At 69.4% G+C, this 57671-nt stretch carries 36 protein-coding genes and 2 pseudogenes (2 of these 38 running past the window's edge); 23 read left to right on the top strand and 15 right to left on the bottom strand.

Going from position 1 to position 57671, the window contains the following annotated elements; genetic code table 11:
- On the top strand, positions 1–2153 hold the 3' portion of the coding sequence (locus QNO09_RS04110) for an ATP-binding protein (protein ID WP_283968642.1). Its footprint begins 388 nt before the window's first position; only the last 2153 of its 2541 coding nucleotides appear in the window; its start codon lies off the left edge, out of view; it ends in the stop codon at positions 2151–2153.
- 151 nt (positions 2154–2304) lie between these two features.
- Here the strand turns inward: QNO09_RS04110 and QNO09_RS04105 are convergent, their stop codons facing one another.
- Positions 2305–2580 (bottom strand): hypothetical protein, encoded by a 276-nt coding sequence (locus QNO09_RS04105; protein ID WP_283968641.1) that lies wholly within the window; start codon positions 2578–2580, stop codon positions 2305–2307.
- A gap of 118 nt (positions 2581–2698) precedes the next feature.
- Here QNO09_RS04105 and QNO09_RS04100 point away from each other — a divergent pair, with 118 nt between their 5' ends.
- On the top strand, positions 2699–3034 hold the full coding sequence (locus QNO09_RS04100) for a hypothetical protein (RefSeq protein WP_283968640.1): 336 nt from the start codon (positions 2699–2701) through the stop codon (positions 3032–3034).
- Between the two features lie 222 nt (positions 3035–3256).
- Here QNO09_RS04100 and QNO09_RS04095 read toward each other — a convergent pair whose 3' ends face one another.
- On the bottom strand, positions 3257–5815 hold the full coding sequence (locus tag QNO09_RS04095; protein ID WP_283968639.1) for a GH32 C-terminal domain-containing protein: 2559 nt from the start codon (positions 5813–5815) through the stop codon (positions 3257–3259).
- Positions 5816–6360: 545 nt separating this feature from the next.
- On the opposite strand from QNO09_RS04095, the gene QNO09_RS04090 reads away from it, so the two are divergent.
- From QNO09_RS04090 to QNO09_RS04055, 8 genes are all read left to right on the top strand, one after another.
- A complete protein-coding gene (locus tag QNO09_RS04090) occupies positions 6361–7368 on the top strand; it encodes a LacI family DNA-binding transcriptional regulator (protein ID WP_283968638.1) in 1008 nt (335 codons plus the stop codon).
- Between the two features lie 395 nt (positions 7369–7763).
- Entirely contained in the window at positions 7764–9062 is a 1299-nt protein-coding gene (locus QNO09_RS04085) for an extracellular solute-binding protein (protein ID WP_283968637.1), read from the top strand.
- 48 nt (positions 9063–9110) lie between these two features.
- On the top strand, positions 9111–10097 hold the full coding sequence (locus QNO09_RS04080; RefSeq protein ID WP_502962238.1) for a carbohydrate ABC transporter permease: 987 nt from the start codon (positions 9111–9113) through the stop codon (positions 10095–10097).
- A gap of 6 nt (positions 10098–10103) precedes the next feature.
- Positions 10104–10991, top strand: coding sequence for a carbohydrate ABC transporter permease (locus tag QNO09_RS04075; RefSeq protein ID WP_283968635.1), 888 nt, complete (start codon positions 10104–10106; stop codon positions 10989–10991).
- Positions 10992–11158: 167 nt separating this feature from the next.
- Entirely contained in the window at positions 11159–13456 is a 2298-nt protein-coding gene (locus tag QNO09_RS04070; RefSeq protein WP_502962244.1) for a glycoside hydrolase family 3 N-terminal domain-containing protein, read from the top strand.
- A 100-nt stretch (positions 13457–13556) separates the two neighbouring features.
- Entirely contained in the window at positions 13557–15029 is a 1473-nt protein-coding gene (locus QNO09_RS04065; RefSeq protein WP_283968634.1) for a glycoside hydrolase family 32 protein, read from the top strand.
- A 92-nt stretch (positions 15030–15121) separates the two neighbouring features.
- Positions 15122–18058, top strand: a complete 2937-nt coding sequence (locus tag QNO09_RS04060; protein ID WP_283968633.1) for a discoidin domain-containing protein — start codon at positions 15122–15124, stop codon at positions 18056–18058.
- A gap of 791 nt (positions 18059–18849) precedes the next feature.
- Positions 18850–19962, top strand: a complete 1113-nt coding sequence (locus tag QNO09_RS04055) for a tyrosine-type recombinase/integrase (protein ID WP_502962243.1) — start codon at positions 18850–18852, stop codon at positions 19960–19962.
- Positions 19963–20175: 213 nt separating this feature from the next.
- Here the strand turns inward: QNO09_RS04055 and QNO09_RS04050 are convergent.
- The 7 genes and pseudogenes from QNO09_RS04050 to QNO09_RS04020 all read right to left on the bottom strand — a co-directional run.
- Positions 20176–20879, bottom strand: a pseudogene (locus QNO09_RS04050) (metallophosphoesterase); the annotation flags it as partial.
- Positions 20880–21057: 178 nt separating this feature from the next.
- A complete protein-coding gene (locus tag QNO09_RS04045) occupies positions 21058–22995 on the bottom strand; it encodes a DUF2357 domain-containing protein (protein ID WP_283968631.1) in 1938 nt (645 codons plus the stop codon).
- Complete coding sequence (locus QNO09_RS04040; protein WP_283968630.1) at positions 22992–25244, bottom strand: hypothetical protein; 2253 nt, start codon at positions 25242–25244, stop codon at positions 22992–22994. The genes QNO09_RS04045 and QNO09_RS04040 overlap by 4 nt, the downstream gene beginning before the upstream one ends.
- A gap of 118 nt (positions 25245–25362) precedes the next feature.
- Positions 25363–26718, bottom strand: coding sequence for a hypothetical protein (locus tag QNO09_RS04035; protein ID WP_283968629.1), 1356 nt, complete (start codon positions 26716–26718; stop codon positions 25363–25365).
- 76 nt (positions 26719–26794) lie between these two features.
- Positions 26795–30181, bottom strand: a complete 3387-nt coding sequence (locus tag QNO09_RS04030; protein ID WP_283968628.1) for a DEAD/DEAH box helicase — start codon at positions 30179–30181, stop codon at positions 26795–26797.
- 23 nt (positions 30182–30204) lie between these two features.
- Positions 30205–31626 (bottom strand): protein kinase domain-containing protein, encoded by a 1422-nt coding sequence (locus tag QNO09_RS04025; RefSeq protein ID WP_283968627.1) that lies wholly within the window; start codon positions 31624–31626, stop codon positions 30205–30207.
- Between the two features lie 34 nt (positions 31627–31660).
- Positions 31661–32335 (bottom strand): vWA domain-containing protein, encoded by a 675-nt coding sequence (locus QNO09_RS04020; RefSeq protein ID WP_283968626.1) that lies wholly within the window; start codon positions 32333–32335, stop codon positions 31661–31663.
- Between the two features lie 416 nt (positions 32336–32751).
- On the opposite strand from QNO09_RS04020, the gene QNO09_RS04015 reads away from it, so the two are divergent.
- The 3 genes from QNO09_RS04015 to QNO09_RS04005 all read left to right on the top strand — a co-directional run bounded on the left by QNO09_RS04015 (position 32752) and on the right by QNO09_RS04005 (position 38513).
- Positions 32752–37308 carry a sacsin N-terminal ATP-binding-like domain-containing protein gene (locus tag QNO09_RS04015; protein ID WP_283968625.1) on the top strand — a complete coding sequence of 1519 codons (4557 nt, stop codon included), beginning with the start codon at positions 32752–32754 and terminating at the stop codon, positions 37306–37308.
- Between the two features lie 385 nt (positions 37309–37693).
- On the top strand, positions 37694–38113 hold the full coding sequence (panD, locus tag QNO09_RS04010; RefSeq protein WP_283968624.1) for an aspartate 1-decarboxylase: 420 nt from the start codon (positions 37694–37696) through the stop codon (positions 38111–38113).
- Positions 38114–38138: 25 nt separating this feature from the next.
- Positions 38139–38513, top strand: a complete 375-nt coding sequence (locus QNO09_RS04005; RefSeq protein ID WP_283968623.1) for a GNAT family N-acetyltransferase — start codon at positions 38139–38141, stop codon at positions 38511–38513.
- Positions 38514–39000: 487 nt separating this feature from the next.
- Here QNO09_RS04005 and gnd read toward each other — a convergent pair whose 3' ends face one another.
- Positions 39001–40440, bottom strand: a complete 1440-nt coding sequence (gnd, locus tag QNO09_RS04000; protein WP_283968622.1) for an NADP-dependent phosphogluconate dehydrogenase — start codon at positions 40438–40440, stop codon at positions 39001–39003.
- Positions 40441–40794: 354 nt separating this feature from the next.
- Here gnd and QNO09_RS03995 point away from each other — a divergent pair, with 354 nt between their 5' ends.
- Positions 40795–42015 carry a transglycosylase family protein gene (locus tag QNO09_RS03995; protein WP_283968621.1) on the top strand — a complete coding sequence of 407 codons (1221 nt, stop codon included), beginning with the start codon at positions 40795–40797 and terminating at the stop codon, positions 42013–42015.
- A gap of 819 nt (positions 42016–42834) precedes the next feature.
- Here QNO09_RS03995 and QNO09_RS39840 read toward each other — a convergent pair.
- Positions 42835–43657: pseudogene (locus QNO09_RS39840) on the bottom strand (DMT family transporter); the annotation flags it as partial.
- Between the two features lie 210 nt (positions 43658–43867).
- Here QNO09_RS39840 and QNO09_RS03985 point away from each other — a divergent pair.
- From QNO09_RS03985 to QNO09_RS03960, 6 genes are all read left to right on the top strand, one after another.
- Positions 43868–44623, top strand: coding sequence for a (2Fe-2S)-binding protein (locus tag QNO09_RS03985; protein WP_283968619.1), 756 nt, complete (start codon positions 43868–43870; stop codon positions 44621–44623).
- Positions 44624–44662: 39 nt separating this feature from the next.
- Entirely contained in the window at positions 44663–45814 is a 1152-nt protein-coding gene (gene glgA, locus QNO09_RS03980) for a glycogen synthase (protein ID WP_283968618.1), read from the top strand.
- A gap of 51 nt (positions 45815–45865) precedes the next feature.
- Complete coding sequence (glgC, locus tag QNO09_RS03975; protein ID WP_283968617.1) at positions 45866–47086, top strand: glucose-1-phosphate adenylyltransferase; 1221 nt, start codon at positions 45866–45868, stop codon at positions 47084–47086.
- 101 nt (positions 47087–47187) lie between these two features.
- Complete coding sequence (locus QNO09_RS03970) at positions 47188–49806, top strand: PA14 domain-containing protein (protein WP_283968616.1); 2619 nt, start codon at positions 47188–47190, stop codon at positions 49804–49806.
- 145 nt (positions 49807–49951) lie between these two features.
- A complete protein-coding gene (locus QNO09_RS03965; RefSeq protein WP_283968615.1) occupies positions 49952–51295 on the top strand; it encodes a wax ester/triacylglycerol synthase family O-acyltransferase in 1344 nt (447 codons plus the stop codon).
- A 104-nt stretch (positions 51296–51399) separates the two neighbouring features.
- Positions 51400–52902 carry an SDR family NAD(P)-dependent oxidoreductase gene (locus tag QNO09_RS03960; RefSeq protein ID WP_283968614.1) on the top strand — a complete coding sequence of 501 codons (1503 nt, stop codon included), beginning with the start codon at positions 51400–51402 and terminating at the stop codon, positions 52900–52902.
- Here the strand turns inward: QNO09_RS03960 and QNO09_RS03955 are convergent.
- Positions 52881–53123 carry a hypothetical protein gene (locus tag QNO09_RS03955; protein WP_283968613.1) on the bottom strand — a complete coding sequence of 81 codons (243 nt, stop codon included), beginning with the start codon at positions 53121–53123 and terminating at the stop codon, positions 52881–52883. The two genes, QNO09_RS03960 and QNO09_RS03955, sit on opposite strands and share 22 nt — an antisense overlap.
- A gap of 499 nt (positions 53124–53622) precedes the next feature.
- Here QNO09_RS03955 and QNO09_RS03950 point away from each other — a divergent pair, with 499 nt between their 5' ends.
- Together QNO09_RS03950 and QNO09_RS03945 are read left to right on the top strand one after the other, a co-directional pair.
- On the top strand, positions 53623–53796 hold the full coding sequence (locus QNO09_RS03950) for a hypothetical protein (protein WP_283968612.1): 174 nt from the start codon (positions 53623–53625) through the stop codon (positions 53794–53796).
- Between the two features lie 54 nt (positions 53797–53850).
- Positions 53851–54333, top strand: coding sequence for a GNAT family N-acetyltransferase (locus tag QNO09_RS03945; protein ID WP_283968611.1), 483 nt, complete (start codon positions 53851–53853; stop codon positions 54331–54333).
- Between the two features lie 55 nt (positions 54334–54388).
- Here the strand turns inward: QNO09_RS03945 and QNO09_RS03940 are convergent, their stop codons facing one another.
- Complete coding sequence (locus QNO09_RS03940) at positions 54389–54808, bottom strand: VOC family protein (RefSeq protein WP_283968610.1); 420 nt, start codon at positions 54806–54808, stop codon at positions 54389–54391.
- A 216-nt stretch (positions 54809–55024) separates the two neighbouring features.
- Positions 55025–56392, bottom strand: a complete 1368-nt coding sequence (locus QNO09_RS03935) for an amidase (protein WP_283968609.1) — start codon at positions 56390–56392, stop codon at positions 55025–55027.
- A gap of 317 nt (positions 56393–56709) precedes the next feature.
- Here QNO09_RS03935 and QNO09_RS03930 point away from each other — a divergent pair, with 317 nt between their 5' ends.
- Entirely contained in the window at positions 56710–57183 is a 474-nt protein-coding gene (locus QNO09_RS03930) for a carboxymuconolactone decarboxylase family protein (protein WP_283968608.1), read from the top strand.
- A gap of 45 nt (positions 57184–57228) precedes the next feature.
- On the opposite strand, the gene QNO09_RS03925 is transcribed toward QNO09_RS03930, so the two are convergent.
- Positions 57229–57671 carry the 3' portion of a FadR/GntR family transcriptional regulator gene (locus tag QNO09_RS03925; RefSeq protein ID WP_283968607.1) on the bottom strand. Its footprint extends 262 nt past the window's final position, so only the last 443 of its 705 coding nucleotides appear in the window; its start codon lies off the right edge, out of view; it ends in the stop codon at positions 57229–57231.

Raw genomic sequence — 57671 nt, 5'->3', positions numbered from 1 at the left:
CCCTCGGCGACGTCGTCGAGTCGATCACCGGGGTGCGGCAGCGCGAAACCGTCCCCGACGAGATCGTGCGGCGTGCCGATCAGATAGAGCTGGTCGACATGTCGCCGCAGGCGCTGCGCCGCCGTATGGCGCACGGGAACGTCTACCAGCCGGACAAGGTCGACGCGGCCCTGTCCCACTACTTCCGGCTCGGCAACCTCACCGCATTGCGGGAACTGGCCCTGCTGTGGGTGGCCGACCGGGTCGACGCCTATCTGACCGAATACCGCAGCGAGCATCATGTCTCGGCGATCTGGGGCTCGCGGGAGCGGATCGTGGTCGGCCTGACCGGCGGCCCGGAGGGACACACCCTGATCAGACGAGCCGCGCGCCTGGCCGAGAAGGGCGCCGGCGGCGAGGTCATGGCCGTCTACATATCCCGCAGCGACGGTCTCACCGCAGCCTCCCCGAAGGAACTGGCCGTCCAACGCACCCTGGTCGAAGACCTGGGCGGCACCTTCCACCACGTCGTCGGCGACGACATCCCCGCCGCCCTGCTCGACTTCGCCCGGGGAGCGAACGCCACCCAGATCGTCCTCGGCGTCTCCCGGCGCAGGAGCTGGCAGTACGTTCTCGGACCGGGCGTCGGCGCCACGGTCGCCCGCGAGTCCGGTCCCGACCTCGACGTCCACCTCATCACGCACGACGAGATGGGCAAGGGCCGCGGACTGCCGGTGGCACGCGGAGCACGCCTGGGACGCTCCCGCGTGATCAGCGGCTGGCTGGTCGGCGTGCTCGGCCCCGTCCTGCTCACCTGGCTCCTCACCGGCGCCGCGCCCGACATCGGCCTCGCCAACGGCATGCTGCTGCTCCTGAGCCTGACGGTGGCGGCGGCCCTGCTGGGAGGGCTCTTCCCGGCACTGGCCTCCGCAGTGGCCGGTTCCGTGCTGCTCAACTGGTTCTTCACTTCGCCCGTGCACACCCTGACCATCGCCGATCCGAAGAACATCCTGGCCATCGCGGTCTTCGTCGGCGTCGCCGTGTCGGTGGCCTCGGTGGTGGATCTCGCGGCGCGGCGCACCCACCAGGCCGCCCGGCTGCGCGCCGAGTCGGAGATCCTCTCTTTCCTGGCGGGCAACGTCCTGCGCGGCGAAACCGGCCTCGAAGCTCTCCTGGAGCGGGTTCGCGAGACGTTCAGCATGGAGTCGGTGGCCCTGTTGGAGCGGACCGGCGAGACAGATCCCTGGACCTGCGCCGGCAGCGTGGGACCCCGGCCCGCCGAGATCCCCGAGGACGCGGACGTGGACATCCCCGTCGGCGACGACATGGCCCTGTCCCTGCGCGGCAGAGTGCTGCCGGCCGCCGACCGCCGGGTGCTGGCCGCGTTCGCCGCCCAGGCCGCCGTCGTCCTGGACCGTCAGCGACTGCAACGCGAGGCCGGCCAGGCCAGGAAACTGGCCGAAGGAAACCGCATACGGACCGCACTGCTCGCCGCCGTCAGCCACGACCTGCGCACGCCCCTGGCCGGCATCAAGGCCGCTGTGTCCTCGCTCCGCTCCGACGACGTCGAGTGGTCCGAGGAGGACCGGGCGGAACTGCTGGAAGCCATCGAGGAGGGCGCCGACCGACTCGACCACCTCGTCGGCAACCTGCTCGACATGTCCCGCCTCCAGACCGGCACCGTCACCCCCATCATCCGCGAGACCGACCTCGACGAAGTCGTCCCCATGGCGATCGGCGGGGTCCGCGAGGACAGCGTGGAACTGGACATCCCCGAGACACTGCCCATGGTCCACATCGACCGCGGGCTGCTGGAGCGAGCCGTCGCCAACATCGTCGAGAACGCCGTCAAGTACAGCCCACCGGGCGAGAAGGTCCTGGTGTCCGCGAGCGCCATCGCCGACCGGGTCGAAGTGCGGGTCGTCGACCGCGGACCCGGTGTGCCCGACGAGGCCAAGGGCCGCATCTTCGAACCGTTCCAGCGCTACGGCGATGCGCCCCGCGGTGCCGGCGTCGGCCTCGGCCTCGCGGTCGCCCGCGGCTTCGCCGAGGCCCTCGGCGGCACGCTGCACGCCGATGACACGCCCGGCGGCGGCCTCACCATGGTGCTCAGCGTGCCGACGGCCCCCGAGCGGTCGGACCAGCCGGCGCTTCCGGCCGCGGCCATGCCCTGAAAGCCGCAGGCGCCGGGGCAGTGCGGCCTCGAAGGACCCGAGTGGAACCCGGCGCCCACCCGACACGACCACCGGGACGCCGGCACGCCTGCCAAGCCGGCCGGGAATGGTTCGGGTCTTGAGCGTGTGAGTGCCCGAACCGCGGCGGAGGTCAGCGCCGTGCTCGGCCCTTTGCCTCACGGGTGACCACTGCGCGGACCGCCTCGGTCACCTCGTCGGCGGTGCGGCCACGGCAGTCGACACGGTGCACGGACACCTCGGGCCGTGCTCGTGACAGCCAGCCCAGAGCGGTGTCGTACTGCTTCCGGGGCAGCGACAACAGGTCCGCCGTCTCGTGCAACTCGCCCCCGCTCTCCCGGTTCCTGGTCCGTGCCAGCGCCTCCTCGACGGGCAGGTCGAGCAGCACCACGGCGTTCGGCAGCGTCACGCCGAACGAGCGGCTCAGATGATCGAGCAGCTCCTGCGGCGGCCTGGTCGCCTGGTACAGCAGGTCGGCGCTCGCGGTACGGGCGACGAGCCAGTCGCGTACAGCGCGGGCTCCCCGGGTGGAGCCGTCGTCGCCTCTGCGCGGGGACGGGATCGCCGGTGAACTCGGAGCGCTCGCCGAACGGCGCAGGCTGAGCGGGCTGCACCCGCTGCGGGTCGAGTGGACCTCCGGCGACGGGTCACCCACCGCGGCCGACCTCGTCGCCAAGGTCAAACACCGGGGTGAGGAGATCGTCGCCGGGATCGCGATGGCGCTGTCCCTGTGCGGCCCGGAACCGGCCGGGGCGTGGGAGCGTTGGGGCGCGGTGACCGGGTTCGGTGACGCGCACCGCCGTGAACTGGTGGTGTATTGGCGCCCGGAGAGCGCGCTGACGGAGCTCCTCCCGCGCTGCTAGGGGATTCTGGAGGACGACGAGCGCGAGGCGTACGTCGTCCTCATGGAGCGGTTGTCCGACGACGGCGGACCGTGGACGCGTGACCGGATCGACGGCGTGCTGCTGCTGATCACGACCGTCACGACATGGCCCGGCTCCGGCAGACCTTCGGGAGCACCACCCACTTCTGAGCCCGCGCGCCGGAAGCCGCTCCTGGCCGACCGGCGCGCGGACCCCGGCTCGTCACCGCCGGATGGACCCCAGCTGCCACGCCAGCATGTGGTCGAGGGTGGCGGTGCCGCCCTCGGCGAAGACCTCGACGCCGGTGCTGGAGGGGTCGGGGAAGATCTGGTCGGTGATCACTGCCTCGCCGTTGCCGCCGAAGACCTCGACGGAGGACCAGTCGACCAGAATCCGCAGCTTGACCTTGCCGTTCTTGGCCTTCAGCGGTGCGGTCTGGACACCGGGGAAGGTGCTGCTGAAGTCCCCGGCTCCGGAGCGGGTGCGGTCGACGTACAACTCCTGCGTCGTGTTGTCGTATCCGATGACGGTCTCCTCGCCGCCCGCGCCGGTGCGCACCTTCAGGCCGAAGCGGTCGGCGTCCTTGAGGGAGAAGGTCGCCTCGATGTCGAGTGCCTTGCCCTTGGCCGTGGGGCCGATCAGGGGCTTGGAGGTGCTCTTGACGGTGATGTCGGACGCCGTCGCCGGGCGCTTCCCTCGGAGGGACTCCAGGCTGCCCACTGGCTTGCTGGCCAACCGGATGCGGCCGTCGACGGTGCGCAGGGCCATCTCCCGCGGAACGCTCTGCGCGCCGCGCCAGGGGGAGGTGGGGACGGACTGGCCGTAGTCCCAGTTGTTCATCCAGCCGATCATGTAGCGCTTGCCGCCCGGCGCGTTCTCCCAGGACACCGCCGCGTAATAGTCCTTGCCGTAGTCGGCCCAGTCGGCGCGCTGTACGACGGACTTGGCGGGCTTGTCAGCGGCGGTGAACTGGTCGGCCATGACGTGGCCCCAGCCGGCGGTGTTCATGTCGACGACCTGGATCTGTGCCTTCTTGCCGACGTACGGGCGCATGTCGAAGGAGGCCCAGTCCAGGGTCTCGCTGTCGGCGCCGGTCGCGCTGCGGACGACCTTGCCGTCGACGATCAGGTTGACGGACGTCTCCTGGGAGACGCGCTGGGCCTGGCTGTCGGACAGCATGATGTGGTCGACGTTGACGTGGCCCCAGCCGCCGGTGTTGTCGTCGACGATCCTGATCCGCGCCTGCTTGCCGGCGAGGTCGCTGACGTCCCAGGAGGCCCAGTTGAGTGCCTCGGCGTCCTTTCCGGTGGCGCTGCGGACGACCCGGCCGTCCACGAGGAGCTCGACGGCGGTCGGGTTGTCGGAGCCGGCCGGGTGATTGCCGCCGCCGATGAGGAAGTTGATGTGCTTCTTGTTGATGGTGAACTCGGCTGACGTGAGGGTGCCCGTGGTGGAGTCGCCGTTCCGGAAGGTGTTGACCAGCCCGTCTCCCAGGAAGCCGGATACCTGTCCCTGGTCGGGGAGGGTGCCGGTAGCCGGTGCGGTGCCGAAAGCGTCCCCGGTCGCCGTCCAGTCGCCGTACGTCCCGCCTTCGAAGTCGGCGAGGACCGTGCCCGCGGGCGGAGTGCTGTCCATGACGGTCCCGGCCTCGTGCGGATGCCGCCCGCCACCGATCTTGAAGTTCAGGTAAGGGCTGTCGACGGTGAAGGAGGGGGAGCTGAGGCTGCCGGTGGCGCCGTCACCGCCGTGGAAGCTGTTGGCGAGGCCCTTGCCGTCGAAGCCGTCGACGGTCCCCTGCCAGTCCACCGCACCGGCTGCCGGTCCCTGGCCGAACGCGGTGCCCGTGCTCGTCCACGTACCGAAGCCGGCGCCCTCGAAGTCCTGCACGACCTTCCCTGTGGGCGGGGTGTACGTGCCCTTGTCGTCCGCGGTGAACTTCTTGCCGTCGAAGTCGCCGATGAAGTACTGGGCGGCCGAACCTCCCGCGATACCACCGGGGTTGATGTTGACGACCAGGACCCACTTGATGTTCTTCCTGTTCCCGTCCACGGCGAGGGGGAACAGGTCGGGGCACTCCCACACGCCGCCCGTTGCACCGGCCGGTCCGAACTCGCTTTGCAACTCCCAGTCCTTGAGGTTCTTCGACGAGTAGAACCGCACCTTGTGCTCGGCGGACAGCGACACCGTCATCAGCCAGCTCTTGGTCGGCGCGTACCACTGGACCTTGGGATCGCGGAAGTTGTTGGAGCCGATGTCGATCACGGGATTGCCCTGGTACTTGGTCCAGGTGCGGCCGCGGTCGGTGCTGTAGGCGAGCGACTGGGCCTGCTTGCCGCCGTTCTTGTAGGCGCTGGTGTAGATCGCCACCATGGGCGGGTTCTTCTTCGTGCCGAAGCCGGTGGTGTTGTTCCAGTCGACGACCGCGCTGCCGGAGAACACCATCTCCTCGTCGTCGTGCGACAGGGCGAGCGGCAACTCCTTCCAGTGCACGAGGTCCTTGCTCACCGCGTGCCCCCAGGACATGTCGCCCCAGGTGTTGCCGTTGGGGTTGTACTGGTAGAAGAGGTGGTACTCGCCCTTGTAGTAGACGAGCCCGTTGGGGTCGTTCATCCAGTTCTTCTGCGGAGTGAAGTGGAACTGGGGTCTGTAGGTCTCGGTGTAGGTCGGGGTGTCGGCGGCGACGGCCTGGGGGGCCGGCGGGGCTGCGGACAGGGCGCAGACGGTCGCGACCGCCGCCATCATCCGTATGCGGGCATGCCGGGATACGCGTGCAGAGCTCATGGTGTCTCCTAGTCCCGCAGCCGTCCACGCAGCGGTGACTGCGGCTTCTGCGCGACGGACCGAAAAGTGCACCCCAGGCCGATGCCGGCTTCCGTGCCGTCGGCCGAGGGTGTCAACGTTGACTTGTGTCATCGATGACAGCGAGTGCCCGATTATGAAGCCCAATCCGGCCTCCGCGTCAATGGTCCGGGCGCGATCGCTCCAGCATGACCGGCAGTTCATCAGCTGTCGTCGGTGGTCGCGAACCGCGCCGACCCGTTGGCAGTGGCGGTCTCGGGTTCGGTAACCGCCCAGGTCAGAGGGGTGGGGTGGGGGCCGCCCGGCAAGCTTCGGCCTCATCGTCGACGCCGAGACGGGCCGGTGAACGAGTTGTTTCCTGCCTGTTGACCGGTCGGGCCTTTCGGTGCTTCACTGCCGGAACCGCTACCGAAACCGGTTCCGGGACCGGTTCCGGTACCGGTACCGGTACCACGGGGCTCTGTACGATCGGCCCTTCGGTGCGGGAGGGAAGTCTTCCGCCTCTGCAGGAAGGGAGGGGAGGTGACATGGGAGTCACTATCGCCGACGTGGCCACGCGGGCCGGGGTCAGCAAGACGACGGTCTCGCGGGTGCTGAACGGCAAGGGCGAGATCAACGAGAACACCGTCTTGAAGGTCCGCAAGGCGATATCGGAACTCGGTTATGTGCCGAGCGCCGGGGCAGTGGGGCTCGCACGCGGCACGACACAGATGATCGGCATGCTGGTCCCTGACTTGGCCTGGGCCTGGGCCGGCATAGTGCAGGCGGTCGTCGAAACGCTGGAGGCCGAGGGCTTCGGGCTGCGGATGCTGACGTGGAACCGCGGTGAGGAGTCACTGCGCAGGCTGGGCCTGCAGGTCGCTGCCAAGTCGTTCGACGGGCTGCTGGTGATAGAGCCCGAGGGGGCCCTGGGATCCATCACGGAACTGCACGAGGCCGGACTGCCGGTGGTGCTGATCGACGACCGCTTCCAGCGGCCGGGATTCCCCTACGTGGCCACCACCAACCGGGAAGGCGGTGAGCAGGCGGCGCGCCACCTGCTGGACCTCGGCCGTCGTCGCCCTCTGGTGGTGACCGGTCCTGATGAGTACGGGTGCACGCAGGAACGGCTGAGCGGCTTCGTCGACGCGTATGCGCAGGCCGGGATCGACCTCGACCCGCGCAGAATCATCTGCGGCGACTTCCTGTTCGACGACGGCCGGAGCGCGGTGGCGCAAGCTCTCGCGGACGGCGTGGAGTTCGACGCGGTCTTCGGGCACAACGACCCCTTGGCAGCCGGCGTGATCGCGGCCCTGCACGAGGCCGGCCTCAAGATTCCGCGGGACGTCGCCGTGGTGGGGTTCGACGACGTCGAGGTGGCGTCGTACACCTATCCGGCGCTGACCACCATCCGCCAGCCGATGCGGGAAATGGGTGAGGCGGCGGCCCGTCTGCTGCTCGACCATGTGCGGAGATCGCCGGAGGCCGCCCCCTCGCGCATCGTTCCCACCAGCCTCGTAGTCCGCGGCTCGACGTTAGAGCCGAGCTCGAACTGACGCGACGTCATCGCGATGAGCGAATGACGGCGCCTCGCGGCCGGGCGGTGCGTTGCCGGTGACGCACCGCCCCCGTCTCCTTGAAACATCGGCGAACCTCTTCGGGCCTCGCCTTCCTCACGACTCAGGGCGGCTGCGCCTGCGTTCACGCGGCACCGCCCACCTGCACTTTCCGCCCGCGCGTTTCCCGATCCGGGACACCGAAGGGGCGTCTGGCACATCCCGCCCGGCCGCTACCCACTCCGCGTCGGACGCTCCCACCGCGACCTGCGGGGGACCGCCGCTGTCACCACAGACGCTGCCCACTCGTGGGCCGGCCCATCCGGGCGCCCGCCCCTTCCTATTCTTCGCCGCCCCCCCCGCGCTTGTCTCGCTCAATGGCAAGGAGCCGCATCATGCGTATCACTACCCGTCACGCTGTCAGAACCGTCCAGACCCTGTGCGTCACCGTCACGGCAGCCCTCGTGGCCACCGGCTGCGGCCGGAGCGAGGATTCCGGCCCCGGCAACGATGCGCCCGCCAAGATCGGCGCGGGCAAGGCCAAGGGGACGGTGGTCATGTGGTCCATGGGTGACCCCGACGAAGACCTGAAGGAGCTGGCCAAGAAGTTCGAGCAGGAGAACCCGGACGCAGACGTCAAGATCACCGCGGTCCCGTGGGACGGTGCCCACGACAAGCTGACCACCGCGATAGCCGGCGGCAACACACCGGACATGTCCATGGTGGGCAGCACCTGGATGGCCGAGATGGCCGCCTTGAACGGCTTCCAGGCCACCCCGGCGTCGATCAAGTCCTCGGACTTCTACCCCGGCCAGTGGGACACCACCAAGTACAAGGGCATCTCCTACGGCGTCCCGTTCATCGCCGACACCCAGGCGGTCTTCTACCGGACCGACATCACCAAGAAGGCCGGCATCAAGGGCGCCCTGGCTAGCGACCGGGCCGGGTACCTGAAGGACCTCAAGGCCATCCAGGCCACCGCCGGCAAGGAGAACCCCAAGCTGCGCCATGCCAGCGGGCTGGTGATGGGCTTCAACTCCTGGATTTTCTGGGTGCCGATGGTCTGGCAGCAGGGCGGTGACATCTACGACGCCAAGACCGGAAAGTTCACCTTCGACTCGCCCGAGGTCGCCAAGTCGCTGGAGGACTACGCGAGCGTCCCCAAGCAGGGCCTGGCGCCGACCGACAGGTCGGACAACGTGCAGGGCTTCCGCGACGGGCTGATCGCCGTTTACCAGGAGGGTGCGTGGGCCGGCGGCAGCCTCCACAAGGACGCCCCGGAGCTGGACGGCAAGTGGAAGACCATGCCGATGCCGTACACCAAGCAGCCCGCCGGGTTCGCCGGCGGCAGCGACCTGGCGGTGTTCAAGGAGGCCAAGAACCCCGACGCGGCATGGAAGTTCGCCCAGTTCCTGACCGAGCCCGCCAACCTCGCGGCCTATTCCAAGGCCACCGGCAGCCTGCCCCCTTCGCCCCAGGCGTGGACGGAGGGGAAGCTGACCGAGGACGAGAACTTGAAGGCGTTCGCCGAGCAGCTCGAGGTCAGCAAGGCGCCGCCCGCCATCACGACCTGGCAGCAGATCGCCGACACCATCGACTCCGAACTGGAGAAGCTGACCCTCGGCAAGGCCACCGTCGCCGAGGTGCAGAAGACGCTGCAGTCCAAGGCCACCAGCATCGGCACCGGTCGCTGAGCGCCGCCGCGTGAGTACCCCTCGTATGGACACCCCTCGCACGGACGGATGACATCCATGTCCACGAAAACGCTCCCAGAGCGGGGCGGCACCCACGAGCATGGCACCGCAGGGTCGGAACGGAGTGCCGATCGCCGGCACTCCGGGCTCCGGAGCACGGCGCGCGGCAGGCAGGCCCGGGCCGCCTGGGTCCTCGCCGCCCCGTTCCTCGCGCTGTTCTTGGCCTTCATGCTGCTGCCGGTGGTGTGGTCGCTGCTGATGGGCCTGACCGACACCAAGAGCGCGGACCTGCGTACGCCGCTGAACGTGTCGTTCGTCGGCTTCGACAACTACGTACGCCTCTTTGAGGACCCGCAGTTTTTCACGGCCCTGCGCAACACGGCCGTGTTCGTCCTGGTGGCCCTGCCCCTGACCCTGGCCGCCGGGCTCGCGGCGGCGGTTGCCCTCGACCGGGGCATCCGCCGCTTCCGGGCCGTCTTCCGGGTCGGCTTCTACCTGCCGGTGATCACCAGCATCGTGGCCGTCGCCGTGGTGTGGAAGACGCTCCTGGAACCTCGCGCGGGACTGGCGAACCTCGTCCTGGGCTGGTTCGGGATCGACGGTCCGGCCTGGCTGGCGGACACCCGCTTCGCCCTGCCCGTCATGATCGTGATGGCGATATGGCGCAACCTCGGCACGGTCATGATCATCATGCTGGCGGGTCTGCAGTCCGTGCCCCAGTCCCTGATGGAAGCGGCCGAACTCGACGGCGCCGGGCCCTGGCAGCGGTTCTGGCGGGTCACCTTCCCGCTCCTGCGGCCGGCCCTGCTGCTGACCGCCGTGACCACCGGCATCGGCTATCTGCAGTTCTTCGACGAGCCGTTCGTGATGACCGGTGGCGGACCGCTGGACTCCACCCTGTCGGCGACGTTGTACGCCTACAAACAGTTCGGCAACGGCAACTACGAGATGGCGTCGGCCGCCGGCTACGTCATCTTCGTCCTCATCGTCGCGCTGACCGTGCTGCAGTTCCGCGTGCTGCGAGACAAGGACTGATGCCTCATGAGCACCCTCTCCACTCTCCGAACGCCACAACCGGGCACGAACCGAGCCCTGAGGCGCCGCCGCATCCGCCGGAACTGGGGCCAGCCCTGGCTGTACCTACCGCTCGCCGGCGCCCTGCTGCTGATGATCGCGCCGTTCCTGTGGATGCTGTCCGGGTCGTTCAAGCCCGAGGCCGACATCCGCAGGGTCCCGCCCGTCCTGATACCCACGGCGCCCACGACCGCCAACTACGGCGAGCTGTTCAGCACGCTCGACTTCACAAGCATGTTCGCCAACTCCGTGATCGTGGCCCTCGCCGTGACCGCGGGCAACCTGATCTTCTGCTCGATGCTCGGATACGCCCTGGCCAAGCTGGAGTTCCGCGGACAGCGCGCCGTCTTCCTGCTGGTCATGGGGACGCTCATGATCCCCGGCCTGGTCACCTTCGTACCGCTGTACGTGCTGGTGGCCAACATGCAGCTGACCGGCTCCCTGCTCGGGCTGATCCTTCCGTTCCTGGCCACGCCCTTCGGCGTGTTCCTGATGCGGCAGTTCATCTCCACCCTGCCCGACGAACTGATCGACGCCGCCCGCGTCGACGGCTGCCGCGAACTGGCTATCTTCGCGAAGATCATCCTGCCGCTGACCAAGCCCGCCCTCGCCACCCTCGGGATCATCACCTTCCTCGGCTCCTGGAACAACTTCCTGTGGCCCTTGGTCGTGGCCCAGAACGAGAGCCAGTACACCCTCCCCGTCGGCCTCGCCCTGGCCAGCAGCGGACAGTCCTTCACCCGCTTCGGCATCCTCCTCGCCGGCGCCATGGTCGTCCTACTGCCGGTGATGATCGTCTTCCTCCTCTTCCAGCGCCAGTTCGTGGCCGGCATCGCCACCACCGGCCTGAAGTGACACCCCGGTTCCCGCCCCGCCGGCCCATGCCGTACCGCTCCCGCCCGGGACGGCGGACGGACGGCACGCGAGCCCCGCCGCGACGGGCGGCAAGGTTCGCGCGACGAAGCACTCACCGTCGCCCATCAACTCTCTGATCTGTGACGACTCATCTCTTGGAGAACACCGTGGGACAGCCGGTCCACTCTGCCGCGTACCTGGATCCGGAAGCGTCCGTGGAAGCGAGAACCGACGACTTGCTGTCCCGGATGACCCTGCCGGAGAAGGTCGGGCAGCTGCTGATGCTCGACGCACAACACGGGGACCTGGCGGACATCGTGTCGGCCAAGCTGGCCGGGGCAGTCCTGCATGTGTCTCCCGACCTCATGCCGCAGGCCATGGAACTGGCCCGGCAGACACGACTCGGCATACCGCTGCTGACAGCCGACGACGGCATCCACGGCCACTCGTTCTGGCCGGGGGCGACCATCTTCCCGACCCAGCTGGCCATGGCCTGCACCTGGGACCCCTCCCTGCTCCACCGCGTCGCCCGAGCGGCCGCGACCGAAATCGCGGCGACCGGAATCCACGGGACGTTCTCCCCGGTGCTGTGCATCACCCGGGACCTGCGCTGGGGCAGGATCAACGAGACGTTCGGCGAGGACCCGTTCCTGATCGGTGAACTCGGAGCGGCGATGGTGCGCGGCTACCAGGGCGACGGTCTCAGCGACCCGACAGCCGTGCTGGCGTACGCAAAGCACTTCGCGGGCTACTCCGAAACCCTGGGCGGGCGCGACGCCAGCGAAGCCGACCTCAGCCCCCGCAAGCTGCGCTCGTGGTTCCTGCCCCCCTTCGAGCAGGCGGTACGGGCCGGCTGCCGCGGCTTCATGCTCGGCTACCAGTCCATCGACGGGGTGCCCATCACCGCGCATCAGTGGCTGATCAACGACGTGCTCAAGGGCGAGTGGGGCTTCACCGGCACGCTGGTGACCGACTGGGACAACGTCGGCCGGATGGTCTATGACCAGCGGACCTGCGCCGACTACGCCGAGGCGGCGGCGGTCGCCGTCAACTCCGGAAACGACCTCATCATGGCCACACCGCAGTTCTTCGAGGGCGCCCAGGAGGCGGTCGCCCGCGGCCTGATCGAAGAGAAGCAGATCGATGACGCGGTACGGCGGGTTCTGCGGCTGAAGTTCGAGCTCGGACTCTTCGAGAACCCCCGCGCCCCCGACCCCGAGCGGCAGGCGCAGGTGATCGGCTGCCGCACACACGCCGACCTCAACCTCGAAACCGCCCGACGCTCCCTGGTCTTGCTGCGCAACGAGGGAACCCTGCCCCTCGAGGGCGGGCTGACCTCGGACGGAACGGGGCGCGCCGTGAGCCGGGACAGGCCGCGGACGATCGCGGTCATGGGCCCCAACGCCGACAGCACGCAAGCCATGCTTGGCGACTGGGCGGGCGCCACCGGCCAGGTCCCGTGGATGCCCGAAGGACATCCACGCGAGTCGGTGGAGACGGTGCTCGACGGCCTTCGCGCCGTCGCACCGGCCGACTGGACCATCACCTACGCCCGCGGAGCCGACATCGAAAGCCCCGCATCCAACTCCGAGTGGTCCCTAGGGCCCGACGGCCAACCGCAGCCATCCGCTTTCACCCCCGCCCCGGTCGACCAGGCACAACTTCGGGAGGCCACCGCCGCCGCGGAGGCCGCCGACTACGCCGTCGTGGTCGTGGGGGACACCATCGCCCTCACCGGCGAGGTGCGCTCCACGGCCACGCTCGACCTCCAGGGAGGCCAGATCGCGCTGCTGGACGCGGTCGCCGCCACCGGCACACCGATGATCGTCGTACTGGCCCAGTCCAAGCCGAGCACCCTCCCGGAGTCGGCACTGAACGCGGCGGCCCTCATCGAGGCGTTCAACCCGGGCATGCGCGGTGGCCGCGCCGTCGCCGAACTGCTTCTCGGACTCGTCGATCCCAGTGGCCGGCTCCCGGTGTCCTTCGCACGCCACGTCGGACAGCAACCGGTCTTCTACAACCAGGTGCGAGGCCAGCACGGGAGCCGCTACGCGGATCTCACCCAGGACCCCCTGTTCGCGTTCGGCGAGGGCCTCACCTACACCACGGTCACCTACTCCGACTTGGTCGTGCACGACCCGGAGCTCTCCGCCGACGGCACCGTCGAAGCCACGGTGCGGCTCACCAACAGCGGCAGCCGCAGGGCCGTGGAAACGGTCCAGGCGTACGTCAGCGACCTGACCACCAGCGTCACCTGGGCCGAGCAGGAGCTGAAGGGTTTCACCCAGGTCGAAATACCCCCCGGCGAAAGCCTGGACGTCCGCATCAGCATCCCTGCCTCCCAGTGCTCTCTCGTCACAGCCGACAACCGCCGCGTGGTCGAACCAGGCGAGTTCGCACTCCGCGTCGGCCCCAGCTCACGGCGGGAGCAGCAGCTGAGCGTGGAATTCCGCATCCGGACCTGAAGGCCGCACACAGGCTTGAAGACCACCGCCCCGTCGGCCCGCCGCCCCGCGAACCAGAGGGCCGGCGGGGCGGTCCCCTGTCATACCGAAAGGTACGCGTGTGTCCACCCCACCCCACGATCCACACTTCCCCGTCGCGCACCTGCGCCCGCCCCGCAACTGGATCAACGACCCCAACGGGCTGGTCTTCCACGACGGCCACTACCACGTGTGCTACCAGTACAACCCGCACGGAGCGAACCACGCCGACATGCACTGGGGCCACTTCCGCAGCCCCGACCTGCTGACCTGGGAGCCGCTGCCGATCGCCCTGTCCCCGAACCCCGGTGGCCTGGACGCCGACGGCTGCTTCTCTGGTAACGCCGTCTCCGACGGCGAACGGCTGGTCGCCTTCTACTCCGCGCACCGCGAGGACCGCTCGTTCCAGCACCAGCCGGTCACCCGCGCCGTCTCCCGAGACAGCGGCCGGACGTTCAGCCCGAGTGGTGCATTGGTCATCCCCGAGCTGCCCGAGGGCTGCACCATGTACCGCGACCCGTACGTCTGGCAGGACGGCGACGGCTGGCGGATGCTGGTCGGCGCCGCCCTCGCGGACGGCCGCGCCGCCGCCCTCCTCTACGACTCACCCAACCTGGAGAACTGGGCCTACCGGGGGCCCTTCGCCACCCGCCATCCGGAGCCCATCGGTGGCACCGGCCTGCTCACCGGGGAGGGCTGGGAATGCCCGCAATACCTCCCGGCAGCCGACGGACGCGGCGCCCTCCTCTTCAGCACCTGGACCGAACCCACCGGTCCGCAGAGCGTCGCGGCCCTGATCGGCGAAGAGCATGACGGCCACTTCGAGGCGGGCCCAGCGGTGCCCGTCGACCACGGCCCCGACTGCTACGCCCCCGCTCTGCTGCGGGCACCGGGCGACCGGTGGCTGCTGTGGGGCTGGTCGTGGGAAGCCCGCGACGAAGTCTGGGCCGTCGCGGACGGATGGGCCGGAATCCTCACCCTGCCCCGCGAGATCCACGTCCACGACGACGGCACACTGCGCCAGCAGCCCGCCACCGAACTGCTCGCCCTGCGCGGCCGACACACCATCACCGCCACAGGTGCGACGCACGGCTCGCAGCCGGTGGACCTCGGCACCGTGGGCCGCGCCTTCGACCTGACGGCCCGTCTGGAGCCGACCGGAAACGCCGGCCTGCGGCTGCTCACCACCCCGGACGGCTCCGAGTACCTCGACATCCGTCTCGACGTGGACGCGGGCGAACTCGTCGTCGACCGTGACCACGCCTCACTGGACAGCCGGGCCCGCGGTGGTTCCCACCGGATGCCCTGCCCGCCGGACCGGCCCGTCGACCTGCGCGTCGTCGTCGACCACTCCATCGCCGAAGTCTTCCTGATCACCACCGGCCAGGTCCTCACCCTGCGCTTCTACCCCACAGGGCAGAGCCCGTGGCGGCTTCAGGCCCGCACCGCCCCGGGTACGCGCCTCGGCCTCGCGGTCGACGCGTGGGAACTGCGCCCGCTCGTGATCAAGGAGCCGAGCACCGGCGCCGCAGAGCCGGCTCCGGCGTCGCCGTAGAACCGACTCCAACCGGTCGATCCCCCACCTCGGCAATGTCTCCCACCCGCTCTCCCAAGTACTGAACAAGCAGGTCTGAAGGAGGATCTTCCATGAGGTCATACGGTCTCGGACGACGCCAGTTCCTGGCCACCGCCGTTGGTGTCGCCGCCGCCTGGACCCAGGTTTCCGGGAACGCCATCGCCGCCCCGCAGCCGAAGCAAGCCTCACGTGACAATTCCGTCCGTGTGTGGCTGACGGACGTATCGGCCGACAAGTGGGTCGCCGGCCAGGACGATGTGCTGTTCAAGGCGAAGAGAACGGCCAACCCGCTGACGATCAAGATCGACGACGGCGTCAAGTACCAGAAGGTCCAGGGCTTCGGCGCGGCCATGACCGACTCCTCCGCCTGGCTCATCGACAAGCTGTCCACCGCCGAGCGGACCAAGCTGATGAAGAAGCTGTTCGATCCCTCGAAGGGAATCGGCCTCAGCCTGCTCCGCTCTCCGATGGCCGCCACGGATTTCAACGCGTCCGGGAACTACTCCTACAACGACATGCCCGCGGGACAAACGGACCCCACGCTGTCCAACTTCTCCGTCCAGCATGACGTGCCGTACATCATTCCGGCCTTGCAGCAGGCCCTCTCACTCAACCCGTCCATCAAGATCATGGCCAACCCGTGGAGCCCACCAGGCTGGATGAAGACCTCCGACTCCATGATCGGAGGCACCCTCAAGAGCGAGTACACCTCCGCGCTGGCCAACTACTTCGTCAAGTTCATCCACGCCTATGGCGAAGCCGGCGTGCCCATCTCCTACATTTCCCCGCAGAACGAACCCATGGGTACTCCCACCTGGCCCGGAATGTTCCTGTCCGCTTACCAGGAAGCCGAGTTGATCCAGGAGATCGGCAAGGCGTTCGAAGCCAACGGAATCTCCACCAAGATCCTGGCTTGGGACCACAACTGGGACGTGCCCTCGTATCCGGAGACGATCTTCAGCGACCCCGCAGCCTCCAAGTACACCGCGGGAACCGGATGGCACATCTACAGCGGCGACCCGAAGTACCAGACAGTGGTCCACAACGACTACCCGAGCAAGGAAACCTTCATCACAGAAGCCACCGGAGGCGTTTGGCAGGACAGCGATCAGACGGCGTTCAGCGAAGCACTGGGAACGTGGATCATCAACGGAACGCGCAACTGGGCAAACGGGGTGATGCTGTGGAACATCGCACTCGACCCCGATCGGGGCCCGCTCAACAGCGACACGGCCGGCATACCCATGCTTCGGGGCTTGCTCACGATCGACCCGGCCGACGGACGGGTGACCTACAACGTGGACTACCACGCCCTCGCTCACGCCAGCAGGTTCGTCAAGCCCGGAGCACGGCGGATCTACTCGAACACCTTCGGCGAAGGAAGCATAGAGAACGTCGCGTTCCAGAACCCGGACGGATCGAAGGTCCTGATCGCCCACAACTCGGGCAGCGCCGCGAAAACCTTCAGCGTCGCGGACGGGACGCACTCGTTCGACTACACCCTGAACGCCGGCGACGCCGTCACCTTCACGTACTCCGGGCCTGCGCAGAGCGGCCGTACCCCCGCAGCGACCAAGGTCTCGGACCCGACACACGACTTCACGTTCACGTCGGCGTCCGGCCCGGTCACCGTCACGTACGATCCTGCACTGCTGCCCCACCAGAACGCCATCCGTACCGGGAACAAGCTGGTCACGTACTCCCTTCCGGTCGGAGCTTCCGTCCAGACGACAGGAAGGGCGCTGAGCCGTAGCAAGTGGACCGCCACGGCTTCCGCGCAGCCGGACTGGGGGGTGGCCGCGAACGCGATCGACGGCGACATCGACACCAGGTGGAGTCTCGGGCACGGGACGACGAGCGGCGACTGGTTCCAGATCGACCTGGGGAACCCCACGAGCTTCAACAAAATCGTCCTCGACACCGGCGTGAACAATTCGTTCGACTACGTCACCAGGTACCAGATATACGTTTCGAACGACGGAGTCGATTGGGGCAGCGCGATTGCGAGCGGCAGCGGGGGCATCGGCAAGATAGCCGTCACGTTGCCGACCCGAACGGCACAGTACATTCGCATCGTCAGTACCGCGGCATCCGGTTTCTGGTGGGCCATCGGCGACATCGAGGTGCACGGGTCTGCGCGTGGAACCGGCTCGATCACAGCTCCTACAGCAGTATCGAACGGCCTCCAGTTGAAGACCTGGACCAGCAAGGAAGGGTCGCAGGTAACCGTAGTATTCAACGGGACCACCGGCAGTAAGAGTTTCAAGATATCCACCGACGGCTCGTACACCTATACGCTGCCAAGCGGTACCTCAGCGATGTTCACCACCAAGAAGCTGTCAAGCTTCCCATCACCGACCTTCAGTGAATTGAAGCCGGAACGAGGAATGCCGCGCTCCAAGTTCACGATTCGCGGTTCTCGTTTCGGCGATGCACAGGGGCTGGGTACGGTGTATTTCGGATCGAGCTACGCCGAAATAGACACCTGGTCGGACACGAGCATCAGCGCCTATGTTCCGAAGGGGCTTCCAGCGGGGAAGGTCACGGTTTCCGTGAAGGGGACCAGCGGAGCAGACGCAGGTGGATCATCGTTCGACGTCATAGATCTTGGTCCTGCGCTGCCGCGGACAGGCTGGACCGCGAAGGCTTCGGACGCAAGCCAGTGGGATGCGCCCGGAAACATGCTCGACGGCAATTCCGACACTCGCTACAGCTCCGGAACAGGGCAGTACGACGGCCTCTGGATCCAAGTGGACATGGGGCAAACGCAGACCTTCGACAAGATCGTGCTGGATGTCGGCGGCAGTGTCAGCGACTATGCGCGAAGCGCAGACGTATACGTATCCACGGACGGAACCGACTGGACCAAGGTCACGTCCGTAGTGGACGGCCAACGAGTCCACCTGATTTCCTTCCCCGCGCAGACTGCTCGCTACATCAAGGTCGTCAACACCGGCAACGTTGCGCGTAGCTGGTGGTCAGTCGCAGAATTCAACGTCTACAACTGACCTCGGGCTTTGAGGGCCGGAGTGGCACGCCTCACCAGGGGTGCCACTCCGGCCGTAGGCTGACGTTCGTGACGTGGGAGGCCAGCACCAGGGCGCTCGTGCGGGAGTCACCGGCCCCTTCGCTGTCAGTCCTCGCGCTCCACCTGTCTCGCCTCAGCCACACGGTGAAGGTGCCGAAGCTTTGGTGTCGGCAAGAGCGCCGCCGAGCACGACCGGCCTCACTTCGGCGTAGCCGGGAATCCGCACACCGAGCCATCCCGAGGCGCGAGTTACACCGCTTATTTGCCATAGGTGCTCGCGTGAAGCGACTCGCCCTGGGCTCCTCGTGTGCCTGATATGTCGTCAGCTAGGTCAGCATCTGATCAGTACCAGTCCCCGCACATTCCGAGACGGTTGTCTGAGAAGGTGCCTTGGCGACGGCACCGCAGCAGCCTGGTTCGCACGGAGGCGTAGGCAGGAAGCCTTCTTGCCAGAGTGAAGCGATGTTCCTCACAATCTTCGAGTCCAATGCGTGCCGGTGTACAGTAAAGACCGCCCTTGACCTGCAGAAAGCTGGCAGGGAGCCGTCTTCCAGGAGTCCAAAGTGCTGCGTACTCTGTTCAAGTCCAAGATCTAGCGTTTGGGTGTTTTCGCAGGTCAGGGCCCTGATTGCCGCCTCCAGGTCAGCAAAAGGTCAGCATCAGGCCGGACGGTGTCCGGCTTGCTGACCTGCACCTGTGGCAGGGGCCTGCTGTGCCGCCCGGCGCCCTGCTCGGAAGGCTTGATGCGTGGCTCGACAGCTCGCTCGTGGGATGGGGTCGTTCTTCAAGGAGTGCGGTTGTTCCAGGCCGACCCGTTGCTCGCACCCGTACACGATTCGGTTCAGGGACGCTCTCGGCAAGGAGCGTGAAGAGGCTGGCTTCGGCACGCAGGACGACGCGATCGAGCGCCTTACGCAGATCTATGCGGAGAAAAAGAAGACGGCGCCGTCCGTTGCCGAGGCCCGCCGGGAACTCGGTCAGCAGACGGTCGCGGAATACGCGAAGCAGTGGCGGCCGCGGCAGCGGAGGATGACGGAATACTCCACGGGCTGGCACGTCGACAGCTCCATCAACGTGCACATCATCCCTCGTCTCGGATCAAGGAAGCTGAACTCTGTCACGCCGATCGTGGTCGAGCGTTTCCTGGACGAGTTGGAGGCCGATGGGGTGGGCCGCGGGAACCAGGTGAACATCTTCCGCACTCTGAAGGCGATATTGCGGGACGCCTATGGCAAGGGGGCCATGGCGGACGATCCTGTGAAGGGAGTCCAGGAGCCGGAGTACGTCCGCCAGAAGGTGGTCATCCCGCCCCTCGACTATGTGAAGAAGGCGCTGACTGCCGCTGACGAGTATCTCGCGCTTGAGATCGTCATGATGGTGGGCTGTGGTTTGCGAAACGGGGAAGCCCGGGCAGTGAACGTCAACAACGTTGTGGCGGATGACGTCTACCGAGTGCATGAGCAGATCCACTCCAACACGCACAGGCCGGCGAAGCTGAAGCACCGCAAGGCGGGGGAGTTCCGGGAGGTCCCTCTGCCGCGCTCAGTGCGGGAAGCTATCGAGCGGTACGAGGATAAGCACAGCACCACGCAGGATGGCTATCTCCTGCGCGGCCCAAGCGGCTACTACACGGAACCGATGGAACGCCGCCGTGTGCAGAAGCTCTTCAGGAACCTCCCCGCGGCGGACGGTGTCGGCATGTATGGCTTCCGGCACTACTTCGCCTCGAACGCGCTCGGGAACGGAATACCGATCACCGACGTGGCGGAATGGATGGGGCACAAGTCCATTGAGGAGACGTATCGGACCTACCGGCACCTGATGCCTGGGAGCATCGCGAAGGCGGCTCGCATTTTGGATGCAGGCTTGTGGGAAGCGGCTTGATTCGGTGCTGAGATCAGCAGGTTCTTCGTCTGCTGGTGGTGCAGGCGCCAAGCGTCGCTGAGCTGTGTAAAACGTGTCCACGTGTGGTTCGTTGGAGCCGCCGGCCCGGGAATGGTCCGGATCTTGCCCTCGGCGAGACGAGCCTGGTCATTTGTCGACGCCGCACCCCTCGGCTCGTGGACTACTCCAAGCGGATGTGTTGGCCCGCCCCGTCTACGGCCCGGTGGGCATGTGCGGGCTGCGGAGCACGGGCAGGGTGATCTCGCTGGGGCGGAATGGCGGGCCCCAGAAGCCGTGAGGCGGCTGGTGTAGAGGAGGGTGTGGGGGCTGCGGTGGCTGAGGCTGGCGAGGGCGGGCTGGTCGATGCGGACGAGGTGGTGGAAGGGCCACATCTGGCCGCCGTGGGTCTGACCGGAGAGTTGGAGGTCGATGTCGGCGGCTACCGCCCGGTCGACGAACTTGGGCTGGTGGGCCACGAGCAGGACAGGCAGGTCGGGGTCGGCGCCGTTCAAGGCTCCGGCGAGGTGGGCGCAGCGGCCTTCCAGTCCGGAAGCCTCGGCGGTGACGTCGTCCACGCCGGCGACCACGAGGGTGTCGCCTCCGCGCTCGACCAGCAGATGGCGGTTGCGCAGCGGCTCCCAGCCCAACTCGTCCACCAGATCGACTCAGCCCTGTGCCTCGGCTGTAGTACTCGTGGTTGCCGGTGACGTTTACACGAGCCCGGGTCGCGCGCACGGTACGAGCGGGGCGGCCTGCGCGCGGCGACGTGCGGCCGTGCCGTCCGCGATGTCGCCAGTGTGGCAGACCAGGTCGGCTTCCAGAGCGTTCACGGTCTCGCATACCCGTGCCGACCAGCGGGCTCGGTCGAGTAGGCCGTAGTAGGTGTCGGTGATGAGGACGACGCAGGGGCCGTCCAGCGCGAGTGCTTTGCCTGCAACCGTCCCGAGGGCGCTTCTGCGCGGAGGGTGAGGCCACTCTACCGAACTGACGTGACACCACATGCCCAGCGGACGCCGCGACGATCCTGTTCTGCCTGTGCTGCGCCGAGGCATTCCGGGCCACGGCCCGTTCGAGGGATAGACGCACCTTCCCGGTTCAGAGCGGTGGCTGGGCCGAACAGCCGCGCGGGCAGGAAGTGACTCGTCCCGCCTCACCGCAGGTGCCGCAGGCGGGACAGACGGACTGGCCGGTGCGCTCCGCAGACCAGCACGGAACCGCCAGGAGAACCCCACCGGCACGGCGATCGAGGTCGGGTTCGGGAGCACCGGTAGCGGCAAGGCCGTCCGGATTGAGCAACGGGAAGGTGTCGCCACAGGCCAGGCAGCGACGGAGCTCCCACCTGGTACGGCACGAGGTGCAGGACGCTGCGAACAGGCCGTCCTCACGGGGCTCGAAGACCGTCTGGCGCTGAGGTCCGGTCTTGGCGCACACCGGGCACACTTCGAGCAGTTCGGTCTTGGCGGCCGCCTCTTCCAACGCCGCACACAGGACACGCAATCCCCGGGTCTCGTGCTCGGTTGCCCGGCCACTGCCGTGCCGCCTGAGGGTCTGTTTCAGTCGAGCGGGGAGACGCTCCAACTCGGTCTGGCTCGGGGCGCGTACGACCGCGACACCGTCGGGCCGGGGTTCGAGCCAGCCGCAGCCCGCCAGAGCGGAGCGATTGCCTGCGGGCACGGGCACGGTGTGGGGGTAGTCGCGCGCGTCGGCACCCAGTGTCGCCCATTGGACGGCCCGCAGCAGGCGGCTGACGCTGAAAATGTCCAGAGGGGACAGAGGAGCGACGTCGACATGCCGCTCGGGCGCGTCGCCGTCGCGGCGACCGATCCGATAGGAGGCCCGGACGACGTCAGGCTCAGCGTCCTGCCGTGCTTGAAGCAGCCCTGGATAGACGATCAGGTCGTTGTCGCACACGGCGCTCGGCCGGTCACGGCGGGACTCCGTGATCGCCGCAGCGACCGAGGAGGCGTCGGGAGCCGTGCACAGGTCGGTCGCGATCGGTACGACGCGGAGCACCTGCCGCGTGCGCCAGTGAAGGACGAAGTCGCCCGTCCGGGACCAGGTGACCGTCAGCAGTTCGCCTCGCATGCGGAAACGGGTGGAGCAGCCGGGGGAAGGGACCGGCTGGCCGGCTTCCGGGACGGCCTGGAGCAGCTTGCAGGCGAGCAGCAGAAGGAGGCCGGTGAAACGCTCGAAGGCGCCGAGGACCTCCTGTCGCCGACGGGTCGTTTCGGCTTCTCCGAGACGCGGGGTCTCGATCGCGGTACAGGCTTGCCAGAGCAGAGCCACCCTGCGGTAGTGCGGATCACTGCTCAGCAGGTTCGTCGGATGCAGTTCGCGCGGCGGTGCGGAGCGGTGGTCGACCGCGCGTGCCAGCGGCGAGCCCAGCATCAACTCCACCGTCATGAGGGAGGATTCCAGTGCCCGTCGGCGTACCTCCGCGGCTGCCTGATGTCGACCGGATTCCTCGATGTTCCTGAACAGTTTGGCTAGGTCTCGTCGGGCCCGCCAAGAAGTTTCCTGCGAGGGCATGAGCAGGCCGTGCACATCGTCCACCATCCTGCTCAGGTCCCTGAGCTTGGCGATGCGCTTCTGCAGATGCGACCGCATCACGTTGAGGACGGCGATCGCGACCCGGTTCTCGTAGATGTCGGCGTTTTCCTCACTGCGCCGGGCCAGCAGACGGCTGGGCCGGACACCGGCGAGCGTATGCGAGGCCCAGTCCTCGGGGTGGGCGGCCAGACGTGCCGTCGCGCCTGCGGCGATCGAGCGCACCTGGGACGTCGGCAGGACTTCCTCCACCGTACGCAGGCGCGTGTACGGGCGGTGGCATACCGTGCGCAGCGCACCGGACTCCCGCTCGAAGACGTCCTCCACCGTCAAGGCTTCCGTCTCATCGGTGACGTCGAGGATGATCGGCGGCATGGCCAGCCAGTCGTCGAGCGTAGCGGCCTCCTCGGCGAGACGGGCAGACACCGCAAGGAGATGGCGGACGAGGAGAGAGCCGAGTTCCGGCTCGGCCGCTTCCCGGCTCATCGCCGACCGCGCGAGCGGATTTCGTCGTCCAGCAGTCGTTGTGTTGCCGTCGGCTCGTGAGCGCTGTCGAAGTGTGTCAGGCTTTCGACAAGGTCGGTGCGCAGTGTGTCGAGGGTGTCAGCATGGATGTCGTATCGCCCCCGGACGGAGCGCAGGATGCGTGTGGCCAGCAGGTGGTCCAGCGCTTCCCCCGGGCTGCCTCCGGCGGCGACCACGACTGGTGTGAACTCCTTGATCTGTAGCTCGAGCCGGTTGCCCCAGCCGATGCGCAGCTCATCCGCGAAGCGCCTGCGCCAGAGGGTGTCGAGAAAATCGATGATGCCGTCGGCCTGTGTGCCGTAGGTGGCCTGCGCCTCGCCGAAAGCCTGGCTGATACGTCCGAGTCCGAGGGGCTGCGCCGGTGCGCACGGCGTCACCGGCAGCTCCGGGTGCTGCCAGGGCAGTTCCAGGACGAAGGCCCGGTCGTAGGTCTTGTCGGCGAAGCCGACGGTCGTTTCGTCATGGTTGGCCGTCCCGATGAACCAGACGTTTTCCGGAATGGCGAGGTGCGTTCCGTCGATGATCAGGTCGGCGGGGTTTCCGACCGGTGCTGTGGTCAGCGTCAGTCTGGGTCGGTCCTTGATGGCGAGGGCCGACAGCACTCCGCTGAAGTACTGTTCGGGATGGGAGAGGTTCATCTCGTCCAGGACGATGAAGAAGGGCCGGTCCTTGAAGGCGGGGCACTGAGCGCGGTACAGGGCTTTGGTGAACTCCGATTCATAGAAGACCCGGTCGAAGCTGTTGTAGTAACCCATGAGGTCCTGCGGATCGCGCCAGCCGGCCTGGACGGGAACCACGGCGACACTGGTGTCACTGCCGAAGGCGCCGGCCAGCGCCCGGGCCAGGCCGGTCTTGCCGATGCCGCTGATGCCCTGGAACAGATGGAGACGGCTCATCGCCATGCCCGCCAGAACTAGGCGCAGGTCCGACAGGCGATAGGAAAGGCCGGCCTTCTGCCGGATGACCGCCTGCATCTGGCGCACCAGATCGGGCATGCCCGGCATGGGCGCATCGGAAGGCAGGGGTGTGCCGAACTCCCGGTCCATGCGTGCGCAGGCCGGGAACACGTGACCGTCCTTGCCGGCCTGGGCTGTGGCGTTGAGTTTGGCTGCTTCCTCGTTGAGGAGCTGTTGCAGTTGGCCGTTGGCGGCACTCAACCAGTTGTTGATCTCCAGGTAGTTCTGGCGCTCGTTGACCGCGATACGGTCACGTTGCAGAGCGGACTCCAGTTCTCCGCGCTCCCGCACCAGTTCCTCGTTGTCGGCGATGAGTTGCGTGACTTGCTGCCGCAGTTGCTCGAGCATGCGCGCTTCCGCCCGTGGCGCCGTGGCGCTCTCCTCCAGCAGGCGGGCGTTCTCGGCGCGGAGTTCGGTAAGGCGCTCGACGACCTGCTCCAAGGTCATGCCGCCCAGGGACGCCAGAGCGCTTTCGTACTCGTTGAGCCGAGCGCCCAGGCGCTCGTTGCCCTCGGCCAGGGCAGCCGCCTTCTGCCGGTACTCCTCCAGTTGCTGGACCAGCTGGCCGGTGCGGCTCGTCAGCTCGCCCTCGAACCGTTCCGCCCGGCTGGCCTGTTGTTCCTTGAGCGCGGCTTTGAGGTGGACGATGTCCTCGCGTTCGTCCTCCAGCCGGAGCTGCGCGGAACGCAGGTCCCTCTCGCGCTGGGTCAGTTCGCTTTCCCTCTGGTCCAGGACCGTCTGCGCCTCGGCCAGGCGACTCTGCTCCTCGGTCCACCTCGCATGCCGGGCCCGGCGTTCGCTGTCGAGGGCGTCCACGGCCGTCTGCCGCTGCTCCGCCAGCCAGCTCTCCAGCTCACGGCCGGCTGCCAGACGACGTTCGGCGAATTGCGCTTCCGCCGATCGCTCACGGTCGGAAAGATCACGCTCCCTGCGGTCGAGGAGCTCCGTGCGCGTGGCCAGGGCGGCGCGTTCGTCCTGCACCGAAGCCGCGTCCTCTGCCTGGCGGGCAGCCGCGGCAGCGAGCTCCTCCCGCTCTGCCTGAAGCCGCTCTGCCTGTACCGTTAGGGCGTTCGCCGCGTCTTCCTGGCGCTTGGCGAGAGCGCGGTAGAGCTGCCACGCGTGTTCCAAGCCGGAGTGCGTGTCGACGGTCTTGTCACCCGCCGCCAGGACCACCTGCGCCTCGCTCGCCACCTGCTGTATTTCCGTCAGCAGCGCGACGGTTTCGTTGCTCCCCGAAGTGGTGCTGGGCGCCACAGGAGCTGGCTGACGCACACGGGTGGTCTCGCTGCGCTGGGAAGCGGCAGCCTGCTGGCCCGGCCACACCACTCCCTTACCTTTCTGACGCGATCGCGTCTGCCTCTTCCCCATGGCGTCAGTTCACCTTCTCGCTGTCCGTGGATCGGCCACCACTCAGACCGAGCATGTGGCGGGCTGCTTCGTACGCGAGGGTCCGGATGTGCTCAAGCTCGTCCGGGGCCGGGGCACCGGTCGGTCCGTGGGTCGCGTTGTTGCGCAGTATTCGTGACCGGTCGAGATCCTCTAGGAGTGTGGGGCGTCGCCGGATGAACGTGACGAACGGATGTTGCGGATTCTCTCCGGCCGCCCAGACCGCCTTGATGATGTCTCCGGCCAGCCCGCTGGCCGGTGCTTTGCAGTATCTGCGCATCTCCGGCGGCACAGAGGCGGCGCCCAGGCGCTGGGCGGTCAGGACGAATGCGCGCTCCCGTACCCCTGGCTCCCTGGAGGGCGGCAGCCGGGCGGGGAAGCGGTCGTTGAGCCCGGGAAGTATGCACTCGAAGACACGGATCGCATTGCGTGCGGCGTTCTCGCGTTCCCGCGCAGTGTCCTTGAGAAGCGCCAACTCGATGTCTGCGAGGTGAGCCAGCACCTCAGGGTGGTCCCGGATCTCCTCGCCGAGCATGCGTACGACGTCGGCGCGGGCCTCCTCGGCGAGCTCCTGGTCGACCCTGCGCGCGGTGGCAGTCCGGTCGCGGCGGCTCCCGCCGAGCAAACCGTCGATCAGCCGGCCCAAAGGCTCGTCGCTTTCGGCACGGGCCACCAGGAGATCCGCCACGTAGCGCCCGTCACCCACCGCGAACGGATCCTCGACGGTCCACATACGCCCGGACCCGTCGTCGTCCTCAACGACGTAACACACCACGTAGGCGGCGATCGCCGTGCCATGGAAGCCGATCCGCCGAGCCGCCACCACGCCGTCGGGCGTACCGCGGGAACCACCACGAAGCCCACGAGCAGCCAGGTCGTGGCTTTTGCAGGCTTCCAGCACATCTCGCTCCGACGGGCGCAACGAGGAACCGCCGGCCCGAAGCGTCAGCGCGCCAACCTCTCTGGAGGCACCGGCGGTGCCGAACTGAATGGTGACCCAGCGGCCGCGATGCTCCCGCACATCGGCTCGTACCGGATCGGCGACCAAAATACGAGGCAGCAGCACCCCGGTGGCCGGATCCTGGAACATCCGGACGAGCTGGGGATCCGTCTCCGCCACCTCTCCCTCGGCCACGGTACGCCGCCCCGCCTCGGTCAGCTTCAGCCCGGGTTCCATCAGCCGCCCCTCCACAAGCCGGGCGATCACCGTGCGGCACAGGGCGGTGTCCAGGCCGATGAGCCGGGACAGGTCGCCAACGTCTCGCACTCCGGCGGCGCACAAACGCAGCACCACGGTCTGGAAGACGTCCAGTGTGCGGGAGTAGCCGGTCGGCGCCGTCACCTGGTGAACCCACACGGGCAGCAGAACGGGCCGATACCGCTTCCGGGGCGGAAAGGCCAGCTGGAAGACGGGCGTCTCACGGTCGAACGACACGGCCGTCCGCCCCCTTCCGACACAGCTCCAGGAACGCGGCCAGGGGCGCGATCACCTGGGGACTGCCAGGCCCGAACATGTCGTCGTCACCCACGACGGCGAGCAGCCGCTGCTGACGGCTCATCGCCACGCACAGTCGGTTGGCGACGGTGAGGTGTCCGTAGGCGCGCTTGACATCGGTTCGCGCGGCCGGTGCGCAGCTGCGCACGGTGGACAGATAGGTGACGGAGAATTCCATGCCCTGGAAGGCGTCTACGGTGCCGACTCGTAACCGGTCGAGCGGTGCGCCGTCCTCGTCACGGCACAGCCGGGGCACGGGGCGCCATCCGCCCGCATCGGTGAACTCGGCGAGCCCGGCCTTCTTCAGTTCCTTCCACACCTCGGTGACCTGCGCGGCGTAGAACGAGATGACGCCGAACGTCATGTTCGGATGCCGCTCGATCAGCGCGGCGATCTCCGCCGCGATGACAGCGGCTTCAGCGTGCCGCGTGCGGCTCGTTCCCCGTTGCGTTTCGCCGCCCGCGGACAGGGGCACGGGAAGCCACACCGCGGGGACCTCACCGTAGCGGTCGATTCCGTGGGTGAAGTCGGGCGCTTCGCGGCCGTTGCGCAGTTTCCCCTGGTAGAAGTTGTCGCTGACGAAGCTGCCGAGCACCGGGTGCATGCGGAACTGGGTGTCGAGACGGACGAACCGGCGATGTCCGTCGGACGAACCGTGCTCCCACTGCCGTGCCAATCGCTGGAAGAGGCTTTCCTGTAGCCGGTCGCGGACGTCCTCGCCGAGCGAGCCCAGCTCGCGCTCCACGTCGGGTTCCAGCATGTGGGGGAGCTGGGCGTGATCGCCGACCAGCACGATCCGACGGCGGGCCTGAGCGAGGGGGATGAGGAGATCCAGCGGGTTGGCCCGGGCAGCCTCGTCGACGACGACCGACTCGAAGCCCCCGTCTTGACGGCCGAGATCGACCATGGCTTTGGATACGGCCTGTTGGCAGGTCGAGGCCAGTGAGACGGTGTAGGCGCGGAGGGTGTCGTCGACGCCTTCCGGATCGCTGCGCAGGTCGTCCCGGTAATCGAGCAGTGCCGCGGCTATGGCGTCGGGTGACCGGGTCACCGCTTCCGCGAGTTGTGCTGCGAACCGGTCGAGGAGGTCGGCGATCGCGGGATTGGCCACGGTGACTTCTGGCAGCCGAACGCGCGCGGTGAGACGGTCGAGCAGGGTGTCGCGCAACGTGGCGAGAGAGCCAAGGAGTTCACGCTCTGGTGAAGCGGTTCTGGCCGCTGTACGCAGCGACTCCTGGTAGGAGATGCCGTCGAAGAGCGGAGAGTCGGTGAGGTCGAGCCGTGTCAGCAGTGCTCGAGCCGTGCGGGGCCCGTCGTCCTCGAACCCGGTCACCGTGCAGCGCAGCGACCGGATGTAGGGGAGGAGGTCCGAGCGCAGGTCGGGGTCGGCCATGGCGGCGGCCCGAGTGCGATTCCTCTCGGCTCCGTCTCTGAGGCTGCGGAGCTCGCCGACCAGTGAGGGGTCGAATATGTCTCCGAGCTGGGTGAGTACTTGGTCGAGGAATTGGGGCAGGAATTCGGGCGGTACGGGTGCCGCCCTGTAGGTGGCGGCCAGTTCGGCGGCTGCTCGCCGAGCAGCGAGATGCTCTCCCACCGGGCGCTCACGTAGCCGCAGGTCGGCGGCGCGGGCAGCGTCGATGCGCCAGGTGTCCAGCGCGACCTTGCTGCCCCGGCCGCGGGAGTCCACCTTGAGCGGCGGCAGCCCGAAGACCCAGCCTCGCGTGACCAGATGGTCCACCGCCGCGTGCTGGAAACTCGTCAACAGGGTGCTGCCGGCCACCTCTCCGCCCTGGGCGAGATCACCCAGTTGATTGACCAGAGCGGCGATCACCTGCGTTTTGCCCGTGCCAGGCGGTCCTTGGATGATCGCGACATCGGGGGTGTTGAGCGCGGTGAGCACCGCCTCCCGCTGGGCCGGCGTCGGGCCGTGGGGAGCGAAGCAGCTGAGCGCGGAAGGAGAGATCTTCGTGATCCGGCGTCGTGCTGGCTGAGGCCAGGAACCCCCCTCCAGCAGCGTCGGTAGCGCGGGAATGTGTGTCCCGTCGGTGCGCAGCTTCTGCATGGCTTGCTCGCGCCGGTCGAGACGGCGCTGATCGCCGCGGTGTGCCAGGTAGAGCCAGCCTTGGGGCGGCGGGTCCTTCTGGTCGTTGAGGGTCGCGGCGAGTCTCAGGGTCTCGGTGACGCTGTCATACCCGAGCGGTTCGCCGATCCAGGCACGTACCTTCTGCACCCGGGAAGCGACCAGCCACTCCCGGTCGGTCATCGCGGAGTCTGTCACGGAGGCCGGAACGTCTGTTGCTGCCTCGATCTCTACGCGTTCGGCAGCTGTCGTGTTCTCCAGGGCCGCTCGCGTCCGCGGCAGTGCCCGGTCGAGGTCCACCGTGAACACGCAGCGGCCATCGGACTCGACCTTGACCTTGGTGTAGCGGATGATCCCGAAATCGCGAATCCGGCCTCTGATGTGGCGGGCCTCCAGCTCTTGGTACCTGTCCCACATGGCCAGGTAACCGTTCTGGTTGGCCACCAGGTCGAGGCCCCGCTGTATTCTCTCCCGGTCTCGCTGTCTGGCGGTCATGTCGCGGAAGTCGATCGACCCGACGGCCAGTGCCTTCTGGCCGGCGCCGCGCTGATCGTGGACCGAGCTGAGCAGGCGCACAATGCGGTAGCCGGCGCTGTTATTCTCGACGTCGGCCATGAGCCCTGGTCCGTGCACCCGGAAGCCGACCGCAAAGCCACCAGCTGGTCCGGCTGAGACCACCATGCGCCTGGCGTCGGCCGGCGCCCCGGGGCGGGGTTCCAGGAAGAGCTCTCGCCTCATGAACTCCATGACGGCCCCGACGTTGGCGGTGTCCGCGCGGTCCGCGTACTTGGTGGCGTCCTCCACGACGGCGTCGTCGACGTCGAGCAGCAGGCCGGTGCTGAGCGGCACAGCGAGTCCTACGGCGGGGGCATAGATGTGCACGCGCAAGGTGAAGGGTTCGCCAGCCGGCGACGCGGGCGGATGCGGACTACCGGTGCGGCGCCGGGGCGGTGCGGCGGGCGCAGGCGGCTTCGGCCGGGCCGGATGCGCAGTGACCGTCACACAACTGCTACCGGCTGCCTCGACTTCGTCGAGCCTCCGTTCGTCCTCGGGACTCGCCGGCTTGACCCCGAACGTGGCGAAGTCGGTGACCAGGTCGAGTTGGCCTGTGGGGCGACGGTAGAGGCGGACCTCGCTGCCATCGGGAATGATCCGGTCGACGAACTCCTGCGGCACTCGGCGCCAGAGGAAGGACACGAAGACCGGCTCTCCCGGCATACGGGCGGGCATGACCGGCCCCCTGGGGCGAACGCTCACCTGCTCGCCTCCACAGCCATCAGACGTACCCAGCGGTGGATCGCACCCTGTCTCCCGAAGTGAATCGTCCAGCCACGGCCGTCGACAGGCACGGTTGCCTGGCTTCCCTGACCGATCTCCCGCCATGGCCGTCCGTCTTGACGGTCCAGCCAGAGGTTGTCGCGGGAGAGGTTCAGCACGGTGGCGTCCTGGCTGTGAAGCCGCAGCCGCGCGACTACCGCGTCAGGTCGATCCGGGGCGGGTGAGGTGTGCCGGGCGGTCAGAGTCGTCTCGCCGCCGGGACGCAGTGCGGTGAAGTCGGGCAGAGGAACCTCCGAGAGCTGGACACCAGGGGTGTCGTCAGTGCTCCCCGATCGGTCCTGCGGCTCGGTACCCACCGGACCGGTCAGTCCGTGGCGCAGCACCCAGACACGGTCGCGGGGCCTCCGGCAGGCGAGGCAGGAGGGTGCGGAGGCACGGTAGGTCCATCCGCACTCCGGGCACTCGACAGTCTGTCCCGCAGCGGAGTGCAGTGCCGCGGCCCACCGGGCAGCCGACGGCCGGAGGATGGGATTGGCCACGGCGTCCACGAAGCACTGTGAGGCCAGGTCCCACAGTTGACCGGACAGGAGTTCCTGCCGTGGTGTGATGCCCAGAGTGCACTCATTGGTGCGGTCGGTGGGGTGGTCGATCCATGGCAGGCGGAACCGGTCTGCGTACTCCTCTTGGTAGGCGGGGTCGGAGTCCAGCACCTCGTCGCCCCGGAACGGGTGACTTGCCGTGAGGGTCTCGAAGATCAGCACGCCGAGTGCGTGTGCGTCGGCCAGTGTGGTGGCTCCGCTGCGACCCGACACGATTTCAGGCGCCCCGTATCCGGGGGTGTGTACCGGCGCGGATCCGACGGTCGAGGCCAGACCGAGGTTGTCCACGTCGATGAGACGGACTTCCTGTTGCTCGACAGCGGCGGAAATCAGCACGTTGGAGGGGGACAGGTCCTGGTACACGATGGCACGGGCGTGGAGCCGGGCGACGGCGTCCGCAAGTTTGGCCAGCAGCCGCAGTCGGCGTTCCAGACCCCCGGTGCGCACATACCAGGCTGCCAGGTCCTCCTCGTCAGGGACGCACAAGGTGTCCAACGAAACCATCTCGTCGGCCAGTTCCATGACATAACCGAGCTTCGGCGGGGCGAGCAGGGCGAGCACGCCAGCCAGCGGGACACCGTCCAACGGAAGGCGCTGGATGCGGCGCAGCCGAACGTGTACAGCCTCTGCTGCTTCCTGAGTCGGAGCAGTGATCATTTTGACGGCGGTTCGTCCGCCTCGGGCCAGCCATACCTCGCCCTGGCCGCCGGCTCCGATCGAGTGGGACAGTGACCACAGTTGGTGGTACTCGTCCTCGACGGGCCGCAGCAGGCCGCCGAGATCCCAGAGCGATGCCACGGGGGTGCCTTTCCTCTCGCCGCGTCCCGCCGGTTCAGGCGCCGAAGTCGGACAAGTCGTCGGGGCTCAGTACCGGCGCCCGGTCCGGACGAGTACTTCGAGCCTGCTGGGTGACGGTGACCGTGACCCAGCGGAAGTACTGCTGGATGCGTCCGACGTCCTGTGCCTCGAAAACGCCGTTGGCCTCGTCGCTGACGAAACGGCGCAGTACGGCTTTTGCCTGCTCGGTCATGTCGGGACCGATGGCGACCGCCAGCCGGTTGGCTCTGGAACCCTTGGGGGATTCGAGCAACCGGTCAAGGGCCTCTTCCCACTCGTCGGTGGGCATGCCGTCGGACACGAGAACGAGCGTGGGAGAGAAGGACCTGGTGGGGACGGCTGCTTCGTCACGCAGTACCGCGTCGGCGAGCTCGAGGGCGGCACCGAGCGGGGTGCCACCTCGGGCCTCCATGTCGGTCCAGGACGCATCGGCCGCGGGCACCATGTTCTGATGCAGTTCAGCCCGATCGCGGCTGAAGGCGATCACTCCGACGTGGATGGTGCCTCGCCCGATGTCGGCCGTGGCGAAATCGTCGAGCATGCGACGGATGCACTCGTTGAGCACATCGATCTTCTCTTGGGGTTCCCCCATGCTCCCACTCACGTCCGCCAGTACGAGTACTGGTAACGGACGTGCCTTCGCGGCCATGAAACGCGGCGCGGCACCCACGATGTCCCCCCATCGCTCTCACCGCACTAGGGGCTGCAAGCCGATACGCCTAGTTGCGGCAAGGTCATTCCTGACGCTGAGGCAGACAAAGGTACTACGTGTTGCACCTTGCGTGCAGTCCGTGACAGCAGGGGATGTGGTCGTCGTGGCGGAGGAGTGTCGAAAGTCCACGGCCAAGGGATAGCGGCCGTCCCAGTAGGCGGCACGCTGCGCTGCTGCCTTCAGTATGACGAGCCCGGGGCAGCTTGAGGCGGAACCATGATCCTCGTACCTGTGCGAACGGACTGGTATGGCAGACACAACGAAGCGGTCGGACGCGGGAATCGACGGGGTCACGCCGACCACCGTTTCCGCCCCTTCCTCCTCCTCGACGATCTACGATCGGTAACCGTGGATCCCACAGCAAGGGGGCGGGGGTGACCGCTGAGCGGGGCGGGTCGACGGCGGCCGAGGTGGAGCAGGCGATTTGGGCGGCCGAGGAACTCATGAACCGGGAGGGGCTGGCGGGCGGGGCGGAGGTGGTGGAACCGGTCGGGCCCGAAGCGACATGTGCGGCCGTAGAGCGGCTCGGGCGTCTGTTCGTGGAGCTGCCCGGACAGATGCGGTATGGGCTGCGTCGGCAGCGAGACAACGGCGGGGACCTTTCGACCGACCCACTGCAGGGGCTGTCCGAGATCGTGCAGAACGCCGACGACCTCGGGGCGAACCAGGTCAGGATTTTCGTACGTGACACGGAGCTGCTGGTAGCGCACGACGGGCGTCCGGTACGGCTGACCGATGTGATGGCGCTAGCCATGCCGTCGCTGACGAGCAAGGACGACGACCCCGACGCCACCGGTCGGTTCGGCATCGGGCTCATGACCCTCCGGCGGCTGTCCCCGGTCCTGGAGATCTTCTGCGGCTTCTACCGCGTCCGGATCGGGGACCCCGACGTGTCCCTCGCCGACCCCTTCCCGGTCCCCTCCTGGTTCGCCGACGACGGTTGGACGGTCCTGCGCATCCCGCTCGCCACCCCCGCCGATGTGCGGGGGCAGGATGTCGACGACTGGCTTGCCGCATGGGGTGACGAGGCGTTGCTCTTCCTCGACCACGTGCGCACGGTCGAGCATCAACGGGAGGGCGGCGACGTACACAGCCGCCTCGCCTTGGAGTGGGGCGAACCCGACACCTACGAGGCCGTCATCGGCGGCCGGGACACCGTGATCGACGTGCGCACGGCCCGGTCATCTGGCGGCATGACCTGGCAGGTTAGCCGTGCCACCGTGCCGAGCCCGCCGGACGTGCCGCGGATTCGGAAGGCCGCGGGTGAATCGACCGGCCTTGCCGTCGCGATCCCGCTGCACGAGGGCGCGGGCGACGAGGCTGCCGGGCAGGTGCATGTCGGACTGCCCGTGACCGAGCTGGGACTTCCGCTCCGGGTCGGCGCCCAGTTCGATCCGAACCCGAGCCGTCAGCATCTCAACGACACCCCGTGGAACCAGGCGCTGCTTCCCTTGTTGGCCGACCTCTGGGCCGCCGTCATGGTGCGACAGCTTCGGCTGGACCCGACCGCGGCCTGGCGGTGCCTGCCCTTGCCGCACAACGTCCGGTCGCCCAAGGGACCTGTACGCGACCTGGAGCAGCGGTTCCTGACCCTTGCGCGCGCGAGGGTGTCGTACGAACTGCGCCTGCGGACGCCGCTCCATGGTGACCTCGAAATCGCCGACCTCGCCGTTGGTGACGAGGTGCTTCTGCCAGCGCTCTCGGAGGCAGAGATCGCGCAGGTGGCCGGCCGCACGGCCGTATTGCCTCCGGCGGCGCGGGATATGGAGGGGCGATGGCAGGAGGTGCTCGAGGACTGGGCCGAACACGACGGTGTCGCGCCCGGGACCGTCACCGTCCCGATGGCTGTGGACGCGCTCCTCGGAGATGCGTCCCGAAGCCCGGAGGCGACGGTCGCACTCGCTTCCGTAGCTATCGCCGAGGGCGAGACCCAGAAGCTTCGATGGCACAAGTGGCTGGTGGACCTCTCCGGAGCACGGCACCAGGTGCCCTGGTTCGGAGCCGCGGAGTTCTTCACTGACAAGGCGCAGGGGCTTGCGAAGGTGCTCGGGCTCAGCCACGTGCTGCACCCGACCTTCGTCGCCGAGACCGGGGAAGCGGCCCGAGTCCGTGCATGGCTGAGCGAACAGCAGGTCTTCGTCACGGGCGCGGATCCGGTGCCCGCCATCCGCCAGCTCGCCGCCCGTGGCGCCCGAAAGGACATCGCGCCTCTGGTCCTGGACGACGACCAACTGGTAGCGCTGCGCGAGGGGTTTCTGCGCGTCCCCGCGAAGGAGCGCCAGCGGCTGGGCAAGGACGTGGGCCGCGCCGTCCTGCTGCACGGCCGCCGGTTCGGGCCCGGCGGTCGTAGGGAGGACGTACAGGTCAGACCAGCGGATGCCTACCTGCCGGCCGGGTTGGACAGTGTGGACCGGGAGGACAGCTTCGAGACGGCCGCAGGTACCGCCACCGGCCTGACGTGGCTGCGGCCCCGCTATGCCCAGGTCCTGCCCGGGGCGGGGACGGGCCTGGGCGCCCGAGCGTTCTTCCACCTGCTCGGTGCCGAAAAGGGACCGCGGCTGCGGCCGCACCCCGGGATCGAGCACCGGTTCACCGCTTCGTCCCCGAGCGAGGGTCTGCCGGCCCAGGTCCTGGGCGGCCCTGCGGAGAGGTCGCAGGACCTACGGAACAAATCGGCCACCTACACCCTGGAGGACTGCGACAGCCCTGACCTGATGGCCGTCGTCCATGACATCGCCGCCGAGAAAGACGGGCCAGTACGACGCCGACGGGCCGCCGCGCTGCTGCGGGTGCTGGGACGCAACTGGGGCGCCTTGTCCGAGCACCACAAGGTCCGCGCTGTCCGGGACTACCACACATGGAACCCCTGCGGGGAGACGGACGGCTTCTGGCTGTGGCAGTTGAAGACCACGGCGTGGCTGGACAACCAGGACGGCGCACCGGCGGCTCCCCGCGGCCTGTGCGAGCGCACGACCAGTACCGTCGCCGTCTACGGTGCGGACAGTGCCGGATTCCTGCACCCCGACCTCCAGCAGGCGGTCGGCAGACGAGGAGAGGTGCTGGTCGCTCTTGGCGTCACCGGCGAGCCGGGTGTCGCCGACCTCCTGGAGGCGCTGCGCCGACTGCGCGCCCGGGAAACCGAAGCCCCCGACCATCCGGCGGCGCAGCTCCTCTACCGGGCGCTCGCCGAGCGACTGACCGCACACCGGGGCAAGGACGCCGCACAGGTGACCGCCACTGTCGTGCGTGCCTTCGGGCAGGGCCGCGGACTGATTCTCACGTCACTGGGCTGGCGCCGGCCGAGCGACTGCTTCCGCGGCCTCCCGGTCTTCGGCCGGTGGGCCGCCTTCGCGCCGTCGTTCAAGGGCAGTGACGCCCTCTGGGAGACCCTCGCGGTTCCGCAGGCCGGTGTGGAGGACGCAGTACGGGTCGTCAGGGAGGTGGCCCGCGAGGCGAGGGAGGAGCGAGGCGCGCGGGCGCCGGTCGACGCCGAAGCCGAGACCGTGATGCTCCAGACCCTGCAGATGCTTGCCCGAACGGCCCGCGAACACCCAGAGAGAATGACCGCCTCTCTCGTGGGGAGACTGCCGTTGCGCACGAGCCGGGGATGGACCAGTAAGCGCCCGGTCTACGCGGCCGACGCAACGTTGACCGAGGCGCTGGGCTCGCGGATCTCGGTGTGGCTGCCGGGCGGGGAACTCGAACAGTTTACGGCGCTCCTCAGATGCCTGCGGGTGACCGAGCTGGGAGCGGCGGACATTACTTTCCGCCCCGCGGAGGACGCGCCCGTCGACAAGGAAGCAACCGACCTCGTGCGTCACGCGCTGGATCTGCTCCGCGAGGACCTGCAGCGCAACGCCGTCGCCGTCGCGGGATCCCTCGACTGCCCGTGGGAGGACTTGGCCGAGGTCGAGGTGCGGATCACCTCGTCGCTGGAGTGTCTGGTCACCCTCCCCGGTGGGGAACCGGTGCGGGGGCCGGTGCGTACCGCCCTCGACCGGGACTCTCGCACACTATGGACGGTGGACCGGGAGTTGTTGAGGCGACCGTCTGAGGCAGGCCGGGCCATCGCCACTCGCTTCACTGAGGACCGGCGGCAGGTCGCCCACTCCTGGGCGGCCGCCTACGACGAGGCGGAGCGCGGAAGAGAGGCGGTGCGGCTCGAGCTGGCCGAGGAGCGGGTCGCGCAGGACCAGGCGGCGACTGATGCCAAGCGTGCCCAACGCCTTGCTGCGCTGGAGACAGAAGTCAAGACGGCTCAGAACAAGGCAGGTGGTCGGCCGCCCGCGTCGACACCCCTGCCCTCGGTCTCTGGCCGCCTGGCCCCGGCCGTCCCGGTCTCGGCACCGCGAGAATTCGTCGATCCGGCAGCCCTCCGCATCACCGGCATTCGCCGGACCACCCAGGCGTTGCCGTCCGCTGGTGGTGTGCCCGCGGCTGGCGGAGGTGCATCCGTCAGAGCCCGCCTCACCCCGCCTGCCTACGCACCGACCGTGCCCGCACCACGTCTGGTTCCCCCTGCCCCCAACATCGACCGCCAGGAGAAAGTGGCTCTGGACCTCCTGCGCAAGGTTCTGGGCACGGAGCAGGAACCGGAGTGGCTGCGTGATCTACGGCACCAGCACGGCGTGGGCGCCGATGCCGTGGACGCGCTCGATCGGTTCTATGAGCTGAAGACGACCTATGGACCCGAGCAGGACACGGTGACCCTCACCGCTAAGGAATGCGAACGAGCGGTCTCGGGAGCCGAGTTCTTCCTCGTAGTGGTATCAGGACTCGCGGTAGACTCCAATCCTGTCCTGCGTCTCGTTCCCGATCCGCTGCACCAACTGCGCATCCGCCCGAACGGAAACGTCATGCTCACCGGGATCAAACAGTCCGGAAGTCTCATCGTCGAATTCGGCGCAAGGGAGGAGCCGGAGCCTTCTTGACTTTCCTCCCGGGGGCACAGCCCTCGCCCGTTACGAACTCGAGGCAGCCGAGCGGGAGGACCTGGCGCAAGTCGGGACCAGGCCGAGGGCGTCGGTGCTCAGTTACCGCTTAGCAGGCCAAATGCCGCCGACTCTCAACATGCCTGATGAGACGTCAGGTAAGTCAGCATCCACTCAGCATCAGTCCCGTACGGTTCCTCGCGCGTGCGCCTGGTCGGTGGCTTCGCGGCAGCCTGGCTGGCGCAGAAATGCGCAGGCGGGAAGCCTGGTCACAGCAACGCACGATTTTCCTGGAGGTCTTCGAGTCGAAGGCATGCCGATGTACAGTGAGGGACGCCCCTGACCTGCAGAAAGCTGGCGGGGAGCCGTCTTCTAGGAGTCCAAAGTGCTGCGAACTTTGATCAAGTCCAAGATCCACCGAGCCACCGTCACCCAGGCCGACCTGCACTACGTGGGATCGGTGACCATCGACGCCGACCTGCTCGACGCCGCCGATCTGCTGCCCGGCGAGCTCGTGCACATCGTGGACATCACCAACGGCGCCCGGCTGGAGACGTACGTCATCGAGGGCGAGCGCGGATCCGGCGTGATCGGGATCAACGGGGCAGCGGCCCATCTCGTCCACCCCGGCGATCTGGTGATCATCATCAGCTACGCGCAGGTGACGGACGCCGAGGCACGGGCACTCACTCCCCGGGTCGTGCACGTGGACCGCGACAACCGGATCGTGGCTCTGGGCGCCGACCCGTCGGAGCCGGTGCCCGGCTCCGACCAGCAGCGCAGTCCGCAGGCCGCCGGGGCCTGACCGAAGCAGGACGAGGAGCGTGTTCATGAGCGACCCGGAGACCGGCGACCCCGGGACCAGCGACCCGGAGATCCGTGACGACCGGGCGGCGGGCCGGCTGGAGGCCGTGTCCGGCGGCGAAGTCGTCGGCCGCATCGAGTACTTCGTGCTCGACAGCCCCGAGCGCGCGCTGGTGCCCGTCCACACGATCGTCGAGCCGGCCCACGAGGGCCAGGGCATCGCGGGTTCACTCGCCCGTGAGCTCTACACGCTGGCCCGCCGCGAGGACCGTACGGTCGCATCCCTGTGCCCCTACGTCACCAAGTGGGCCGAACGCCATCCGGACGAGGCGAAGCCGGCCGATCAGGCCCTCCTCGCGGTGGCGAAGGACTGGCTGAGGGCCCACCCCGGCCGTTTCTGACGGCCGTTCCCGTCAGCCCGGCCCGCGTTACCCCCACCTGGTCCCGTCCCCGTCCTGCGGGGGAGTGACTGCGCAGGGGCGGGCCGGGTAGGCGGGGGAGTAGTCCAGAGCCGGAGTCGTCCCACTGGCTGGAGGACCTGATGACGAACCCGATTCCCGACCCCGTGCCGCCGGCCCCGACGCCGGGCCCGGATCCCCAGCGCCCGGAGCCGCTCCCCGACCCGGTCCCGAACCCGCAGCCCCCGCCGGGCCCGGAGCCGACTCCGCCACCGCCCGCGCCCACCCCGCCGCCGGGCCCGACCCCGCCGGCACCCCCGGGCCCCGACCCCGTGCCGGGCCCCGACCCGTCCCCGATTCCCCCGGGGCCGGAACCCGTGCCGAACCCCGAGCCCGGGCCTCCACTGTCCTGACCCCCGGCACGCGAACGGGGCGGGGGACGGCACATCCTGCCGTCCCCCGCCCCGCGCACCGCCTCAGCGGGTAGCACCTACGCGGAGGTCTCCGACCGGTCCCCGCCCCACAGCGTGTGGAACGAACCGTCACGGTCCACCCTGCGGTACGTGTGCGCACCGAAGTAGTCCCGCTGCCCCTGCGTCAACGCGGCCGGAAGCCGTTCGGCGCGCAGGGCGTCGTAGTAGGCGAGCGCCGCGGCGAAGCCGGGCGTCGGCACACCCTGGCGGGTCGCGGCGACCAGCACCTCGCGCCAGTCGTCCTGGGCGTCCGCGATCTCCCGCGCGAACGTCGCGTCCGACAGCAGGCTCGGCAGGTCGGGCCGGGCGTCGTACGCGGCGCGGATCCGGTCCAGGAACGCCGCACGGATGATGCAGCCGCCCCGCCACAGCGCGGACACCGCGCCGAGGTCGATGTCCCAGCCGTACTCACCACGGGCCGCGTCGATCTCGTGGAAGCCCTGCGTGTACGACACGATCTTCGACGCGTACAGCGCCTGCTCCACCCGGTCGGCGAACGCCCGGGCCTCCGCCTCGCTCAGCGGCTGCGCCTTCGGGCCGGCCAGCCCTCGCGAGGCCTCCCGCAGCTCCGCGTGGCCCGACAGCGAGCGCGCGAAGACCGCCTCGGCGATGCCGGACACCGGAACGCCCAGGTCCAGCGCGATCTGCACGGTCCAGCGGCCGGTGCCCTTCTGCTCGGCCTGGTCGACCACCACGTCCACGAACGGCTTGCCCGTCTCCGCGTCCACGTGCGACAGCACCTCGGCCGTGATCTCGATCAGGTACGAGTCGAGACGGCCCTGGTTCCAGGTCCGGAAGATCCCCGCGATCTCGGCGGGGGAGTACCTGGCGACGTCCCGCAGCAGCTGGTACGCCTCGCCGATCAGCTGCATGTCCGCGTACTCGATGCCGTTGTGCACCATCTTCACGAAGTGCCCGGCACCGTCGGGACCGACATGGGAGACGCACGGTGAGCCGTCGGCCGCCTTCGCCGAGATCTTCTCCAGCATCGGGCCCAGCGAGTCGTAGGACTCCTTCGGGCCGCCCGGCATGATGCTCGGCCCGTTCAGCGCGCCCTCCTCACCGCCGGAGACACCCATGCCGACGAAGTGGATGCCCTGCTCGCGCAGGTCGCGCTCCCGGCGCCGGGTGTCCGCGAAGTGCGCGTTGCCACCGTCGATGATCATGTCGCCGGGCTCCAGCAGCGGCGCGAACTCCTGGATCACCGCGTCCGTCGGCTCACCGGCCTTCACCATCACGACCAGCCGGCGGGGCCGTTCCAGCGCCGCCACGAAGTCCTTCGCGCTCTCACACGCGATGAACTCCCCCTCACCGCCGAACTCCTCCACCAGGGCGTGCATACGCGAGGGCGTCCGGTTGTGCACCGCCACCGTGTAGCCGTTGCGGGCGAAGTTGCGGGCGAGGTTGCGGCCCATGACCGCGAGACCCGTGACGCCGATCTGCGCTGTACTGCTCATTCGGTTCGCTCCTAAAGACCTCGGTATCGGTGCTGCCGGTGGGCGGTGCCCATGGGCATCCCCCCCGGTCGACCATCCTTGCGTGCCGCTACGTCGTCCGCACGCGCGGGTCGCACGGCGTGGCGCAGGCTGATACGGAACCGAGCCCCGTCGCACTCAGTCGATGTACGCGTCCCCGCGCACGGCGCACCCGCGCACCGCGCGCCGTACACGGTGCACCGCCGAGGCGCACGTCGCGCAACAGGGGCCTCATACCGGCCATTTGGACTCCCGGGCGGCTGATAGCCGTCTTGTTCTGGCCGGTTCGCAGCGCTTACTTTTGCCCCTCCAGACGCATGTCCAGGGGGGCTTTCCATGGCCGCACGGGGCCGGCACCGCCGGTATCAGCCGAACAGGATCAACCGCGCCTCACTCACCGTCACGGCGGGCGGCGCGGGCATGGCGCTGCCGTTCATGGGCACCGGCGCCGCCCAGGCGGCGGACATGGAGACCTGGAACAAGGTCGCCGCCTGCGAGTCCACCAGCAACTGGAACATCAACACCGGCAACGGCTTCTACGGCGGGCTGCAGTTCACCCAATCCACCTGGGAGGCCTACGGCGGCCGGGCCTACGCGGCCCGCGCGGACCTGGCGAGCAAGGACCAGCAGATCGCCGTCGCGGAGAAGGTGCTCGACGGGCAGGGCCCGGGCGCCTGGCCGGTCTGCTCGGTACGGGCCGGACTGACCCGGGGCGGCGGCGAGCCCGACATCCGGCCGGCCACCGAGCGCACGAAGCAGAAGGAGACCAAGAAGACCTCGTTCGAGGACGTACGGCCGCAGTCCACACCGCAGTCCCGGGCGGGCAACGCCGAGATGTACACCGTGCTGCGCGGCGACACGCTCTCCGGCATCGCGGACGACCAGGACGTACGGGGCGGCTGGCAGGGCCTGTACGCGGCCAACCGGTCGGCCATCGGCGCGGACCCCGACCTGATCGTGCCCGGGCAGCGCCTGGCGCTGCGCGGCGAGGGCGCCACGAAGACGCGTCCGGCGCACCGGCCGGCGCCGTCGGCCAAGCCCTCGACGAAGAAGCCGGCCCAGGACCGTGCCAAGGAACGGCCCAAGGAGCAGTCGAAGGAGCGGTCGAAGGACGAGAACAGGGAGCGCGCCGACCGGTCCACGGCCACCCGGCAGGGGCTCGTCGCCCCCGTCAGCGCCTCCCTCGGGACGCCCTACCGCAAGGCGGGTTCGGCGTGGTCGAAGGGCTATCACACCGGCGTCGACTTCCCTGTTCCCACGGGCACGACCGTCAAGTCGGTCGCGGCGGGCAGCGTCGTCAGCGCGGGGTGGGGCGGCTCCTACGGCTACCAGGTCGTCATCCGGCACGGCGACGGCCGCTACAGCCAGTACGCCCACCTGTCCGCGATCTCCGTACGGGACGGGCAGTCGGTGAGTGCCGGCCAGCGCATCGGCCGCTCCGGCTCCACCGGCAACAGCTCGGGCCCGCATCTGCACTTCGAGGTGCGGACGGGGCCCGGGTTCGGCTCGGACGTCGACCCGGTGGCGTACCTCCGGGCGGGCGGCGTCAGGATCTGACACGTACGCGGTGCCGGTTGACCATGGGCAGCGGTACGTACGGGATGCCGTAGAAGGGCACGTAGGAGAGCGGGCGCTCGTCGTCGAAGACCGACACCGACGGCTCCCCGCTCTCGTACGGGCCGCCCCCCACGGACGCCGCCACCACCGCTGTCCCCGACCCGGGCCTCGTGCCTGGCCCGGGCACGAGCAGCGCTGCGGCCGTCTCCGGTACCGGCACCAGCACCTCCGCCGGTGCCTCCGCCTCGGGCACGAGCAGCGCTGCGGCCGTCTCCGGTACCGGCGCCAGCACCTCCGCCGGTGCCTCCGCCTCGGGCACTGCCGCCGCTGTGTCCGGGACAGGCACGGACGCCGTCGCCGTCGCCGTCGTCGGGACCGGCGCCTCCGCAGCCGCCGCCGGCCCGGCCTTGAGCCCGGTCGCGTCCAGCCCTGGTACGAGCACCGGAGGTGTCCCCGGCCTCGGTACGAGCACCGCAGGTGTCTCCAGCCCCGGTACGACCACCGCAGGTGTCCCCGGCCCTGGTACGAGCACGGCCGTGGCCGGCTCCCTCTCCGCCCCCGCCGCGAGGCGGTGGTGTTCGCGGTGTCCCCGGACACCGCGTACGGCTTCGGCCGGCGCGACGGGGTCCGCGAGCAGGTGCTTCCCGAGCGGCCGTCGGCCGGTGGGCATGGCCTCCGCTCCGCCGGTCACCGGCTCGGGACGGTCGCCCAGGCTCTCGGGCGGCCCACCCACCGGTGCGGGCACCTCTTCGGTACCGCCCACGGCCTCTGACGCACGCCCCGCCGTCGGCAGGGCATCCGCGGTCGGCTGCCCGTGCGTGAGCCGCTCCGTCGTCAGCAGGATCAGGCCGCCCGCCGCCACCACACCGCAACTCAACGCGAGCGCCGTGCCCGTCGAGCCGTAGCGGAAGGTTTCTCCGAACATCGTGATGCCGACCGCGGCCGCCACCACCGGGTTCACGACCGTCAGCGTGGCCAGCGGGGCCGCGAGGCCGGCGCCCCGGTAGGAGGCCTGCGAGAGCAGCATGCCGGCCGTGGCCAGGACACCGATCACGGCGAGGGACGGAGCGTCCGCCGCCGACACACCGCCGGCCCAGTCGACCGCGACGGTCTTGGTGAACACCGAGGACATGCCGAACGCGATGCCGGAGGCGGTCGCCAGCAGCATGCTGCGCACCGCCGGGTGCCGGTGCGCCGCACGCGCGGCGATCATCAGCGCCACGACCGCGCCCGCGGTGGCGAGGGCGACGGCCACCCGCTGGGCCCCGCTCAGCGACTGCGCGTCCGACGCGGCGACCAGCGACAGCAGACCGGCGAGCCCCACCGTCGCCATGATCGCGCCCCGCCATGCCGCGGCACCGGCCTTGCGGCCGACGAACAGCGCCGCCATGGGCAGGGCCACCACGATGGTCAGTGCGCCCAGCGGCTGCACCAGGCTCAGCGGACCGTAGGCCAGCGCCACCACGTGCAGCAGCCCACCGAGGCCGTTCAGCGCGACCGCCGCCCACCAGCCCGGCCGGCGCAGCGGCGCGTACTGCTCGCCCGGCGAGGACTCCGCCACCCGCTCCTGCACGATCGCCCCGCCCGCGTAGGCGAACGCGGAGACGAGGGAGAGCAGAACGGACAACGCGAGGGCGCTCATCGGCTGCTCCTCTGCGTCAGGCGAGGGCGCTCGGCCCGGCGGGGCGAAAGGTGGGCTTTCATGACCAACACCCTGCCGTGTCCAGGTCTTCCCGTCGTCGTCCCTGAGCACTCATTGGGTCCTACTGCCGATGGAGTACGAAGGGAGCCCCGTCATCCCCAGGGTGGGCGCCCCCGGTCGGGGGCCACCGGGGCGCGTCCCTTAGGGGCCTTGGTACTACTGCTCTTCGTGGACCTCGACCCCGACCTCGCCGCGCTCCGCCCGCTCGCCGGCTTCTTCGTGCTGCGCACGGAGGGAGCACCGGCCGGGTCTCTTCCCACTCTCGCACAGGCCTATGCCACGGTGTCACCGGATGTATCGGCAAATCCCCTGATTTTTCGGGTGCGGAAGGTCGCGACCTCTCTGCGCGTTCCCGAGTCGCGGGTGGCCGCGTCGGTGACCCACCAGGGGCTCGCGGCGCGGCTCTGGTCGGTCGCGCTCGGCTGCGCCGCGCTCTACGGCGGTGTCCCGGACCTCGACGCCCGGCTGCTGCACTGGGACGCCGACGGCAGTGCCCCCGACGACCTGTGGCTCTCCGGCGTACGGCCCCTGCCCGGTGACGCGCCGACCGTCGCGGACGTCGTCCTGCACGGCCACCTCGTACCGCTGGCGGCGGCCCTGCGCGCCCACCACCGTCTCGCGCCCGGTCTGCTGCGGGGCAACGCCGCCTCCGCGCTGGCCGGCGCCGCCCGGGAACTGGACCGCTGGGCACGGCGGCACGACCGCACGGACGTCGCCGTCCGCGCCCGCTCCCTGACCGAGGAACTCCTCGCGCACCCCCTGCTCGCCGGCGCCGGAACCCTCACCGGATCCGCCTTCCGCCGCCGCAGTTGCTGCCTGTACTACCGGGTGCCCGGCGGGGGCGTCTGCGGTGACTGTTGCTTCACACGGCCGCCTCGCTCTTCCCCACGCGCCCCTTCTGGGTGACCATGAAAGGGAACGGCCGTTGAGAGCAGGGAGTTGCGGGTGCGCGTCGGACTGCTGACCCGGGAGTACCCGCCGGATGTGTACGGCGGTGCGGGCGTCCATGTGGAATTCCTCGCCCGCGAGCTCAGACCGCTCGTCGACCTGGACGTGCACTGCTGGGGCGAGGGCCGTACCGACGGTGTGCGGCGGCACCGGCCCTGGTCCGCGCTCGACGGCGCCAACGACGCGCTGCGCACCTTCTCCGTCGACCTCGCCATGGCCGCCGCCCTGGAAGGCCGCGAACTGGTCCACTCCCACACCTGGTACGCCAACCTCGGCGGCCACCTCGCCAAGATGCTGTACGGCATCCCGCACGTGATGACGGCGCACTCCCTGGAACCCCTGCGCCCCTGGAAGGCCGAGCAGCTCGGCGGCGGCTACGAGCTGTCCGGCTGGGCGGAGCGCACCGCGGTCGAGGCCGCCGACGCGGTGATCGCCGTGTCCGCCGCCATGCGCGAGGACATCCTGGGGTGCTACCCGGCGCTGGACCCGGAGCGGGTCCACATCGTGCACAACGGCATCGACACCGGCCTGTACCGGCCCGACCACGGCACGGACGCCCTGGACCGCATCGGCCTGGACCGTTCCCGCCCGTACGTGCTCTTCGTCGGCCGGATCACCCGCCAGAAGGGCGTGCCCCATCTGCTGCGCGCGGTGCGGGACATCGACCCGGCCGCGCAGGTCGTGCTGTGCGCGGGGGCACCGGACACACCGGAGATCGACCAGGAGTTCCGCGAACTGTTCGGGCAGCTGAGCGAGGTCCGCGACGGCGTGTTCTGGATCCCGAAGATGCTGCCGCGCCCGGAGGTGATCCAGCTCCTCACCCATGCGGCCCTGTTCGTCTGCCCGTCGGTGTACGAGCCGCTCGGCATCGTGAACCTGGAGGCGATGGCCTGCGGCACACCCGTGGTGGCCTCGGCGGTCGGGGGTATCCCCGAGGTCGTGGACGACGGCGCCACCGGCCTGCTCGTGGCACCCGACGACGGTTTCGAGGCGGGCCTCGCCCGCGCCATGGACGCCGTCCTCGGTGATCCGGAGGCCGCCCGGCGGATGGGCGAGGCCGGGCGGGAGCGCGCGGTCGCCGAGTTCGGCTGGGACGCGGTGGCCCGCCGCACGGTCAGGCTCTACGAGAAGATCGTCAAACAGGCTTAGTGGGTACTGCTCAGGGGCAGGCATCGGGAAATCGGCGTGAGGGGAGCGGCCATGCGAGGTGGTGGTCCTTCGGTCCTGGGGATCGTGCTGGCGGGCGGTGAGGGCAAACGACTGATGCCCCTGACCGCGGACCGTGCCAAACCGGCGGTGACGTTCGGTGGCACGTACCGCCTGGTCGACTTCGTCCTGTCCAACCTCGTCAACGCCGATGTCCTGCGCATCTGCGTGCTGACGCAGTACAAGTCGCACTCGCTGGACCGGCACATCACGATGACCTGGCGGATGTCCAACCTGCTGGGCAACTACGTCACGCCCGTGCCCGCCCAGCAGCGCCTCGGCCCGCGCTGGTACCTGGGCAGCGCGGACGCGATCCTGCAGTCGCTGAACCTGATCTACGACGAGCGCCCCGAGTACGTCGCCGTCTTCGGCGCCGACCACGTCTACCGCATGGACCCGCGCCAGATGCTCGCCCAGCACATGGAGAGCGGTGCCGGGGTGACGGTCGCGGGGATCCGGGTGCCGCGCACCGAGTCCTCGTCCTTCGGGGTGATCACGCCGGGCTCGGACGGGCAGACGGTGGAGCGCTTCCTGGAGAAGCCGTCGGACCCGCCCGGTCTGGCGGACGATCCCGACTGCGTGTTCGCCTCCATGGGCAACTACATCTTCACCACCAAGGCCCTCATCGAGGCGCTCAAGCGGGACGCGGAGGACGAGTCCTCCGTGCACGACATGGGCGGCTCGATCCTGCCCCAGCTCACCGAGCGGGGTGAGGCCGCGCTGTACGACTTCAGCGCCAACCATGTGCCCGGCGAGACCACCCGCGACCAGGGCTACTGGCGGGACGTCGGGACGCTGGACGCCTACTACGACGCCCACATGGACCTCATCGCCGAGCGCCCCGCGTTCAACCTGTACAACCGCAGCTGGCCGATCTACACGCACTCGTACCAGCTCTCTCCGGCCCGCTTCAACGCGGGCGGCATCGCCAGCGAGTCCATCATCAGCGCGGGCTGCCTGGTGCGCGGGCAGGTCAGCCGGTCCGTGTTGTCGCCCGGTGTGGTGGTCGACCCGGGCGCCGTGGTGCAGGGCTCGGTGCTGCACGACAACGTGCACATCGGGCGGGGCGCGGTGGTGCGCGGTGCCGTGCTCGACAAGAACGTCGAGGTGCCGCCGGGCGCGACCATCGGCGTCAACCCGGAGCGGGACACGGAGCTGTACACCGTGTCCAAGGGCGGGGTCATCGCCCTGGGCAAGGGGCAGCTGGTCACCTGACGAGACGTCGCCGGGGGACTTTGTCCTGGCACTGGACGAAGCGCGGGATCCATGCTGTCATGCCTCTGTCTTGCACATGACAACGTTGGCATGGAGGTTCCGTGCGTCCCCGACGCCTCAGAAACCGCCTCGTGTTACCGCTCGCCGCGTTCCTCGCCCTCACGGGTCTGAGCGCGGTCCCCGCGCACGCGGACGACCCCACCGAGATCCACGGCCTCAAGGGCGAGTACTACACCCACTCCGCCCCCGGCGCCTTCGACTTCCACACCCTCAAGGCGACGACCTTCGACCAGGACCTCGACTTCGACAACCTGGAACCGCGCCTGAACTTCACCACCGGCCGGTCGGACGACGTGAGCGTCCGCTGGACCGGGAAGATCGTCCCGAAGGAGACCGGACCCCACACCTTCTCCGTCTCCGCCGACAACGGCTTCCGCCTCTGGATCGACGGCACGCTCGCCATCGATCATTGGGTCGACGACTGGGACCGCGAGCAGACCGCCGAACCCGTCGACCTCACCGCCGGCCGGGCCTACGACATCAAGGTCGAGTACTTCGAGCACTACGGCGGCTCCAACCTCCATCTGCGCTGGACCCGGCCCGGCGCGGCCAAGGAACCCGTCCCGCAGTCGGCGTTCCGCCTCCCGGACGGCTTCGACTACGACGGAGCCCTCGCGGCCACCGTCCAGCCCACCGGCCGCACTCTGAAGCTCGACTTCGCCCAGCCCCTGACCGCACCCCCGGCCGGCTTCACCGACCACCTCGACGCGGTGATCGGCGGCGCCGCCTGGCCCCTGGGTGCGGCCCGGCTCGACCCCGCCGATCCCACCGCCCTCCTGGTCGCCCTCGACGAACCGGTCGTCGGCAACCGGACAGGCACGGCCCGCGGTACCGCCGACCTCCGCTATGACGGCCAGGGCGGCCTCGCCGACACCGAAGGCAACGTTGTCAAGGCCTTCTGGACCAGCGGTCCCAACCACTCGACGCACCAGTTGCGCACCCGCTGGGCCGACGAGGTCGGACCCGGCAACGCCCACCCCGAGTACCCGCGCCCGCAACTCACCCGTAAGGCATGGCGCAACCTCAACGGCCGCTGGCAGTTCGCCGCCGCCGAGCCGGGCGAGCAGCCGCCCGTCGGCAGGACACTGAAGGAGCGCGTCCTCGTCCCCTACCCGGTGGAGTCCCAGCTCTCCGGCATCGAGCGGCACGAGGACCGCATGTGGTACCGCCGCACGTTCACGGTCCCCGCCGACTGGCGCATCGGCTCCGCGCAGCGGCTCCGGCTCAACTTCGGCGCCGTCGACTGGCGCTCCGAGGTGTACGTCAACGGCACGAAGGTCGCCACCCACGAGGGCGGCTACGACAAGTTCGCCGCCGACATCACCGACGCCCTGAAGCCCGGCCGCACCCAGGAGCTGATCGTCGGTGTCCACGACCCGACCGACGCGGCCTCCGGCGAGAACCCGCCGCTGGGCAAGCAGCGCCTGGACCCTTCCGGCATCTGGTACACCCCGTCCTCCGGCATCTGGCAGACGGTCTGGATGGAGCCGGTGGCCCGCGACCACGTGGACTCGCTCGATCTCACCCCCGACGTGGCAGGCGAGAAGCTGACGGTGCGGGCGCGGGGCATCCGGGACGGCGTGCCGATCACGGCGACGGCGTACGACGGACGGCGCAAGGTGGCCGCGGCGAGCGGCCGCACCGGCCGGGACCTGACCCTGGCCGTCCACGACCCGCACCTCTGGTCGCCCGACGACCCCTTCCTGTACCGGCTGGAGGTGAAGGCCGGCGCCGACCGGGTCGGCAGCTACTTCGGGATGCGCTCCATCGCCGTCGAGAAGATCGGCGGCGTCCCGCGCACGGTCCTCAACGGCGAACCCGTCTTCATGATGGCCACGCTCGACCAGGGCTTCTGGCCCGACGGCCTGCACACCGCACCCACCGACGAGGCCCTGGCCCACGACCTGAAGGCGCACAAGCGGCTCGGTTTCAACTCGGTGCGCAAGCACATCAAGGTCGAGCCGGACCGCTGGTTCTACTGGGCCGACAGGCTCGGGCTGCTGGTGTGGCAGGACATGCCCGCGATGACGGCCGGGGTGAACCCGAGCGCCGGCTCCCGTGCCCGCTACGAGCGTGAGATGAAGGAGATGATCGACGAGCACATCAGCAGCCCGTCGGTCGTCATGTGGGTGACCTTCAACGAGGGCTGGGGCCAGTACGACGTGGGCCGGGTCGCCGAGCAGGCCAAGGCCTGGGACCCGACCCGGCTGGTCAACGGCCAGTCCGGGCTGAACCTCGGCGCCGACGGCGGCACCGGCGACCTCATGGACGAGCACGGCTATCCGAGCCCGGCCCTGCCGCCCCACCCCGACGGCGAGCGCGCCCTGGTCAGCGGCGAATACGGTGGCCTGGGCCTCGCGGTCCCCGGCCACGCCTGGTCGGTGCAGCAGTCCTATGTCGACGTCGACCCGGCGACGTACACCGAGGACTACCTGACGAAGCTGGACGAGGTCCGGGCGCTGGTGTGCAAGGGCGGCAACGGTGCCGTGTACACCCAGATCACGGACGTGGAGGGTGAGCTGAACGGCTTCCTCACGTACGACCGGGCGGTGCTGAAACCGGACACGGCCCAGCTGAAGGCCGCACACGAGGCGCTGATCCGTGACGCCTCCCGGGTGACTCCCACCGGGTGCCCGGCGGCGCAACCTGTGCTGAACTGACCTCACATGCACCATTAGTCCCGCCCCTTTCGTCGGGGCGGGACTTAATCTGCTGTTAACTGTACGTAGCGCGATCGTACTTGACCGTAATCGGCTGGGGGCGGTTGACTGCTGGCCCACCCGTCGTCCATGCGAGGCAAGCCCCTTGACTGCTGACCTGCTCGCCCCCCTCGACCTGGCGTTCTGGAACATCGAGTCCGCGGAACACCCGATGCACCTCGGTGCGCTCGGGATCTTCTCGGCTCACTCACCCGCCGCGGGCGCCCATGCGGCGGACCTGCTCGCGGCCCGGGCCGCCGGTGTCCCCGGGCTGCGGATGCGTATCCGCGACGTGTGGCAGCCGCTGCCCTCCGCCCTGCGCAGGCCGCTCGCCTTCGGTGGTGCCGCCCGCGAGGCGGATCCGGACTTCGACCCTTTGAACCATGTGCGGTTGCACGCCCCGACCGCCGACTTCCACACGGTCGCGGGCCGGCTCATGGAGCGTCCGCTGGAGCGTGGCAGGCCGCCCTGGGAGGCCCATGTGCTGCCGGGCGAGGACGGCGTCTGCTTCGCGGTGCTGTTCAAGTTCCACCACGCCCTGGCCGACGGGCTGCGGGCGCTGACGCTCGCCGCGGGCGTCATGGACCCGATGGACATGCCCGCGCCCCGGCCCCGTCCTGCCGCGCCCTCGCGCCCCCTGCTTCCCGACGTGCGCGACCTGCCCGGGATGATGCGCGGCGCCCTGTCCGACGTGAGCCGCGCCCTGGACATCGGCGCGTCCGTCGCCCGCTCCTCCCTCGACGTGCGCACCACCCCCGCGCTGACCTGCGAGCCGAGCGGTACCCGCCGCACCGCCGGAGTGGCGCTCGACCTCGACGACGTGCACCGGGTCCGCAAGACCGTCGGCGGCACCGTCAACGACGTGCTCATCGCGGTCGTCGCGGGCGCTCTGCGCCGCTGGCTCGACGAGCGCGGCGACGGCAGCGAGGACGTCGCGCCCCGTGCCCTGATCCCCGTCTCCAAGCGCCGCCCGCGCACCGCCTACCCGCAGGGCAACCGGCTCTCCGGGTACTTGATACGGCTTCCGGTGGACGACCCGGACCCGCTGGCACGCCTCGCCTCGGTCCGGGACGCCATGGATCGCAACAAGGACGCCGGCCCCAATCGAGGCGCGGGCGCCGTCGCCCTGCTCGCCGACCACGTACCCGCCCTGGCCCACCGGCTCGGCGGCCCCCTGGTCGGCCAGGCGGCCCGGCTCTGGTTCGACATCCTGGTGACCAGCGTGCCCCTGCCCAGCCTGGGGCTGAAGCTCGGCGGCCACCCGCTCACCGCCGTCTTCCCCTTCGCCCCGCTGGCCCCCGGCCACTCCCTGGCGGTCGCCGTCTCCACCTACCGGGGAAGCGTCCACTACGGCCTCGTCGCCGACGGAGAGGCGGTCCCTGACCTCGATCTGTTCGCCACGGCCGTCTCGAAGGAGGTGGCCACGCTGATCAAGGCCTGCCGGTCGTGATCAAGGCGAGTTTGGCGGTGCGGCCCGACGCTCCGTAAAATTCGCCGTTCGAAAGCGGGCGCGACCGGCGCGCCGCGACGGCAGAGCAGGGAACGACAGCGGCGATGACGGTGACAGAGGACGGCCCGCAGGCCATGGACGAGGCCGGCGGGCTCTCGTACGGACCCGGCATCGACCCCGAGCGGCTGGCCGTCTGCCTCGGCGTGCTCGAGGAACTCGACAAGCTGGAGGTCGACCACCCGGACGCGATCGCGGTGCGCCGGGCCACGGCCGGCGTCTACCGCACGGTCAAACAGCGCCGCCGCCAGGAACGCCGGGCCGCCAAGACCGCCCACGACAGGGCGGTCACGGAGGCCACCGCGACCGGCTCCGCCCAGCGCATCGACGACGAGACCGAGGGCCTGCTGCCGTCGTCGAACACCGAGGAGGGCAGGATCGCCGGGATACTCCAGCGCCCGCGCTCCTGCTACACCTGCAAGTCCCGGTACGTGGAAGTCGACTACTTCTACCACCAGCTCTGTCCCGACTGCGCCCGCGTGAACCGCGAGAAGCGCGACGTCCGCGCCGACCTCACCGGCAAGCGCGCCCTGCTCACCGGCGGCCGCGCCAAGATCGGCATGTACATCGCGCTGAGGCTGCTGCGCGACGGCGCGCACACCACGATCACCACGCGCTTCCCGAAGGACGCCATCCGCCGCTTCAAGGCCATGGACGACTCCGCGGACTGGATGCACCGCCTGGAGGTCGTCGGCATCGACCTGCGCGACCCGGCGCAGGCCGTTGCCCTGGCCGACCAGGTCGCCGAGGCGGGTCCGCTGGACATCCTCGTCAACAACGCGACGCAGACCGTGCGCCGCCTGCCCTCCGCCTACGCCGCGCTGGTCGAGGGCGAGAGCGCGCCGCTGCCCGCCGGTGAGCTGCCCGCCCACCACGTCATCGGCGCCTTCAACTCCGGCGCCGTCGACGGCATCGCCGCGCTGCCCCTCGGGACCAGTGGCCTGGACGCCCAGCAGGTCGCCGACCTGGCCCTGGTCGCGGGCAACGCCAGCGTCGAGCGGCACCTCGACGGCACGGCGATCGACGCGGGCGGGCTCGTGCCCGACGTGGTCGACTCCAACACCTGGGTGCAGACGATCGAGCAGATCTCGCCCGTGGAACTGCTGGAGACCCAGCTGTGCAACTACACGACGCCGTTCATCCTGATCAGCAAGCTGCGGCCGGCCATGGCCGAGGCCGCGAGGCAGGCGGCGAGCGGACGGGCGTACGTGGTGAACGTCTCGGCGATGGAAGGCGTCTTCGGGCGTGGCTACAAGGGGGCGGGCCACCCCAACACGAACGCCGCCAAGGCCGCGATGAACATGGTCACGCGCACCAGCGCCCAGGAGATGTTCCAGACGGACGGCATCCTGATGACCTCGGTCGACACGGGCTGGATCACGGACGAGCGGCCGCACTACGACAAGCTGCGCCTCGCCGAGGCGGGGTTCCACGCGCCGCTCGACCTGGTCGACGGCGCGGCCCGGGTCTACGACCCCATCGTGCGGGGCGAGGCGGGGGAGGACCTGTACGGGGTCTTCATGAAGGACTACGCGCCCGGGAAGTGGTAGTCGCGCACGTCCCGTGACGAGCCGTCAGTCGACGGGCGCGAGGCGGGAGTCGCAGGCGGGAGCAGTTCCAGGACCGGGCGCGGGTCCTTCGGGACCCGGCGTCGAAACCGGCCGCGGCCCTCCTCGAAGAGCGAGGAGGGTGTCGTCGTCCTGGCTTCGGCCGCGTGGTCGGTCGGGCCGCCGGGCCGCAGCGGCCCGCCGACGGGTTGCGGCAGACCCACGACATGGAGGTCGACCGGCGGGCCGCGCGATCCCGGGCGCCCCGGCAGGCGCACATCTGCGAGAGGGTGGCTGCCGTACGGCAGCCGAGCGGCGAGCTCGCGATGCGGCCAACGGCACGTGGACTGCGCGACCGGCTGGAAAGCGCCGTCGCCGACCTACGCCGTTCGAGTGATTCGAAAAACGCCGTTCTACCTACAAACCCGCACGGAAACACCAGTTGAACGGCAGATGACGCGCGATTGTTACCGGCTGTTTCCAGCCCCATCGAGCGGGGCTCCGCTCATCTGGTTAGTCTGATGCGGACGGACAACACACGGGGTCCTACCCACACCCACGGTCCGTCATGGGACCAGCCGGTTCATCACGGCCTGCTCTCCCGTGAGTCGAACCGGCGCCACCGCGTCCGAACTGCATTTGGCACAGCTGCCCGAGCGGGCGTCAGGCGCAGCAGGACCGGCGCGTACGTCCCGAGGGTGACCGACACATAAGGAGTGCGCGGTGACACCGGAGAAGACGAATCGCGATCAGCGCCCCAAGGAACGCGGCGAGCGCGTCGGCCGACGGGTCGACGAGCTCGGCAGCCTCGACGTGTGGGCCCGTTCGGCCCCCATCCGCCTGGCGGGCTACGAGGACGACCTCGCGGAGCCCCACATCCTGCCCAGCGTCGACTGACGGCGGGCAGACCCCAGCGCGATCGCGGCGCAGGGACGTGCCAGACTCACATCCATGCTGATCAGGGAAGCGACAGCTGACGACTGGCCTCGCATCTGGCCCTTCTGGCACCGCATCGTCGCCGCGGGCGAGACCTACGCCTGGGACCCGGGTACCTCCGAGGAGGAGGCCCGGGTCCTGTGGATGAGCCCGGCGAAACGCGTCTACGTCGTCGAGGACGAAAGCGGCGTTCTCGTCGCCTCCGCCTACCTCACCCCCAACTACGGCGGCCCCGCGGGCCGCATCGCCAACGCCGGCTTCATGGTCGACCCCGACCAGGGCGGCCGCGGCTACGGCCGGGCCCTCGCCGAGCACCTCCTGGCCGAGGCCGGGGCAGCGGGCTACCGGGGCATGGTGTTCAACGCCGTCGTCGAGACCAACCCGGCCGTGAGACTGTGGGCCTCCCTCGGCTTCACCGTCCTCGGCACCGTGCCCGACGCGTTCGACCACCCTCGGCACGGCAGAGTGGGACTGCACATCATGCACCGGGCGTTGTAGAGCAGTCCTGGTGAGCACCACTGGGTGATGACCCGGAAGGTCCCGGGGAAGGCGGTCAGGGCCGGGCGTACGGGCGGGTCATGATCTCCATGTTGTGGCCGTCCGGGTCGTCGAAGTAGGCGCCGCGGCCACCGAAGAGGTCGTTGACCCGGCCGGGCCGGGTGTGGTTCGGGTCGGCGTAGTAGGTGACGCCGAGCGCCTCCAAGCGGTCGATCATGCCGTCGAACTGTTCCTCGGGCACGAGGAACGCGTAGTGCTGCGGCTGGATCGGCTCGCCGGTCATCTCGTAGTAGTCGAGGGTCACTCCGTTGCCCAGGTCCACGGGGAGGAACGGGCCGAAGGGGGCTCCCACCCGCAGCCCCAGGACGGCCACGAGGAACTCCGCGGACAGTCGGCGGTCGCGGGCGTAGACGGCGGTGTGGTTCAGGTGGGCGATCGCGGTCGGCAGTTCGGTGGTGTGCTCGGTGCGGGACATGCGTGGGTTCGTCTCCGGTCTCGGTGTCCGTGGTGAAGCGCCGCTGAGGGGCGCGGGGAGGAAGACAGATGAAGACACGGAGACGAGAGGCGGGGCGCGTGCCCTCTCCGGCTCTCGGGTGGGCCCGGGCGGGGTCACCCCCGCCGCGCTCACGCCGAGGCCGGGCGCCTCACTCGTGCATGGCCTACGGCCGACCCGGCAGTCACCCGGCCGACCCTAGTCCATCGGCGCCGTACGCCGCCACGGGTTTCGTTCCTCCAACTGCCCGGCCAGATCCAGGAGTCGGGACTCCGTGCCGGGGCGGCCCACCAGTTGCACGGCGCACGGGGCACCGGACGGGAGCGTCCCGCAGGGCACGGACATGGCGGGCCAGCCGGTCAGGTTCCACGGGGGTGTCAAGGGGGAGTAGTTCGTGTTCGCCAGTACGTTGCTCAGCCAGCCCCGCTCGTGCCAGGGCCCGGCCTTCGGGGAGCGGCGGGCGAGCGCGGGCGTGAGCAGCACGTCGTGCTCGGCGAAGAACGGCTCCAGTCGTCGGAGCAGCCGCTCCCGGCTCGCCCCCGAGCTCACGGTGTGCAGGAAGGGCCGACCGAGCCGGGCGTGGACGCGGGTGCGTCGCGTCAGGAGTCGAGGATCGAGGGGCCGGGCGTCCGCGGCGGTGCCCGCCGTCCAGTGGGCCAGGGACGTCGTGGCGAGGGACATCGGGTAGGGCGGGTCGGCACGCCGGACCTGGTGGCCCGCCCTCATCAGCAGCCCGGCCGCGTCCCGGGCGGCCGCCGCGTACGGGCGGCCGATGGTGACGCCGACCAGCGGACTGCGCAGCGACACCGCGACCCTGAGGGCACCGGCACCGGCACCGGCACCGGCACCGGCATCGGCATCGGTCCCGGGCTCGATGCCGGCGAGGACCGAGAACATCAGACGGGCGTCCTCGACGGTCGTGGCGAGCGGCCCGTTCTCCGACATGCCGAACCAGGTGCTGTCCCCGTCACCGGTCGGGACCACCCCCCGCCCGGGCTTGATGGTGACCAGACCGCAGTTGGCGGCCGGTATGCGCAGGGAGCCCATTCCGTCGTTGCCGAGGGCGATCGGCACCATTCCGGCGGCGACGGCGGCCGCGCTGCCGCCCGACGAACCGCCCGCCGAGCGCGACAGGTCCCAGGGGTTGCGGGCGATGCCCAGCACACCGTCCGTGGTGCCGAAGACGCACAGTTCGGGCACGTTCGTCAGCCCCACGACCACCGCGCCCGCCGCCCGCAGCCGGGCCACCGTCACATGGTCCCGAGCGGCCGGTGTGTCCGGTGTGGCGGCCGAGCCGACGCGCCGGGACTCGCCGCGCACGGCCAGGTTGTCCTTGACGGCCACGGGCACCCCGGCCAGCGGCAGTCCGGCGACGTCACCGCGCGCCGCCACCTCGTCGGCCTCGGCCAGGGCCGCTTCGGCACGCACCGCGCGAAAGGCCCCCACCCGGCCGTCGAGCCGCTCGATCCGGGCGAGGTGCTCGGCGACGACCTCGCGTGGCGTGACCCGCTTCTCGCGGACGGCGGCGGCTATCTCGGCGGCGGTGCGGCCGGCCCAGGTGGTCACAGGGGCTCCTCGGGATGCGCGGGGACGGGCTTACTGGCGAGTACGTACGGAGAACTGTGCACCCGATGACGACCGCGCGTCGAGATCGCCGGCGGTCTCGGTACCAGGACGATGCCGTGAGCTGCGGCCCTGCTGCGGGAGGCTCCGCGCAAGCGGGAGGACGGGCGCTGCGCCCGCGCCCGCTCGAGCCGGTGACGCTCCGGCTGCGGCGCGCCCGGCGGACGGCGGGAGACGCAGGTCACCTTCGTCCATGTCACATCGTGGGGAGCCGCTGCCTCTCAGGGGTGTACGCACCGACAACGGCAGAGGAGCTCACCATGAGCGCACGACTGGACATCTTCGCCCTCCCGAGCGGGAGCAGGCTCGTCAAGCAGTTCGCCGCCGTGGGGCGGCTGGTCACGGAGTCACCGCTGCCGGCCGCCACGCGGGAACTGGTCTCGCTGCGCGTCAGCCAGATCAACGGGTGCGCGGTCTGCATCGACATGCACAGCAAGGAGGCCGCGGCGGCGGGCGAGTCCGCCGTACGTCTCCACCTGGTCGCGGGCTGGCGGGAGGCCACGGTCTTCACCGAGGCCGAGCGTGTCGCGCTGGAACTGGCCGAGCAGGGGACCCGCGTCGCGGACGGCGCGGGCGGTGTCCCGGACGAGGTGTGGGAACGGGCCGTCAAGCACTACGACGAGGAGCAGCTCATGGCGCTGGTGGCCCTGGTCGCCTTCATGAACACCGCGAACCGGCTGAACGTCATCCTGCAGCAGCCGGCGGGGGACTACCAGCCGGGTCAGTTCACGTAGCCGCGGCGGACCGGGCCCTGGGACACCCCTGGGGCCCGGGCACCCTCAGGGCCCGAGCTGCGCCCGCAGCCATTGCTCCACCTCGGCCACGTGCGCGGCCGCCGCCGCCCGGGCCGCCTCCGGGTCGTGGGCCGCCAGGGCCCGGTGGATCGCGGCGTGCTCGCGGCGGGTGCGGGCGTAGGCGCCCTCTTCCTGGTAGCCGCGCCAGACGCGGGCGCGGAACGTCCGCGACGACAGGCCCTCCAGGATCGCGGCCATCGTCTCGTTGCCCGCGGCCACCGCGATCTCGCGGTGGAAGGCCAGGTCGTGGGCGAGGATCTCCTCCGGATCGTCCGTGGCGTTCATCGCCGCCAAGTGCTTCTCCACCTCGGCCAGCTGGTCCTCGGTGATCCGCGCGGCGGCCAGCGCCGTCGCCGTCGACTCCAGGGTGCGCCGGATCTCCAGCAGCTCCACCAGTTGCGGGCCGCGCGACAGGTCCGCCACGACAC

Origin of the sequence: Streptomyces sp. 378 (assembly GCF_030124145.1) — a bacterium.
Lineage (GTDB): Bacteria > Actinomycetota > Actinomycetes > Streptomycetales > Streptomycetaceae > Streptomyces.
Note: the sequence above shows the minus strand (reverse complement) of the source record. Positions and strands in the feature narration are given on the sequence as shown.

Excerpts from the sequence above, each read along its gene's own strand:
- QNO09_RS04095 (WP_283968639.1), bottom strand. The coding sequence starts at position 5,815 with ATGAGCTCTGCACGCGTATCCCGGCATGCCCGCATACGGATGATGGCG.
- QNO09_RS04090 (WP_283968638.1), top strand. The coding sequence starts at position 6,361 with ATGGGAGTCACTATCGCCGACGTGGCCACGCGGGCCGGGGTCAGCAAG.
- QNO09_RS04085 (WP_283968637.1), top strand. The coding sequence starts at position 7,764 with ATGCGTATCACTACCCGTCACGCTGTCAGAACCGTCCAGACCCTGTGC.
- QNO09_RS04080 (WP_502962238.1), top strand. The coding sequence starts at position 9,111 with ATGACATCCATGTCCACGAAAACGCTCCCAGAGCGGGGCGGCACCCAC.
- QNO09_RS04075 (WP_283968635.1), top strand. The coding sequence starts at position 10,104 with ATGAGCACCCTCTCCACTCTCCGAACGCCACAACCGGGCACGAACCGA.
- QNO09_RS04060 (WP_283968633.1), top strand. The coding sequence starts at position 15,122 with ATGAGGTCATACGGTCTCGGACGACGCCAGTTCCTGGCCACCGCCGTT.
- QNO09_RS04055 (WP_502962243.1), top strand. The coding sequence starts at position 18,850 with ATGGGGTCGTTCTTCAAGGAGTGCGGTTGTTCCAGGCCGACCCGTTGC.
- QNO09_RS04045 (WP_283968631.1), bottom strand. The coding sequence starts at position 22,995 with ATGAGCCGGGAAGCGGCCGAGCCGGAACTCGGCTCTCTCCTCGTCCGC.
- QNO09_RS04030 (WP_283968628.1), bottom strand. The coding sequence starts at position 30,181 with ATGCCCGCCCGTATGCCGGGAGAGCCGGTCTTCGTGTCCTTCCTCTGG.
- QNO09_RS04005 (WP_283968623.1), top strand. The coding sequence starts at position 38,139 with ATGAGCGACCCGGAGACCGGCGACCCCGGGACCAGCGACCCGGAGATC.
- gnd (WP_283968622.1), bottom strand. The coding sequence starts at position 40,440 with ATGAGCAGTACAGCGCAGATCGGCGTCACGGGTCTCGCGGTCATGGGC.
- QNO09_RS03995 (WP_283968621.1), top strand. The coding sequence starts at position 40,795 with ATGGCCGCACGGGGCCGGCACCGCCGGTATCAGCCGAACAGGATCAAC.
- glgC (WP_283968617.1), top strand. The coding sequence starts at position 45,866 with ATGCGAGGTGGTGGTCCTTCGGTCCTGGGGATCGTGCTGGCGGGCGGT.
- QNO09_RS03960 (WP_283968614.1), top strand. The coding sequence starts at position 51,400 with ATGACGGTGACAGAGGACGGCCCGCAGGCCATGGACGAGGCCGGCGGG.
- QNO09_RS03945 (WP_283968611.1), top strand. The coding sequence starts at position 53,851 with ATGCTGATCAGGGAAGCGACAGCTGACGACTGGCCTCGCATCTGGCCC.
- QNO09_RS03940 (WP_283968610.1), bottom strand. The coding sequence starts at position 54,808 with ATGTCCCGCACCGAGCACACCACCGAACTGCCGACCGCGATCGCCCAC.
- QNO09_RS03930 (WP_283968608.1), top strand. The coding sequence starts at position 56,710 with ATGAGCGCACGACTGGACATCTTCGCCCTCCCGAGCGGGAGCAGGCTC.